This is a genomic window from Tropicimonas sp. TH_r6 (assembly GCF_033101155.1).
GTDB lineage: Bacteria > Pseudomonadota > Alphaproteobacteria > Rhodobacterales > Rhodobacteraceae > Tropicimonas.
Genome location: NZ_JAWMPX010000002.1, coordinates 229865 through 287535 on the forward strand (window position 1 = coordinate 229865; position 57671 = coordinate 287535).

The 57671-nt window shown below is 63.8% G+C and carries 49 protein-coding genes; 36 read left to right on the plus strand and 13 right to left on the minus strand.

Annotated elements, in window-relative coordinates; genetic code table 11:
- Positions 1 to 214: 214 nt before the first annotated feature.
- Together R3X27_RS03125 and R3X27_RS03130 are read right to left on the minus strand one after the other, a co-directional pair.
- Positions 215 to 865, minus strand: a complete 651-nt coding sequence (locus R3X27_RS03125) for a hypothetical protein (protein ID WP_317707365.1) — start codon at positions 863 to 865, stop codon at positions 215 to 217.
- 254 nt (positions 866 to 1119) lie between these two features.
- Entirely contained in the window at positions 1120 to 3333 is a 2214-nt protein-coding gene (locus tag R3X27_RS03130) for an NADP-dependent isocitrate dehydrogenase (protein WP_317707366.1), read from the minus strand.
- A gap of 266 nt (positions 3334 to 3599) precedes the next feature.
- On the opposite strand from R3X27_RS03130, the gene R3X27_RS03135 reads away from it, so the two are divergent.
- Entirely contained in the window at positions 3600 to 5813 is a 2214-nt protein-coding gene (locus R3X27_RS03135) for a hypothetical protein (protein WP_317707367.1), read from the plus strand.
- Positions 5814 to 5884: 71 nt separating this feature from the next.
- Here R3X27_RS03135 and fdhF read toward each other — a convergent pair whose 3' ends face one another.
- From fdhF to R3X27_RS03150, 3 genes are read right to left on the minus strand one after another with little or no spacing between them, the layout of a single operon-like run.
- Complete coding sequence (gene fdhF / locus R3X27_RS03140; RefSeq protein WP_317707368.1) at positions 5885 to 8647, minus strand: formate dehydrogenase subunit alpha; 2763 nt, start codon at positions 8645 to 8647, stop codon at positions 5885 to 5887.
- On the minus strand, positions 8647 to 9192 hold the full coding sequence (locus tag R3X27_RS03145) for a periplasmic heavy metal sensor (protein WP_317707369.1): 546 nt from the start codon (positions 9190 to 9192) through the stop codon (positions 8647 to 8649). Before R3X27_RS03145 ends, fdhF begins: the two co-directional genes overlap by 1 nt.
- A 1-nt stretch (position 9193) precedes the next feature.
- Positions 9194 to 10888 (minus strand): NAD(P)H-dependent oxidoreductase subunit E, encoded by a 1695-nt coding sequence (locus R3X27_RS03150; RefSeq protein ID WP_317707370.1) that lies wholly within the window; start codon positions 10886 to 10888, stop codon positions 9194 to 9196.
- A 402-nt stretch (positions 10889 to 11290) separates the two neighbouring features.
- Between R3X27_RS03150 and msrA the strand changes: the two genes are divergently transcribed.
- From msrA to R3X27_RS03170, 4 genes are all read left to right on the plus strand, one after another.
- Positions 11291 to 11953 (plus strand): peptide-methionine (S)-S-oxide reductase MsrA, encoded by a 663-nt coding sequence (gene msrA / locus R3X27_RS03155; RefSeq protein ID WP_317707371.1) that lies wholly within the window; start codon positions 11291 to 11293, stop codon positions 11951 to 11953.
- A 14-nt stretch (positions 11954 to 11967) separates the two neighbouring features.
- Entirely contained in the window at positions 11968 to 12513 is a 546-nt protein-coding gene (locus tag R3X27_RS03160; protein ID WP_317707372.1) for an AAA family ATPase, read from the plus strand.
- A gap of 94 nt (positions 12514 to 12607) precedes the next feature.
- Positions 12608 to 13477, plus strand: a complete 870-nt coding sequence (locus tag R3X27_RS03165; RefSeq protein WP_317707373.1) for a 50S ribosomal protein L11 methyltransferase — start codon at positions 12608 to 12610, stop codon at positions 13475 to 13477.
- Positions 13478 to 13552: 75 nt separating this feature from the next.
- A complete protein-coding gene (locus tag R3X27_RS03170) occupies positions 13553 to 13900 on the plus strand; it encodes a hypothetical protein (RefSeq protein ID WP_317707374.1) in 348 nt (115 codons plus the stop codon).
- Between the two features lie 113 nt (positions 13901 to 14013).
- Here R3X27_RS03170 and R3X27_RS03175 read toward each other — a convergent pair whose 3' ends face one another.
- Positions 14014 to 14193 (minus strand): hypothetical protein, encoded by a 180-nt coding sequence (locus tag R3X27_RS03175; RefSeq protein ID WP_317707375.1) that lies wholly within the window; start codon positions 14191 to 14193, stop codon positions 14014 to 14016.
- Positions 14194 to 14485: 292 nt separating this feature from the next.
- Between R3X27_RS03175 and ruvC the strand changes: the two genes are divergently transcribed.
- From ruvC to rsmA, 11 genes are all read left to right on the plus strand, one after another.
- The gene (ruvC, locus tag R3X27_RS03180) at positions 14486 to 14989 is read left to right on the plus strand and encodes a crossover junction endodeoxyribonuclease RuvC (RefSeq protein ID WP_317707376.1); all 504 of its coding nucleotides are present in this window, start codon (positions 14486 to 14488) and stop codon (positions 14987 to 14989) included.
- Positions 14986 to 15657 (plus strand): Holliday junction branch migration protein RuvA, encoded by a 672-nt coding sequence (ruvA, locus tag R3X27_RS03185; protein WP_317707377.1) that lies wholly within the window; start codon positions 14986 to 14988, stop codon positions 15655 to 15657. The genes ruvC and ruvA overlap by 4 nt, the downstream gene beginning before the upstream one ends.
- Positions 15658 to 15761: 104 nt before the next feature.
- Positions 15762 to 16811, plus strand: a complete 1050-nt coding sequence (gene ruvB / locus R3X27_RS03190; RefSeq protein WP_317707378.1) for a Holliday junction branch migration DNA helicase RuvB — start codon at positions 15762 to 15764, stop codon at positions 16809 to 16811.
- Between the two features lie 201 nt (positions 16812 to 17012).
- Positions 17013 to 18806: a long-chain fatty acid--CoA ligase gene (locus R3X27_RS03195; protein WP_317707379.1), complete on the plus strand. Its 1794-nt coding sequence runs from the start codon at positions 17013 to 17015 to the stop codon at positions 18804 to 18806.
- Between the two features lie 277 nt (positions 18807 to 19083).
- On the plus strand, positions 19084 to 19464 hold the full coding sequence (locus R3X27_RS03200; protein WP_317707380.1) for a hypothetical protein: 381 nt from the start codon (positions 19084 to 19086) through the stop codon (positions 19462 to 19464).
- A gap of 358 nt (positions 19465 to 19822) precedes the next feature.
- Positions 19823 to 20953 (plus strand): LPS export ABC transporter permease LptF, encoded by a 1131-nt coding sequence (gene lptF / locus R3X27_RS03205; protein ID WP_317707381.1) that lies wholly within the window; start codon positions 19823 to 19825, stop codon positions 20951 to 20953.
- Positions 20950 to 22056, plus strand: coding sequence for an LPS export ABC transporter permease LptG (lptG, locus tag R3X27_RS03210; RefSeq protein WP_317707382.1), 1107 nt, complete (start codon positions 20950 to 20952; stop codon positions 22054 to 22056). The genes lptF and lptG overlap by 4 nt, the downstream gene beginning before the upstream one ends.
- Entirely contained in the window at positions 22056 to 24233 is a 2178-nt protein-coding gene (locus R3X27_RS03215) for an LPS-assembly protein LptD (protein WP_317707383.1), read from the plus strand. Before lptG ends, R3X27_RS03215 begins: the two co-directional genes overlap by 1 nt.
- Before the next feature lie 108 nt (positions 24234 to 24341).
- Positions 24342 to 25589: a peptidylprolyl isomerase gene (locus R3X27_RS03220; RefSeq protein ID WP_317707384.1), complete on the plus strand. Its 1248-nt coding sequence runs from the start codon at positions 24342 to 24344 to the stop codon at positions 25587 to 25589.
- Entirely contained in the window at positions 25589 to 26581 is a 993-nt protein-coding gene (pdxA, locus tag R3X27_RS03225; RefSeq protein WP_317707385.1) for a 4-hydroxythreonine-4-phosphate dehydrogenase PdxA, read from the plus strand. The genes R3X27_RS03220 and pdxA overlap by 1 nt, the downstream gene beginning before the upstream one ends.
- Positions 26582 to 26611: 30 nt before the next feature.
- Positions 26612 to 27463 carry a 16S rRNA (adenine(1518)-N(6)/adenine(1519)-N(6))-dimethyltransferase RsmA gene (rsmA, locus tag R3X27_RS03230; RefSeq protein ID WP_317707386.1) on the plus strand — a complete coding sequence of 284 codons (852 nt, stop codon included), beginning with the start codon at positions 26612 to 26614 and terminating at the stop codon, positions 27461 to 27463.
- Between the two features lie 17 nt (positions 27464 to 27480).
- Here rsmA and R3X27_RS03235 read toward each other — a convergent pair whose 3' ends face one another.
- Genes R3X27_RS03235 through R3X27_RS03245 form a run of 3 tightly spaced genes read right to left on the minus strand, consistent with a single transcriptional unit; the run spans position 27481 to position 29656 of the window.
- Entirely contained in the window at positions 27481 to 27975 is a 495-nt protein-coding gene (locus R3X27_RS03235) for a CinA family protein (RefSeq protein ID WP_317707387.1), read from the minus strand.
- 5 nt (positions 27976 to 27980) lie between these two features.
- Positions 27981 to 28478 carry a phosphatidylglycerophosphatase A gene (locus R3X27_RS03240; protein WP_317707388.1) on the minus strand — a complete coding sequence of 166 codons (498 nt, stop codon included), beginning with the start codon at positions 28476 to 28478 and terminating at the stop codon, positions 27981 to 27983.
- Positions 28475 to 29656: a bifunctional 2-C-methyl-D-erythritol 4-phosphate cytidylyltransferase/2-C-methyl-D-erythritol 2,4-cyclodiphosphate synthase gene (locus R3X27_RS03245; RefSeq protein ID WP_317707389.1), complete on the minus strand. Its 1182-nt coding sequence runs from the start codon at positions 29654 to 29656 to the stop codon at positions 28475 to 28477. Before R3X27_RS03245 ends, R3X27_RS03240 begins: the two co-directional genes overlap by 4 nt.
- A gap of 192 nt (positions 29657 to 29848) precedes the next feature.
- Between R3X27_RS03245 and dusB the strand changes: the two genes are divergently transcribed.
- From dusB to hflX, 9 genes are all read left to right on the plus strand, one after another.
- Positions 29849 to 30823 (plus strand): tRNA dihydrouridine synthase DusB, encoded by a 975-nt coding sequence (gene dusB, locus R3X27_RS03250; RefSeq protein ID WP_317707390.1) that lies wholly within the window; start codon positions 29849 to 29851, stop codon positions 30821 to 30823.
- A complete protein-coding gene (locus R3X27_RS03255; protein ID WP_317707391.1) occupies positions 30823 to 31914 on the plus strand; it encodes a two-component system sensor histidine kinase NtrB in 1092 nt (363 codons plus the stop codon). Before dusB ends, R3X27_RS03255 begins: the two co-directional genes overlap by 1 nt.
- On the plus strand, positions 31915 to 33288 hold the full coding sequence (locus R3X27_RS03260) for a response regulator (protein WP_317707392.1): 1374 nt from the start codon (positions 31915 to 31917) through the stop codon (positions 33286 to 33288).
- Between the two features lie 119 nt (positions 33289 to 33407).
- A complete protein-coding gene (locus tag R3X27_RS03265) occupies positions 33408 to 35654 on the plus strand; it encodes a PAS domain-containing sensor histidine kinase (RefSeq protein WP_317707393.1) in 2247 nt (748 codons plus the stop codon).
- A gap of 24 nt (positions 35655 to 35678) precedes the next feature.
- The gene (locus tag R3X27_RS03270) at positions 35679 to 37091 is read left to right on the plus strand and encodes a sigma-54 dependent transcriptional regulator (protein ID WP_317707394.1); all 1413 of its coding nucleotides are present in this window, start codon (positions 35679 to 35681) and stop codon (positions 37089 to 37091) included.
- Positions 37092 to 37190: 99 nt separating this feature from the next.
- Positions 37191 to 38567, plus strand: coding sequence for a Trk system potassium transporter TrkA (gene trkA, locus R3X27_RS03275; RefSeq protein ID WP_317707395.1), 1377 nt, complete (start codon positions 37191 to 37193; stop codon positions 38565 to 38567).
- A 15-nt stretch (positions 38568 to 38582) separates the two neighbouring features.
- The gene (locus R3X27_RS03280) at positions 38583 to 40103 is read left to right on the plus strand and encodes a potassium transporter TrkG (protein WP_317707396.1); all 1521 of its coding nucleotides are present in this window, start codon (positions 38583 to 38585) and stop codon (positions 40101 to 40103) included.
- 233 nt (positions 40104 to 40336) lie between these two features.
- Positions 40337 to 40570, plus strand: coding sequence for an RNA chaperone Hfq (hfq, locus tag R3X27_RS03285; protein WP_093158927.1), 234 nt, complete (start codon positions 40337 to 40339; stop codon positions 40568 to 40570).
- Positions 40567 to 41862, plus strand: coding sequence for a GTPase HflX (gene hflX, locus R3X27_RS03290; protein WP_317707544.1), 1296 nt, complete (start codon positions 40567 to 40569; stop codon positions 41860 to 41862). The genes hfq and hflX overlap by 4 nt, the downstream gene beginning before the upstream one ends.
- Positions 41863 to 41963: 101 nt before the next feature.
- On the opposite strand, the gene R3X27_RS03295 is transcribed toward hflX, so the two are convergent.
- Complete coding sequence (locus R3X27_RS03295) at positions 41964 to 42980, minus strand: GlxA family transcriptional regulator (RefSeq protein WP_317707397.1); 1017 nt, start codon at positions 42978 to 42980, stop codon at positions 41964 to 41966.
- 294 nt (positions 42981 to 43274) lie between these two features.
- Between R3X27_RS03295 and R3X27_RS03300 the strand changes: the two genes are divergently transcribed.
- A complete protein-coding gene (locus R3X27_RS03300; protein WP_317707398.1) occupies positions 43275 to 44642 on the plus strand; it encodes a class II 3-deoxy-7-phosphoheptulonate synthase in 1368 nt (455 codons plus the stop codon).
- Positions 44643 to 44786: 144 nt separating this feature from the next.
- Here the strand turns inward: R3X27_RS03300 and R3X27_RS03305 are convergent, their stop codons facing one another.
- A complete protein-coding gene (locus R3X27_RS03305; RefSeq protein ID WP_317707399.1) occupies positions 44787 to 45464 on the minus strand; it encodes a PAS domain-containing protein in 678 nt (225 codons plus the stop codon).
- Between the two features lie 226 nt (positions 45465 to 45690).
- On the opposite strand from R3X27_RS03305, the gene R3X27_RS03310 reads away from it, so the two are divergent.
- The 3 genes from R3X27_RS03310 to R3X27_RS03320 are packed head-to-tail and all read left to right on the plus strand — an operon-like array spanning position 45691 to position 47747.
- Positions 45691 to 46581, plus strand: coding sequence for a YicC/YloC family endoribonuclease (locus tag R3X27_RS03310; protein ID WP_317707400.1), 891 nt, complete (start codon positions 45691 to 45693; stop codon positions 46579 to 46581).
- Between the two features lie 3 nt (positions 46582 to 46584).
- A complete protein-coding gene (gene gmk, locus R3X27_RS03315) occupies positions 46585 to 47232 on the plus strand; it encodes a guanylate kinase (protein ID WP_317707401.1) in 648 nt (215 codons plus the stop codon).
- Entirely contained in the window at positions 47229 to 47747 is a 519-nt protein-coding gene (locus R3X27_RS03320; protein WP_317707402.1) for a gamma carbonic anhydrase family protein, read from the plus strand. Before gmk ends, R3X27_RS03320 begins: the two co-directional genes overlap by 4 nt.
- A gap of 31 nt (positions 47748 to 47778) precedes the next feature.
- Here R3X27_RS03320 and R3X27_RS03325 read toward each other — a convergent pair whose 3' ends face one another.
- Complete coding sequence (locus R3X27_RS03325) at positions 47779 to 49320, minus strand: phospholipase D family protein (protein ID WP_317707403.1); 1542 nt, start codon at positions 49318 to 49320, stop codon at positions 47779 to 47781.
- A gap of 327 nt (positions 49321 to 49647) precedes the next feature.
- Here R3X27_RS03325 and R3X27_RS03330 point away from each other — a divergent pair, with 327 nt between their 5' ends.
- From R3X27_RS03330 to phoB, 7 genes are all read left to right on the plus strand, one after another.
- Positions 49648 to 50697 carry a sensor histidine kinase gene (locus R3X27_RS03330; RefSeq protein WP_317707404.1) on the plus strand — a complete coding sequence of 350 codons (1050 nt, stop codon included), beginning with the start codon at positions 49648 to 49650 and terminating at the stop codon, positions 50695 to 50697.
- 227 nt (positions 50698 to 50924) lie between these two features.
- On the plus strand, positions 50925 to 51962 hold the full coding sequence (locus R3X27_RS03335) for a substrate-binding domain-containing protein (RefSeq protein WP_317707405.1): 1038 nt from the start codon (positions 50925 to 50927) through the stop codon (positions 51960 to 51962).
- 179 nt (positions 51963 to 52141) lie between these two features.
- Positions 52142 to 53641, plus strand: coding sequence for a phosphate ABC transporter permease subunit PstC (gene pstC / locus R3X27_RS03340; RefSeq protein WP_317707406.1), 1500 nt, complete (start codon positions 52142 to 52144; stop codon positions 53639 to 53641).
- Complete coding sequence (pstA, locus tag R3X27_RS03345) at positions 53638 to 55005, plus strand: phosphate ABC transporter permease PstA (RefSeq protein ID WP_317707407.1); 1368 nt, start codon at positions 53638 to 53640, stop codon at positions 55003 to 55005. Before pstC ends, pstA begins: the two co-directional genes overlap by 4 nt.
- A gap of 27 nt (positions 55006 to 55032) precedes the next feature.
- Positions 55033 to 55821: a phosphate ABC transporter ATP-binding protein PstB gene (gene pstB / locus R3X27_RS03350; protein ID WP_411572455.1), complete on the plus strand. Its 789-nt coding sequence runs from the start codon at positions 55033 to 55035 to the stop codon at positions 55819 to 55821.
- 14 nt (positions 55822 to 55835) lie between these two features.
- Positions 55836 to 56561, plus strand: a complete 726-nt coding sequence (phoU, locus tag R3X27_RS03355; RefSeq protein WP_317707409.1) for a phosphate signaling complex protein PhoU — start codon at positions 55836 to 55838, stop codon at positions 56559 to 56561.
- Positions 56561 to 57253, plus strand: coding sequence for a phosphate regulon transcriptional regulator PhoB (gene phoB, locus R3X27_RS03360; protein WP_317707410.1), 693 nt, complete (start codon positions 56561 to 56563; stop codon positions 57251 to 57253). Before phoU ends, phoB begins: the two co-directional genes overlap by 1 nt.
- Before the next feature lie 53 nt (positions 57254 to 57306).
- Here the strand turns inward: phoB and R3X27_RS03365 are convergent, their stop codons facing one another.
- Complete coding sequence (locus R3X27_RS03365; RefSeq protein WP_317707411.1) at positions 57307 to 57576, minus strand: DksA/TraR family C4-type zinc finger protein; 270 nt, start codon at positions 57574 to 57576, stop codon at positions 57307 to 57309.
- Between the last annotated feature and the right edge of the window lie 95 nt (positions 57577 to 57671).

Consider the following 57671-nt stretch of genomic DNA (forward strand, 5'->3'; position numbering starts at 1 on the left):
CCCGCGACGAGGCGGTTATTGGCAATAGAAGATCCGATGACCGTTTTCCGACATCGAATGAATACCAGCACCACATGGCGTGGCCCAAGACAATTCAACCTTTTCGCAACTTCCGTTGCGGAGGTGTTTTGAAAACGAGAGCTAACACCTGACAGACTGAACCACACAAGGGCACGATTCCCTGGAGCGTCTCAAACCGGATCGGATCGGGATCCTAGCCGCTCAGATAGTCATCGAGTCGCCGCGGGATTTCGTCAAAGCCGAGCGAAACGATCCGCCCGTAGATTTCGCGGCAGTATCTGAAATGCCGGCTGGTGTCTTCCTGCGTTTTGGGCTCAGTCTGTTCAAAATAATCGATGAACCTCTCAATCTCTTTGGCCAGCTTGTTCAACCCCAGCTCCGACAGAGCCCACAATGCCTGCCGCGCCTCGTTTGCACCCATATTGTCGATCCCGCCATCCAGCCCATCACCTTCAATGTACAGATAAAGAGCATAGGCATTGTACGTAACGCTTTCGCGTTTTGTCATGGTCTTGGGGTTTCGGCTTTTCTCATATGCCTTGTAGTACAGCTGCTCGTGGAGTGTTTGACCTGAAACATCCTCCTTGGGATCAGGCTTGGAAGTTGTGTTTTGCGATGCCTCCAAACGCTCTGCGCCAGTGCGTTCCCTGAGGAGGTAGGAAAGAAATCCGCCTGCCAAGAAAACCGCTAATGCCCAACGCCCCCATTGCCACATCCACTGGCTTCTTTCGCTTGCCAGACCGGAAATGAGCACCTCTTTGAGGAATTTTACAGACCAGACGAGCGACAGAAGACCAAAGGCAAGAGTGATCGTTCGAATTATGTTGAAGAGACTTTTTCGCATTTTCGGGAAGCAGAGTTACTGGACTCGCATTCTTAATGGACAGAGCCTGACAAGAACGGAAGAAAAAACGCCAATCCCAGGTTCGAGCTTGATCCATATTGCGCGAAGGTCACTCGCGCAAGGCGCAGAAAATGGGAGGATGGGCTCATTGCGGTTATCCGCAGGAGCTCCGGGCCGTCTGGACTATCCCGTATGGAAACGAAATGCCCGCCCCGTTACCGGGACGGGCACCATTTCTTTCATCGGGTCTTTCTTCAGCCGATGATCGCGTTCAGCGTTGCCGAGGGGCGCATCACCGTGGCGGTCTTGGCCGGGTCAGTGTTGTAGTAGCCTCCGAGATCGGCGGCCGGCCCTTGTGCGGCTGCAAGTTCACCGAGGATCGCGTCTTCGCCATCGGCCAGGGCCGTGGCGATGGGCGCAAAATAGGCTGCCAGATCGGCATCGTCGGATTGTGCGGCCAGCGCTTCGGCCCAGTAGCGGGCGAACCAGTAATGGCTGTCGCGGTTGTCGGGTTGGCCAACCTTGCGCGACGGCGACCGGTTGTCATCCAGAATGCCCTGGGTTGCGGCCTCGGCAGCGGCGCCGAGCACACCGGCCTTGGCGTTGCCCTTGCTATCGGCGAGGAAGTTGAAGCTCTCGCCAAGCGCACAGAACTCACCCATGGAATCCCAGCGGAGGTGACCTTCGGCCACGAGTTGCTGGACATGCTTGGGCGCGGAGCCACCGGCGCCGGTCTCGAACAGGCCGCCGCCATTCATCAGCTTGACGATCGAGAGCATCTTGGCCGAGGTGCCAAGCTCCAGGATCGGGAAGAGATCCGTCAGGTAATCCCGCAGGACGTTGCCGGTGATGGCGATGCTGTCCTTTCCGGCGGTGATCGTCTCCAGCGACTGGCGGGTCGCTTCACGCGGCGCCATGATCAGGAATTTTTCTGCAACACCAGCGGCTTCCAGTGCGGGTTTCACATATTCGATCAACTGCGCGTCATGGGCGCGATTGGCATCGAGCCAGAAGATCGCTTCCGAACCCGTCAGACGCTGGCGGTCCAGGGCGAGCTGGATCCAGTTCTCGATCGGCGCTTTCTTCACGGTGCAGGCGCGCCAGATATCGCCGGCCTCGACATCGTGGCTCAGAAGCACATCGCCATTGGCCGCGACAACGCGGATCGTGCCATCGGCCGGGGCCTCGAACGTGGTAGGGTGGGAGCCGTATTCTTCCGCCTTCTGCGCCATCAGGCCGACATTGGCGACAGCGCCCGCCGTGGTCGGGTCCAGCGCGCCATTGGCTTTGAAGAAGTTGATCGCCTCGTCATAGATCGACGCGTAGCAGCGGTCGGGGATAACGCAATTGGCGTCGCCCTTGGCGCCGGTCTGGTCCCAGCCCTTGCCGCCGGCGCGGATCACGGCCGGCATGGAGGCGTCGATGATGACATCGGAGGGGACGTGCAGGCCGGTGATGCCCTTGTCGCTATCGACCATGTAGATCGAGGGGCGCTCGGCAGTCACAGCCTCGATGGCCGCCATGATCTCCGCGTTGTCCTTGACCCGCTCCAGCAGGTCGCCCATGCCGGAATTGGCATTGACGCCAAGGGCTTCCAGCTCGGAGCCGAATTTCTCGAAGACCGGCGCGAGCCAGGCCTTGACGCCGTAGCCGAAGATGATCGGGTCCGAGACCTTCATCATCGTTGCCTTCAGGTGCAGCGAGAACATCGTGCCGTCGGCCTTGGTGTCCGCGATCGCGTCGGCGAGGAATGCGGAGAGAGCCTTGACCGACATGAAGGTCGCGTCACAGATCGTGCCTTCCTCAAGCGGCCAGGCATCCTTCATGCCGCCGACAGAGCCATCCGCGGCGACGAACTCGATCTTGGCGGGGCCGGCCTGAGCGGCCGTGACGGTGACGGATTTCTCGTTGGCGTAGAAATCGTTGCCGGACATGGACGAGACCTTGGTCTTGCTGTCGGCGGACCATGTTCCCATCGAATGCGGGTTGGCTTGTGCGTAGTTCTTCACCGCCTTGGCCGCGCGGCGGTCCGAGTTGCCCTCGCGCAGCACCGGGTTCACGGCCGAGCCCTTGATCGCGTCATACTTGGCGCGGACGGCCTTTTCCTCGTCGGTGGACGGCTCTTCGGGGTAGTCCGGCACCGCGAACCCCTGGCCTTGCAGCTCGGCGATGGCCGCGGTGAGCTGCGGCACGGAGGCCGAGATGTTCGGCAGCTTGATGACATTGGCCTCAGGCGTTTTTACCAGCCCGCCCAGTTCCGCGAGATCGTCCGAGATACGCTGATCTTCCGAGAGATATTCGGGGAAGGTCGACAGGATACGGCCCGCGACCGAAATATCCTTGGTACCGACATTGATTCCGGCGGCAGAGGCGAATTTGCGGATGATCGGCAGGAGCGAGGCCGAGGCCAGTTCGGGCGCTTCGTCTACCTTTGTATACAGAATGTCGGGCGTCTGGGTGTCAGTCATTTGTCTTTCCCTCACAAGCAATTGCGTGATGTTCCTCAATCCGGATGGCGCGGCGCGGCATTCCCCCAATGCCGGATCACCTGACCAAACTGCCGGTTCGGGCGGCACAGTAGCGACTCTTTTGGAAACTGCAAATGCGACCTTGGGTTTGCAGCTGCGGCATTTCCGATCTGCGCCCGGCGAAGGGCTGGGCCCCGCCCAACTTCCGCCGTTTACCTCGCTCTCTGTGCGGCGCATCATGCGGCAAGAGCCGAAAGGAGGATTCCATGGAGCAGGGGCCGGACCTGAGCGGCAGGATCGTTGCGCATCGGAACGACCGCATGGGCGGGCGGTTGATCTCGATCCTCAACGCCATCCGGATCTCGCGCGACTATGATATCCCCTATGTCATCGCCTGGGTCAGCCATGGGCGCACGGCCGAGGAGCTGCGCGAGCCGACCGATATCTTCACGCCGGAATTTGTCGACCGCAGGTTCGTCCCCGGAGAGCTTTCGGCGGAGCAATGGGCTGCTCTTGACGATCTCGACGCCACGCATCGCAACACGGAGGCCGAGTTTCGCGCCGCCATAGCGTCCGGCGCCGGGTTCCTGTCGCAGCGGGCGGTCGGCACGACGGTGCTGCCCTGGGAAGAAGACGCCCCGGTCGCCAAACGGCTGGCGGCCTGTTTCGACGGGATCGGATTCTGCGACACGATCCGCCGCGTCTCCGAACGGATCGACGAAAAGCTCGCCGGTACCCATCTGAGCGCCTATCACATCCGCCGCGGAGACATCATCTCCAATCCGATCACCTCTCAGAAGCTCTGGCCGAACAAATACATCCCGCGCGAATTCTACGAGGTCCATCTCAAGCGTCAGCTCGAAGATCCGGAGGCGGCCTGCCTGGTCTTCTCGGATACGAAATACGAGGTCGACCAACTCAAGGCGGCCGGCGGCGACCGCGTAATGACCTTCGAGGAACTGGTGGGGGACGAGGACCTCAAGCTTGGCCAGCGTGATTTCCTCGAGCTTTTCGCCATGTCGCGCTGCAAGGAGATCTTCGGTCCGCCGCATTCCGCCTTCTCGCAGACGGCAGCGACGATGGGGGGCGGCACGGTCTACCCGGTCGAAGATGCGCTGACCGCCGAAGAACATTCCGAGGCGGTGGAACTGCTGATCTCGCGCATGGACAGTCCCAGGAAACACTTTCTTGGCGATGGCGACATGGGTCAGTGTTTTCCCTTTGTCATGGCCCATCTGCGCGGACGGGGCGAGGCGGCGCGGGCCCGAACCCTGCTGGCGACGCAGGTCAATCGCGGGTTTTCCAAGCCCTACATCTATCCTGCAATCAGCGAACTCTGCGTCGAGTGCACGGACCTCGCGGGGGCAAAGAAAGTGCACAAGGCGGCCTGGTCGCGCCCCGTTTCGGGCGATGAAGCGCTCTGCTCGGTCGCGGCCCATGCGGCGCTGGCGCATCTTCAGGCGGGCGAGGCGCGGGAGGCGCATCGTTGGGCCCATGCGGCCTGGTGGCTTGGGCCGATGGACCAGATCATGCCGAGCGTGCTGTCGGCGCTGCTCTCGGCCGGGATCCTTGAGGCGGCCCCGAGCTATCCCATCGATGCGCGGATGATCGTGCGAAAGGGCAATCTCTTCCCCGGCGGGGATCCCTATCTCAACCAGCTCAATGCGGTGGAACCGCCGCAGGGTTGGCGCGCCAAGGGCAAGGTCTCCTATCCCTGGGAGATCGCTCTGCGCGACTGGCGGATGATCCATGGCAAGCGGGTCGGGCGCGGGTTCTGGAACCACACTCGGATCCGAAACGGCCTTGCCCGACTGGAAAAAAACAATGCGCGGATCGCCGGCGCGCCGCAGCTCGAAAGCGCGGCCTCGGTGATGTTGCGCGATCTGGGCGAGCATGACGCGGCGTTGGCACGCAATCGGGCGGCGCTGCGCGCCCATCCCGAGGAGCCGCTCTATCTCAAGCGCGAGGCCGATACGCTGCTGGAGGCCGGGATGGTGCAGGCGGCGGTCGCCCGGCTGGAGGAGGCCGCCGAGGCGTCGGGGCGGCAGGTCTGCTATCTCGCAGCCCTTGGCCATGTCTATGGCAAGGCGGGCCGATCCGAAGAGATGGCGTCGGTGTTCGGCGAGTTGGCCGGGCAGGGGCATGACCTGATCGAGATACTGCTGATGACTGCCGATGTCCTGCGACGCCGACCGGCGACTCGGGACGCCGCGCTGGCGCAAGCCGACAAGGCGGCGCAGCTTGGCCACGGGTCGCTGCGGCTGCAGACGCTCAAGGCCCGGATCCTGGCCGAGACCGGTCAGCTGGAGGCGTCTGCCGCGCTGTTCCGCCAGATGGCGCGTGGCGGGCTCGCCCAGCCAGCCAGTTTCGCGCATATGTACCGGATCTTCGGCAAAGCCGGGGAGCTGGCAACGGTTGAGGCCGTGGTGGCCGAGAGCCCCTACGAGATGGCCGAGATCCGCGAGATGGCCGGCGGATAGGCGGATCCCGGCCCGTGCCCGACAGGCGTGAGGCCTGTCGTCCCGCGCGACGGCTCGGACCGAGCCTCTATTCAGTCCATGACCGCCTCGACCTTCACCGCCGAATACTTGAATTCCGGGATCTTGCCATAGGGATCGAGCGCCGGGTTGGTCAGCAGGTTCACCGCCGCCTCGACAAAGGCGAAAGGAACGAAGACCATATCCGGGGAGACGCCCCGATCCGCCCGTGCCATGATCTCGATGGTCCCGCGCCGTGTCGTGAGCCGGACCATCTCGCCCGGTTCCACGCCGAGTTTTCGCAGGGTGGCCGGGTGGAGCGAACAATTCGCCTCCGGCTCTACCGCGTCGAGCACTTTCGAACGGCGTGTCATCGATCCCGTATGCCAGTGCTCAAGCTGCCGGCCCGTCGTCATCACCATCGGATAGTCCGCATCGGGCGCCTCGTCGGGCGCAACAATCGCAGCCGGGGTGAAGCGCGCGCGTCCTTCGGCGCGCGGGAATCCGTCGGCGAAGACAACCGCCTGTCCCGGATCTGTCTTTGAAAGCGACGGGTAGGTGACCGTCTCGCGTTCAAGCCGGTTCCAGGTGATGTTGTCGAGGCTCGCCATGACCTGTTTCATCTCGGCAAAGACTTCGCTTGGATGGCTGTAATTCCAGTCCAATCCGAGCCGATCGGCAAGGGCTGCGGTGATCGTCCAATCCTCGCGTGCCTCGCCCGGCGGGGGGACGGCGGGGCGCACCATCTGCACCTGCCGATTGGTGTTGGAGACCGTCCCGGCCTTCTCGTAAAGCGCCGAGGCCGGCAGGATCACATCCGCGTAATTCGCTGTTTCGGTGAGGAAAATATCCTGCACCACGAGATGTTCCAGCTTCGCCAGCGCTTCGCGCGCATGGGCCACGTCCGGGTCCGACATGGCCGGGTTTTCGCCCAGGATATACATGCCGCGAATGTCGCCCGCATGCACGCCATCAAGGATCTCGGTCACGGTCTGGCCCTTCTCACCGCCGAAATCCTCGCTGCCCCAGAGATCGGTGAAACTCTTGCGAATGCCGTCATCTGTCACGCTCTGGTAATCGGGCAGGAACATCGGGATCAGCCCCGCATCCGAGGCGCCCTGCACGTTGTTCTGCCCGCGCAGCGGGTGCAGCCCCGTTCCGGGCCTGCCGACATGGCCACACATCAGCGCGAGCGAGATCAGGCAGCGGGAATTGTCGGTGCCGTGGATATGCTGCGACACCCCCATGCCCCAGAAGATCATGCCGGCCTTCGCGCCAGCGAATGTCCGTGCGACGTCGCGCAGGGTGTCGGCGTCGATGCCGCAGAGCCCCGCCATCTTCTCCGGTGCGAAATCGGCGAGATGCGCCTTCTCCGCCTCCCAGTTCTCGGTGAAACGGTCGATATAGGCCGCGTCGTAGAGCTCTTCCTCGACAATGGTCGCCATGATCGCGTTGAGCATGGCCACATCCGTGCCGGGGCGGAATTGCAGGTTATGCGAGGCGAAGCGTTTCAGCCCGGTGCCGCGCGGATCCATCGTGATCAGCTTGCCGCCCCGTCCGGCGAACTGCTTGAAGAAGGTGGCCGCGACGGGGTGGTTCTCCAGCGGGTTGCAGCCGATCATGATCGCGACATCCGCGTTCTCGATCTCGTTGAACGTCGCTGTTACCGCGCCCGAGCCGACATTTTCCAGCAGGGCCGCAACCGAGGAGGCATGGCAGAGCCGGGTGCAATGATCGACATTGTTGTGACCGAAGCCTTCTCGGATCAGCTTCTGGAAGAGATAGGCCTCCTCATTGGTGCATTTGGCCGAGCCGAACCCGGCCACCGCCCGCCCGCCATGGGCCGTGCGCAGCCCGCCAAGCCCGCCGGCAGCGGCTTCCAGCGCCTCGTCCCAGCTTGCTTCGCGGAAATGGGTCGAGAGGTCGCCCGGATCGACATTCAACCCCTTCGCCGGCGCATCCTCGCGTCGGATCAGCGGCTTCGTCAGCCGGTGTTCGTGATGGATATAGTCGAAGCCGAAGCGGCCCTTGACGCAGAGCCGTCCCTCATTGGCCGGCCCGTTGATCCCCTCGACATGGGCGATCTTTCCGTCCTTCACCTTGAGATTGACGAGGCAACCGACGCCACAGAAGGGGCAGACGCTCTGTGTCTCGCTGTCGAAGTCGTTCTTGTCGCCGCGCTGCGTGTCGTCGAGGATCGCCGCCGGCATCAGCGCGCCCGTGGGGCAGGCCTGCACGCATTCCCCGCAGGCCACGCAGGTTGAGATTCCCATCGCATCCGCTTGATCAAAAACGGGAAAAGCGTTGTGTCCCCGTCCCGCCATGCCAATCACGTCATTGACCTGAACCTCGCGGCAGGCGCGCACGCAGAGCCCGCATTGGATGCAGGCGTCGAGATTGACGCGCATGGCGACATGGCTGTCATCGAGAAGCGGAATGCGCTCCGGTTCCATCGCCGGAAAGCGGCTCTCCTTGACGCCGACCTGATCGGCCACCGCCCAGAACTGGCTGGAGAGGTCATGCGCGTCCTCGCGCTCCGGCTGGTCCGCCAGCAACATCTCGACCACCATCTTACGGGCGCTCTCGGCCCGTGCGGTGTCGGTCTTCACGACCATGCCTTCCAAGGGCTCCCGGATGCAGGAAGCGGCCAATCCGCGCTCGCCTTCGATCTCCACCATGCAAGCGCGACAATTGCCGTCCGGCCGGTAGCCGGGGGTGGGGGTGTGGCAAAGATGCGGGATCCTCAGGCCCTGGCCGTTGGCGACCTCCCAGATCGACTGGCCGGGGTCCGCCTCGACGAGTTTACCGTCGAGGGTAAAGGTGATGGTATCGGACATCAGTGGCTGCCTCCGTGACCTTCATGGCCGGAATTGTCTCCATGACCGCTTCCTGCATATCCGCGCAATTGGGTGTAGATCATGCGCTGGTGCTGGCTGAGGAGCGGGGCGGTGTTCAGATGCGCAGCGAGATGGACCTTGCGCAGGGCGGCGCGCGCTTCGGCGGCCTCTGCGAGCAGGTTGTCGAGCTTGCCACTGTCGATCTCGCCACTCCTGAAACCGGCATCGAGCGCCTGTTCCGCCACGAGCATACGGTGCCCCGCCTTCTGCGCGTCCGCCCTCATCGCGGCGAATATCGTTTCGATCCGGTCGATCTGCTGTTGGTCGAGTCCCAGCTCTACGGCTTGTTCGAGCACATGGGCCGGACCGGGCCAGCCATTGAGCTCTGCCGGAAGAGCGAGGCCCCAGCCTTCGCCGGCCTCGATTACGGCGATATCCGCCTCGGAGAAGGAGGATATGGTACGACTTTGCTGGCCGGCATAAGGGGCGTCCTGTGCCATCAGGGGGGAGCCTGCGCAGAGTGCGGCAATCAGACTGGCACGCATCTCAGATCTCCTCCGGGAAATGCTTCATGGTCAGCAGGAACGGGTTCGGTGCGGCCTGTCCGAGCCCGCAGATCGAGGCGTCGACCATCGTGGTCGCGAGCTCTTCGAGCAGCGCCCGGTCCCAAGTCTCCGCCTGCATCAGCTTCACCGCCTTTTCGCAGCCAACCCGGCAGGGAGTGCATTGCCCGCAGCTTTCATCCTCGAAGAAGCGCAGCATGTTGAGCGCGGCCTCGCGGATGCTGTCCTTGTCCGAGAGCACCACGACCGCCGCAGAGCCGATGAAAGTGCCATGCGCTTGCAGCGTGTCAAAATCGAGCGGCACGTCTGAGAGCGATGCCGGCAGAATGCCGGAGGAGGGGCCGCCGGGTTGGAAGGCCTTGAAAACATGGCCTTCGACCATGCCGCCGGCGGCTTCGATGATGTCGGTGATGCTGGAGCCCGCGGGCAGGAGATAGACGCCCGGCCGCTTGACGCGGCCCGAGACTGAGTAGTTCCGCAGCCCCGTACGCCCGTTATGTTCGACCGTGTTGAGCACCTCCGGCCCGAAACGTGCGATGCGGGCGACCCAGTAGAGCGTCTCGACATTGTTGACCAATGTCGGCTGTCCGAAGAGGCCGACCTGCGCGACATAAGGCGGGCGGTGGCGCGGGATGCCGCGTTTGCCTTCGATGGACTCGATCATCGCGCTTTCTTCGCCGCAGATATAAGCGCCGGCACCGCGGCGCATCTCGATATAGCCCCGCTCGACGATTCCAGCCGCCTCCAACGCCGCGATCTCCTGACGCAGGATCGCGCGCACGGCCGGGTATTCGTCACGCATGTAGAGATAGCAACGTTCCGCCTCGACGGCCCAGGCGGAGATCAACATGCCCTCGAAGAACATGTGCGGCTCGCGTTCCAGATGGATCCGGTCCTTGAAGGTGCCCGGTTCGCCCTCGTCGCCATTGACCGCAAGGTAGCGCGGCCCCGGATTGGCCCGCACGAAGCCCCATTTCTTGCCAGACGGAAAGCCCGCCCCGCCAAGCCCGCGCAGGCCGGCTTCGACGAGCTTCTCCTGGACATCTTCCCAATCGCCCGCCGCGCGCAGCAGCCGCAGGGTCCGATACCCGCCCTGGGCGCGGTATTCGAGAAAGGACTGGTGGCCGGGCAGGTATGGCTCGCGCTCGCCGGAATGAATCGTCGCCACGACCTTCTCGGCCGTGGCATGGCCGATATGGAAATGGCCGATCTCGGCTGAGGGCGCCTCGTCGCAGCGTCCCATGCAGGGCGCTCGGAGGATGCGGACCTCCGCCGGGGCCAACCCGTCCTCCAGCGCGCGACGCATCTCGGCCGCGCCGGCCATCTCGCAGGCGAGGCTGTCGCAGATCCGGATGGTCAGGGCAGGGGGCGGGGTTTCGCCTTCGCGGACCACGTCGAAATGGGCATAGAAGGTGGCGACCTCGTAGATCTCCGCCTGTGAAAGTCGCATCTCTTCGGCCAGCGCCCGGATATGAGCGGCGGAGAGATGGCCATAGGCGTCCTGGATCAGGTGCAGGAACTCGATCAGCAGGTCGCGGCGCCGGTCGGTCTCGCCCAGAAGCGCGCGAACCTCCGCCAGCGCATGGTCATCGAGCCCACGCCCCTTGGGCCGGTGCCGGCCCTTGCCGCGCCCGGATTTCCAGATTCCGGATGTATCGTCCGTTCGGTTCCCGTCCATGTCTCCCCCCGGCTGCCGACATGGGCCGCGCAGCGCTCACTCTCTCTCCGGCCAGTCTCTCCCCCGGCGCTTTGCGCCAGAAAACAGCCTCGTGACCCGTTCCGCCGCGCTGAAAGCGACAGGCAATGACGGCTCCGCGACCGGGCGGCGGCCGGTCGCCGCGATCTTTGCAGAGAGAGCTGTGCGTGGGAAGCTGTGTCTTGCGTTGGACGGCACGCCCGCGGCGGAGGTCACGGTCGAAGATTTGGCGCCGCTCGTGCTGACCCGCCGTGCAGGCGCTCCGCATGACGGCTCCGTCCGCGGACCCACCTCACGGATATGCTACATCCCCAACCGCAGCCGAAAGCTGGACCCGGGCCGCGCCGCCCCCCATATTGAAAGAACAGGAAAAGGAGAGGCCGCATGTTTTTCACCAACTCGGCAAAGACGGAAATGGTCCGCCCGGAAGACGCCTTGCCGGGGCGCGAGGCCCCCATCCCCACAGCGTCGGAGCATTTCGTCTCCGGTCTTCCGCTGACGCTCGACATTCCGGAGGGCATGGAGGCCGTGAGTCTGGGGATGGGCTGTTTCTGGGGGGCGGAACGTCTGCTGTGGCAACTCCCGGGCGTCTGGCTGACCATGGTCGGCTATGCCGGTGGCACCACGCCGAACCCGACCTATGAAGAGACCTGCACCGCGAAGACCGGCCACACGGAAGTGGTTCGCGTCGTCTTCGACCCCGCGAGGATTTCCTTCGAAGACCTGCTGCGGGTCTTCTGGGAGAGCCATGACCCAACACAGGGCATGCGCCAGGGCGGCGATGTCGGCACGCAATACCGCTCCGCGATCTTCACGACCACCGCAGAGCAACGCCAGACGGCACTCGCCACACGAGACCGGTACCAGGCCGCGCTTGCAACCTCAGGGAGAGGCGCTGTCACAACAGAGATCGCCGATGCACAAGAATTCTACTTCGCAGAGGCCTATCACCAGCAATACCTGGCAAAAAATCCGTCCGGCTATTGCGGAATCGGCGGAACCGGGGTGTCTTGCCCGGCAATGCCGGGGCGCGTCTCCGGCGTGTAACGGACAGGAGATCTATGGCGGGAAACCGCATTCATATATTCGGCGCAAGCGGGGCAGGGACCACGACCCTTGGCCGCGCGCTGGCGTCTGCGCTCGAAACCCAGCATTTCGACACGGATGACTTCTACTGGTATCCGACCGATCCCCCCTTCCAGACCAAACGCCCCGTGCCGGAGCGCCGGGCGTTGATGGAGCAGATGTTCCTGCCCCGGCGCGACTGGGTGCTCTCCGGCTCGCTGGACAGCTGGTCGGAGGGGATCGACCATCGCTTCACATTCGGCGTCTTCCTCACCTTGCAGACCGAGACCCGGCTGCGCCGCCTGCGCGCGCGTGAGGGGTGGCGGCTTCAGGATGATTCCGAGCGCGCCGGCATGGAGGCGTTTCTCGACTGGGCCGGATCTTACGATGACGGTCTGCTGCCCGGCCGCAATCGTGCCCGCCACCTCGCGTGGGCGGACACGCTGACCTGCCCGGTCATGACGCTCGATTCCGGCCGGCCGCTCTCGGCCCTCGTGCATGACATCACCGACACCCTTGACCAGTGGCGCGCAAGAGCCTAGCGCCGTGCCAATCTCAGTCGAGCGGCTGGTCGCCGGAGGCAGGTGCCGACATCGCGCGCGCCCCGTCCAGCCCCGACCCACCAAGGAGCAGACCATGACAACCTTCACCGCCCTGACCACGCTCAAGGGCAAGGAGCCCGCCGAAGCCCTCGGAGCCGCGATGGAGAATCTCCTGCCCGAACCCACGGGAATCGGTGTTTTCGAGCTCGAGGACGGCTCCGGTATCTGGGAAGTCGGCGGCTATTTCACCCAGGCGCCCGACGAGGTCGCCCTTGCACTGCTCGCCGCAGCCCATGGTGCGAAGGATTTCGCCATCTCGGAATTGCCGGAAACCGACTGGGTCGCCAAGGTCAAGCGCGAGTTGGCCCCGGTGCGCGCCGGGCGCTTCTATCTCTATGGCAGCCACGATGCCGAGAGCGTGCCCGAGGGCGTCGAACCGCTGCTGATCGAGGCGGCCATGGCCTTCGGCACCGGGCATCATGGTACCACGCTGGGTTGCCTCAAGGCGCTGGACCGCATCGCCGCAGATGGCCATGAGGCGCTTCCCGTCGCCGATATCGGGTGTGGCACCGCTGTCCTGGCAATGGCCGCGGCGCGGATCTGGCCGGGCACCATGATTGCGTCCGATATCGACCCGGTCGCCGTCGATGTCGCCCGAGCGAATGCAAAGGCCAACGGACTTACCGACCGGATGCTCTGCATCGAGGCCACTGGCTTCGATCATCCCGACCTCGCCGCCGCCGTGCCGTTCGGGTTGATCTTCGCCAATATTCTCAAAGCGCCACTTATTGCGCTGGCCCCGGACATTGCCGGCGCGCTGAAATGCGGCGGATTCGCCATTCTTTCCGGGATCCTCAACGAACAGGCCGAGGATGTGGTCGCCGCCTATGCCGTGGAAGGGGTGATTGTTCACGACCGGGAGGAAATCGGCGAATGGACGACGCTTTGCCTGCGCAAAACATAACAGTGCCACCGTATTTGCGCCACATTCCCGCCGTACTCTGAGCGCTAACGGGGGCCTTTGCGCAAGGAATGAGATATGCGGGATCCGCAATTTAAAGCATTCTCCGGCCGTCTGCGCCGGATCGAGAAGACCCAACGCCGAGGCGGCGGTTTCGAAGCCGCCGGCACATTGGGGCAGTCTCACTATACCCGCGTGCGTCGTCGCTCGGAACGTCGGTCGCTGCTGCGCCCGGCACTGACCTTCGTCTCCGTGATCATCCTGATGAAGGGTGGCCTGCTGGCCGCAATCGGTGAAACCTCCTATAGCGAGAAACTTGCCAATCTGCTGCAGGGAAATCTCTTCGAACAGTTCATGGCCTATATCATGGCGATTGACCCGGTTTCGAAGGCATTTGCACAGCTGATTGCACCGCTCTTCGGCTGACCGCGGACCGCAGGACCAACGTCCAGACCAAAAAAATGGCGTCGGCAGAAATTGCCGACGCCATTTCAATCTTTGCCTGTCGCCTGCGCCCGGACGGCGCAGTGGATCAGGTCTTAGTTGGAGGCTGCGACCTCGCCACCGGACATGACGGTGGGCGCCTTGAAGAGACGACGGAAGGAGGCGCCAACCCAGGCAACCATGGCGCGGGAAACGCGCGCCTGCTCCTTGCGGACCTCGGCTTCGACAGTGAGCCAATGAACGTGTTGGGCGTCGGAATTATTCAGGATGTTCATAATGTTAATCTCCGGTTGTTCGTATCTCTGTGCTTGCCACCAAGATAACCGTTAGCGCCAACATTACCAGTGTCGCAGCCGCAATGCGGCATTGCAGCATATGCAGGGGTTGTCTCTCGGGCTGCTGTGCTGTTGGTCGAAATGAGCAGAAAACAGGCAGGCCGCGCACTCATCCGGGCCTCGGGACGGTTGCCAGAGCGCCCTGGTCCGGCGCAAGCCTCTGGCCGATGTTCCCTTTTCGTGCTAACCGTGCTTCAACAAAAGGATAACAAGAGCAGGACGAGAAACAGCCATGCGTGTCATCGGCATCGACCCGGGGCTGCGAAACCTCGGCTGGGGCGTGATAGAAAGCCAGGGGTCGCGCCTGACCCATATCGCCAACGGATTGTGCAAATCGACCGGGACCGATCTCGGCGCCCGGCTGCTATCGCTGCACGAACAGCTCACGGATGTGTTCCACCGCTTCGGCCCGGAGGCGGCGGCGGTTGAACAGACATTCGTCAACCGCGACGGGGCGGGGACGCTGAAACTCGGTCAGGCCCGCGGCATTGCCATGCTGGTTCCGGCGCAGGCCGGACTGGAAATCGGCGAATATGCCCCCAACGCGGTCAAGAAGGCGATTGTCGGCGTGGGGCACGCGGAAAAACACCAGATCGCGCATATGATCAACATCCATTTCCCGGGCGTGAAGCTGTCCGGGCCGGATGCGGCGGACGCGCTGGCCATCGCCATCACCCATGCCCATCACCTGCAATCGGGCTCCCGCCTCTCCGCCGCCATCGCGAGGGCATCATGATCGGTCGCCTCGCCGGACGGATCGACTATCGCGGCGCCGACCATGTGCTGCTCGATGTGAGTGGGGTGGGCTATATTGTATATGTCTCCGAACGCACGCTGATGGATCTGCCCGGCACCGGCGAGTTTGCAGCGCTCTACACGGATCTCGTTGTCCGCGAAGACCTGCTCCAGCTTTACGGCTTCCCGTCCTTGCAGGAGAAGGAATGGCATCGCTTGCTGACCTCGGTGCAGGGCATCGGCGCCAAGGCGTCCATGGCCATTCTCGGTGCGCTTGGTCCCGACGGCACCGCCCGCGCCATCACGCTCGGCGACTGGTCCGCCATCCGCGCTGCCCCGGGCGTCGGCCCCAAGCTCGCCCAGCGCGTCACCAACGAGCTCAAGGACAAGGCGCCGGCGATCATGGCCATGGCTGGTGCGCTCGACCAGGTGGTCGAGGCCACGCCGAACGCTCCGCCCGCAGCGGCCCCCGCGCCACAGGCCGCGCCGAAGCCCGTTGCCCGGCCCCGCGCTGCCGCGCAGTCGGACGCGCTCTCGGCGCTGACAAATCTCGGCTACCAGCAGGGCGAGGCCGCTTCCGCCGTGGCCCAAGCGCTCACGGACGATCCGGAATCCGACACCTCCGCCCTGATCCGCGCCGCCCTGAAACTGCTGGCGCCCAAGGGGTGAAGATGGTTCTCCTGTCCCCAATCACCCTCGGGAGGAGCGCCGAAAAGGCGCGGCGCGCAAACAGCCCCTTCCCGTCGCCCCACACGCGCAGCGGAGCCGCATAGATGACCGACCCAGACCCGCTCCTGCGTCCCGACCCACAGCCGGGCGAGCAGCAAGGCGAAGACCGCGCCCTGCGCCCGACCCAGCTTTCCGAGTTCATCGGTCAGGCCGAGGCGCGCGCCAATCTGCGCGTCTTCGTCGAGAGCGCCCGCCGGCGCGGCGAGGCGATGGACCACACGCTCTTTCACGGCCCGCCCGGGCTCGGCAAGACAACGCTGGCCAATATCATCTCGCGCGAACTTGGCGTGAATTTCCGAATGACCTCCGGGCCGGTCCTCGCCCGGCCTGGCGATCTGGCTGCCATCCTGACCAATCTCGAAGCCCGGGACGTGCTCTTCATCGACGAAATCCACCGCCTCAACCCGGTGGTCGAGGAGGTGCTCTATCCGGCGATGGAGGATTTCGAGCTCGACCTCGTGATCGGCGAGGGGCCAGCCGCCCGCACCGTCCGGATCGAGTTGCAGCCGTTCACGCTGATCGGCGCCACCACGCGGCTCGGCCTTTTGACGACACCTCTGCGCGACCGGTTCGGCATCCCGACGCGTCTGCAATTCTACACCGTGGATGAGCTGCACGAGATCGTGACCCGCAATGCCCGCCTGCTTGGCATCCCTGCCGAGCCCAAGGGCGCGCGTGAGATCGCGGCGCGCGCGCGCGGCACACCGCGCATCGCTGGCCGGCTGCTGCGCCGGGTGGTCGATTTCGCGCTGGTCGAGGGCGACGGAACCCTGACGCAGACGCTGGCTGACAGCGCGCTGACGCGATTGGAGGTCGACCATCTTGGCCTTGACGGGGCGGACCGGCGCTACCTGCGCATGATCGCCGAGAACTTTGCTGGCGGTCCCGTCGGTGTGGAGACCATGTCCGCGGCGCTCTCCGAGAGTCGCGACGCGCTGGAAGAGGTGATCGAGCCCTACCTGCTCCAGCAGGGCCTGCTTCAGCGCACCCCGCGCGGACGGATGCTGGCGCAGAAAGCCTGGACCCATCTCGGGCTGGAACCGCCGAGACCGTCGGAGTCGACGAAGCCCGGGCAAGCCCAGCTCTTCGAGTGAGCTTGCCGCTAAGGTCAATCAGATCGGAGGTTTTTTTAGCCTGCAGGCAAGGTAAGGCGAAACTGACCGTTGCCCCGTCTTCCCCTTGCGTCTATCAGGCGCGGACATTGCCTTTGCCGATTGACCGCGCGTAAGGTGGTGGCCGGGGTGCCGCGCTCCCCGGGCTGGCCCCGGGCCGGCGGCGTGCAGGCAGGAGGACATATGCGCAAGAACAATATCCCCGCGGAAACGGTGAATACGCTCTACCAACTCCTGCAAGAACGCACGCGGATCACGCCCAAGCTGACAGCCTATCGTCAATATGACCGCAAGACGGGGAAATGGCGCAAATTCACCTGGCCGCAGGTGCTTGAACGCACCGATCGCTTTGCCGCCGCGTTCCTCGCCGCTGGCATGCAGCCGGGCGATCGTGTCGCCATCCTTCTGCAGAACTGTGTCGACTGGGTCTGCTTTGACATGGCCGCGGCGCGCTGTGGGCTGACGGCTGTGCCGCTCTATACCAATGACGCGATCTCCAACGGCGCCTTCATGCTGGCCGATTCCCGGCCGCGCATCCTCTTCGTCGATACCGACCGACGCTGGCGCGACCTTGAGAAATCGCTCTCGGATCACGCGTTCATCGAGCAGGTCTGGCTGCAGGAGGTTACGGCCGATTTCGTCGCTGGCGCAGAGGAGGTCGTCCACCATATCGAGGCGGTCCTGCCCAAGGAGGTCGACGCGCTGCCCGAGCCGGCCGATACCGACACGTCGCCGGCGACGCTGATCTACACCTCCGGCACGACGGGCACGCCCAAGGGCGTCATGCTCTCGCATCGCGCCATTCTCAACAATGCCGAGGCCACGGCCTCAGTGGTCTCGCCGCTGGAAGGCGATATCTTCCTCTCCATCCTGCCCATGGCCCATGCTTTCGAACGCACGCTGGGCTATGTGCTGGCGGTGATGTCGGGGGCCTGCAATGCCTATCCGCAATCGCTGCTGCGGCTGCGCCAGGACATGACCACGGTGCGCCCGACGGTGATCATGGGCGTGCCGCGCTTCTACGAGACGATCTATACCTCGGCGCGCCGCAATGCCTCGGCGAGCAAGTTCAAGGAACGGCTCTTCGACATGACGGGGCGGATCGGCTATGCCCGCCACGCCGCGCGGGCCGGGCATGGTCCGGGGCCGAGCTTCGGAGAAAAGCTGCTCTGGCCGATCCTCGACCGGTTGGTCGCGAAGAAGGTGAAGGCGGCTTTTGGCGGACGCATGCGCGTTGCGGTTTCCGGCGGGGCCAACCTGCCCGAGGAGATCGGGCAGGCGCTGCTCGGGCTCGGGATTCCGCTGGTCGAAGGCTACGGGCTCTCGGAGGCAGGGCCGGTCGCCACGGCGTCGCTGCAGGAGGATTGCGTGCCGGGCACGGTCGGCCATGCGCTTCCGGGCTGCGAAGTGAAGATCGGGGATCGCAACGAATTGCTGATCAAGACACCTGCGCGGATGCTGGGCTATTGGCAGCGCGAGGATGCCACGGCGGAATCCTTCGATGAGGACGGGTGGCTGCGCACGGGCGACATGGCGGAGATCGTCAATGGGCGCATCCGGATCTCGGGGCGGCTCAAGCATATCCTCGTGATGTCCAATGGTGAGAACGTGAACCCGCGGCCGATCGAGCTTGGCATCGAAAGCGACCCGCTGGTCGAACAGGTTTGCGTGGTGGGCGACGGGCGGTCCTTTCTCTCGGCGCTGGTGGTGCTCAACCGCGATTACTGGACCGAGATGGCCAAGGAACTGGGGCTGGACGAGAACGCGCCCAACGCCCCGGAGGCGGAACGCTACATTCTCGAGCGGATCCGCAAGGCCTCCGGAGACATCCCCTCCTGGCAACAGATGAAGGCCTATCATGCGACATTGGACGAGTGGACCGTCGAGCGCCGCCTGATCACGCCGACGCTCAAGCTGCGCCGTGAACGGGTGATCGACGAGTACAAGGACGAAATCCGGGCCATCTACGCCAAATAGGGCAGGGTGCGAGCCGCCTTGAGATGCGGAAATGGCGCGGATGATCCCGTGCCCACGCGACAGGCGTCCGGCCACCGGAGGTTGCGACGCGGGGGCCTTTTACTCGGGTCTGTTTTGCGTCATAGACGCGAGGCTCCAGTCGTCGACTGCACAGCCTGCAAGAACCGTGACCTGCGCATCAATGGTCCGTCTCATCCTGCAGCGCCAATACGCGCATCGGCCTGCTGCCTGACATCAACCAGCCGGCCACTGGCCCGCATGCAGAAGGTCTGAACGCGTGATCTCGGAAGTGAAACTGGCCCGGCTGCAGCGTCTATGGCGTGTCATTCGGCGTGTCGTTCTCGGTGTGGTTTTCGCGGTCCTCGCGCTGACGGTTCTCGTGACGGTGATCGGGACGTGGCGCGGACAGGCCTCCCGGGCGGAACTGCTGGGGGAAGATACTGTCCACGTGGTCCCGCATCTGCTGCGGTACACATATATCGGCGACGCACGGTTCGAGGCGGTTTGCAGGACGATCGAGGCCTGTGATGCAGCTGCGCAGGAGATCTGCGGCGACGCGGTTGTGCGGCTCGAGGAAAACCGGGACGCAGACGGAATCTGGCTCCTGCTGGCGGAATGCGAAGAGGGCATATCGCCCGCGTGGTCGAACGGGCAGTAATGTGCTCGGGTCCTCCCGGTCGAGGTCGATCCACGCCGTCCGTCTGAAGTCGTGCGCCCACCTGGCCGCAATCAGTCCGGGCGGTAGCAATGACCCGTTCCGAACGCGACACCTGCGCTCCGGAGCATGTCGGGCGGGGTATGGGCGTTGGGAACCAAAGCTCGATCGGATGGCGTCCCGTCTATCGGCGTCCTTCAATGCATCTCGATACAGCAACATTTGCCGTGCCCGGATTTCCAGCCAAAGCGCGACAAACCGGCAGCATTCCCCCGAATCTGGCAGCTTCCCGAAGCGACAGGTTTCCCAGACGCTCCGAATTCGTTAAGCGAAGGGAAACGGTTTTGGGGTCCAAAAGAGCGTGACGAGATTCGACCGATATTACGTTTACCAGTTGATGGTCTTGTTCGGCTTCTTCTCGCTCGTGCTGGTTTCCGTCTACTGGGTCAACAGGGCGGTGATCCTGTTCGACCAGATCCTGTCGGATGGTCAATCTGCGGGTGCCTTCTTCACGCTGACGCTGTTTACCCTGCCCAATGTCGTGCGCATGGTGCTGCCGATCTCGGCCTTCGTTGCCGCTGTTTACGTCACCAACCGGCTGACCACCGAGAGCGAACTCGTCATCCCGCAAGCCGTCGGCATGTCGCCCTGGCGGATGGCGCGGCCGGTGGCGGTCTTCGGACTGATCGCCTCTTTGTTGATGGGGTTGCTGGTGCATGTCCTGGTCCCGGTCAGCCGCACCGAGCTGGCCGAACGCGCTGCCGAGATGGAGAGCGATATCGCCGCACGGATGCTGACCGAGGGGCGGTTTCTGCACCCGGCCAGCGGTATCACCTTTTATATCCGTTCCATCGATCGCGACGGGGAGATGCATGATGTCTATCTCTCCGATGCCCGCACCGACAAATCGCGTACCGACTACCTGGCCGCGCGCGCCTATCTCGTCTCCGATGCAGCCGGACCGAAGCTCGTGATGGTCGAGGGATCGGCCCAGACTTACGAGGCCGAAACCAGCCGCCTCGCCGTGACCACCTTCGACACGTTCACCTACGATATCGGCGCGCTGATGGCGTCGAACGGGCGCGGACGTCGGGATGTGCGCGAATACAGTACCTACACGCTCTTTTTCCCCGACGAGGCCGCAATGGAGGCCACGCGGGCCGACGTGGCCGAATTCCGCTACGAGGGCCACCTGCGAATTGCCCAGCCCTTCAACCCGCTGGTCATCTCGCTGATGGGCGTTGCCGCCCTGATGCTGGGCGGGTTCTCGCGGTTCGGGATCTGGCCGCAGATCGCCCTCGCGGTTGCGCTGATCATCGTGTTGCAGGCCATCGAGAATGGGGTCGCCGATATTTCCCGCCGCGACGACTCGCTCTGGCCGCTGATCTACCTGCCCAGCGTGCTTGGCATATTGGTGACCGGCGCGCTGCTCTGGATCTCCAGCCGTCCCAGTTTCTTCAAGCGCGTGAAGCGTCCGGAGGTGGTCGCATGAAGCTCCAGCTCTACTTCGCCCGCAAGTTCCTCTGGATGACGGCCGGCCTTTTCGTAACCTTCGCCATTTTCATGATCCTGATCGACATGGTCGAGCAGATGCGCCGCTTCGATGCCGACGTGCTCTCCTTCACCGGCGCGTTGTTGCTGGCGTCGCTCTCGGTGCCGGAGACGCTTTACCTGATCCTGCCATTGGTCGTCATGCTGTCGACATTGGCGCTCTTCCTGTCGCTGGCGCGGACCTCGGAACTGGTGGTGACTCGGGCGGCAGGGCGCTCGGCTCTGCGGGCGATCATCGCGCCGGTCATGGCGGCCTTCTTCGTTGGCGTGCTGGGCGTGACGGTGATGAACCCCTTCGTCGCTGCGAGCAAGCATGTCTATGAAAAACGCGCGGCGGAGTTTCTTGGCAAGGGCGGCAACACCTTCTCGGTCAGCCGCGAAGGGCTTTGGCTCCGGCAGGGCGATGCCGAAGGGCAAACCGTCATCCGCGCCGGTCGCGCCAATCTCGACGGCACCGAGCTTTATGACGTCACCTTCCTGACCTTCAACGCCGACAGTCCCGGCCAAGGCGGCGTGCTGCGCCGTGCCGAGGCACAGGAGGCCACGCTGGGCAACGGCGCCTGGTCTCTCAGAGGGGTCAAGATCTGGCCGCTCGAGGTCGACAATCCCGAGGCCGAAGCGATCTATCACGAGACGCTCGTGCTTCCCTCCACGCTGACCACGGAGCAGATTCGCGACAGTTTCGGCTCGCCGTCTTCTGTGCCGATCTGGGATCTTCCCGCATTCATCGAAGATCTCGACAATGCGGGCTTCTCGGCCCGCGCGCATCGTGTCTGGTTCCAGATGGAGCTTGCCCTGCCATTCTTCGTCGCCTCCATGGTGTTGATCGGCGCCGGTTTCACCATGCGCCACACGCGTTTCGGCAAGACCGGCCTGATGGTGCTGCTGTCGCTCCTGATGGGATTCGGCGCCTTTTTCATTCGCAATTTCGCGCAGATCCTCGGGCAGAACGGTGACATTCCCGTAGCACTCGCCGCCTGGGCGCCGCCCGCCATCGCGATGCTGATGTCGCTCGGGCTGCTCTTGCATACGGAGGATGGCTGATGCGGAGTCATCCTGCCTCCCGATTGGCTTCGGTCACACAAGGCGCGCTCCGGCGCGGCCTGCTCTTGCTCACGACCGCGCTTTGCTTGGGTACGACGACGGCCTTTGCGCAGGACGAGAGCGACGCACCCTCGACCCTGATCGCCGACCGGGTCGAGATCACGGCCGATGGCAAGCTTGTGGCCTCCGGGAATGTCGAGGCGATGCAGGGCGAGTATCACCTGACGGCTGCGCGGATAACCTATGATCCGGAGTCCGAAACGCTCGATGTCGACGGGCCGATCACCCTGCAACAGGGCGACAATTCCGTTATCCTCGCCGAAAGCGCCGCGCTGACAACAGATCTCCGGGAAGGCTTGATGTCATCGGCCCGGATCGTGCTCGACCAGCAGCTCCAGATCAGCGCGGTCGAGGGCAATCGCGTCGGCGGCCGGTATACCCAGCTCTACAACACCGTTGCATCCTCCTGCGAGGTCTGCGCCGCTCGTCCAACCCCGGTCTGGCAGATCCGCGCCCAGAAGGTTGTCCATGACAACCTCGAAAAGCAGATCTATTTCGACCATGCACGGTTCGAAGTCATGGGCGTCCCGGTGATGTATTTCCCGCAACTGCGCATGCCCGATCCCTCGCTGGAACGCGCCACCGGTTTCCTGACACCGGAATTCATCAGCAGCTCGGAATTCGGCAATGGGTTCAAGATCCCCTATTTTATTGCACTGTCCGATCATCACGACCTGACGCTGACCCCCTATATCGCCGTCGAGCACACGCAGACCCTGGAGTTGCGCTACCGGCGCGCCTTTCAGAAAGGCTATGTCGAATTCAACGGCGCGGTCTCCAGCGATTCCATCCAGACGGAGCCGCGCGGTTATCTCTTCGGCGAAGGCCGGTTCTCATTGCCGCGGGATTTCAGGCTCACCTTCGACATCGAGACCACCACGGATGACGATTATCTCGACGATTACGACTATTCCGGCAAGGACCGGCTGGACAGCGCCATCACCGTGCAGCGCACGAAACGCGACCGGCTCTTCCATGCGCAGGTCATCTTTTACGAATCCCTGCGCTCCGAAGAGAGCAACCTGACCCAACCCTTTCGTGTGACCGACATCACCTGGCAGCAACGGGTTCAGCCAGACATGATCGGTGGCATTCTGACCTATGCGCTGGACCTGCATGGCCACCAGCGCCGGTCCGAGGAGGACGTGACGGGGCGGGACGTTGCGCGGCTGACCGGTCAGGTCGACTGGCGGCGCGACTGGGTCGGTCCATGGGGCATGCTGCTGGCTGCGGAGACGGTGGCGCTGGTCGATCACACTCAGGTCACCGATGACAGCAACTACGAGAGCGCCACGACACAGGTCATTCCCTATGGCGTGGCCGAGATACGTTGGCCCTGGGTGAAACAGGCCCGCAAGGCCAGCCATGTGATAGAACCCGTGGTCCAGCTCGTCTACAGCCCGGAAAGCGATACCGACACGCCGACCGACGAGAGCACCCAGCTCGAACTGGATTCCGGCAATCTCTATTCGCTGTCGCGTTACCCGGCCTATGACGAATTCGAGGCGGGGCTGCGGGCCAATCTCGGCCTGAGCTGGACGCGCTACGACCCGAACGGCTGGTCGATGCGCAGCACGATCGGGCGGATCCTGCGCGCCGAGGATCTCGGGCAGTTCGATGGCTACGAGATCCTGGAGGGCTCCGAGTCGGATTGGCTGGCGGAAGTGCAATTCGACCTGCCCAACCGGATCAGCATCGGCAACCGGGCGATGTTCGACGATGATTTCGATTTCAGCCGCAACGAGCTGCGCGTCGATTGGTATGGTGAGGTGCTTGATATCGGGGCAAGCTATATCTGGCTGGAACCGAGCACGATCGAGAGCCGGAACGTCCGAACGCGTGAATGGACGATCGAGGCCGATTGGGATGTCAATGAGCGCCTCTCGACTTCCCTGGATTGGCGCTACGACATGGTCTATGAGCGCGCGCATTCGACGACGCTCGGGATCGAGTACCAGACGGAATGCATGAGTTTCGATTTCGGCATCGAGCGCAGCTATTCCGAGTATGATCAGGACGAACCGGACACCGATTTCACATTCCAGGTTGACCTGGCGGGGATCAGCGGCGCTGGAGGCGGGCGCTCGCGGCCTGTGCGGCTGGGATGCCGTGGCTAGCGCAACGGCGCGAGGCACTCAGAGCGGCTTGTCGGGCCGCGCGGGCTAGCTTAGAACGCTTGGGAACGCGACGGGACCGTCGCGACAGAAGGCAAGAGGGCAAGGGCGATGAACCGAATGGTACTGGCAAGTGGGGCGCGGTTGGCCGCCTGGGCGCTGGCGGGCATCCTTCTGGTTGCGGGCGGGCAGGGGATCGCGCAATCCGGCAATCCCTTCGCCCCGATCGCCTTCGTCAATGACCGCGCCATCACGGCCTACGAGCTTGAGCAGCGCAAGACGGTTCTGCGGCTCTTTCGGGCGCCGGGCAATCTCGACGATGTCGCGCTGGAGCAGCTGATAGACGACCGGCTGCGGCAGGACGCGACCGTGGCGACCGGCATCAGCCTCGCTCCGGAGGAGATCCGCGAAGGCATGGCAGAGTTTGCCGGCCGCACCAACATGGATCTCGACACGTTCCTGTCGGCGCTGGCCGCGCAGGGGGTCTCCGAAGAGACGCTGCGCGACTTCGTCAAGGCCGGGCTCGGCTGGCGCAAGGTCGTTCAGGCCCGTTTCGCCCCGCGCGCGCAGGTTACCGATGCCGAGGTCGACCGTGCCCTCGCGCTGACCGGACGGTCTGGCGGCGCCGTGGTCCAACTGGCCGAGATCATGCTCCCGGCACGCAACGGGGCCGAACAGCAGAGTTCCGAAGCGCTGGCCCAGGAGTTGCGTGGCAGTATCAACAGCACGGCCGATTTCGCCGCCGCTGCCCGTCGCTACTCCGTGGCCCCGTCCAAGGACAATGGCGGACGCACCGGGCGTTCCACCCCGCTATCCGAGCTTCCCCCCGCCCTGCGCAGCCAGATCCTGACCCTGGCGCCGGGCGATGTCTCCGAACCGATCTCCGGCGGTACCGTCATCGCGCTGTTCCAGCTGCTGAGCCTGTCCGAGACCGGTTTTAAGGAGGCCGAGACCGTATCTATCGACTATGCGGAATATCTCATTCCCGGTGGGCAGGGCGAAGCGGCGCGCAAGGAGGCCGGCAGGGTTCTCGCGAAGGTCGATAGCTGTGACGATCTCTACGGCATCAATCTCAAGCAGGCCCCTGAGCGGCTGGCCCGGCACACGCGACCAGTTCAGGAAATCCCCCAAAGCGTGGCGGTGGAACTGGCCAAGCTCGACGAGGGCGAGGTCTCGACCCTGCTGACGCGGGGCGACAACATGCTCTTCCTGATGCTCTGCAGCCGGGCCCCGGCGCTTGGCGAAGAGGCCCCGAATCGCGACGCTATCCGTCGCAGTCTGTTCAGCAAGCGCGTTGCCGCCTATGGCGACGGCTATCTCGCCCAACTCCGGGCGGACGCGATCATCCGGTACCCCTGATGGCCGAGGCTACCATTTCCTGCGCACCGCCGGTGATGACCTGCGGTGAGCCAGCCGGTGTGGGGCCTGAGATCGCCGCCCGACTCTGGCGGCAGGAACGCGCGGCCGAACCCTTCGCCTGGATCGGCGATCCGACCCATTTGCCGCCGGACACGCCCTGGCGCGCGATTTCGAGCCCGTCGGAGGCCCGCGCGGTGTCGCGCGATGCGCTCCCGGTCATCTCGCACGCCTTTCCCGGTCCGGCCATCCCTGGGCAGCCCGCACCGGGCAATGCCTCCGAGGTGGTCGAAGTGATCGCCCGCGCCGTGACCTATGCCCGCTCGGGCGAGGCAGGCGCCGTCGTTACGGCCCCGATCAGCAAGAAGGTCCTGCAAGACGGTGCCGGCTTCGTCTATCCCGGCCACACCGAGTTTCTCGCCGCTCTCGGCGAGGTGGATCGCGTGGTCATGATGCTCGCCTGCGAAGCGTTGCGGGTTGTTCCCGCGACGATCCATATCGCGTTGTCGGAGGTGCCGGGCGCGCTGACGCCGGCGCTGCTGGAAGAGACGATCCGGATCACCGAGGCCGGCCTGCGCCGCGATTTCGGGATCGCCGCGCCGCGCCTCGCCGTGGCGGGGCTGAACCCGCATGCCGGCGAAGGCGGGGCGATGGGCCATGAGGAGCTGGACTGGATTGCGCCGCTTCTGGAGCAGCTGCGCGGCGAGGGGCTCCGGCTCTCCGGGCCGCTTCCGGCCGACACGATGTTTCACCCCGAGGCGCGGGCGCGCTATGACGCCGCGATCTGCGCCTATCACGACCAGGCGCTGATCCCGATCAAGACGCTGGATTTCGCCCGCGGCGTAAACGTGACGCTGGGTCTGCCCTTCATCCGCACCTCGCCCGATCACGGCACGGCCTTCGACATTGCCGGGACGGGCCAGGCCGATATCCGCTCGACGCTCGAAGCGCTGCGGATGGCCGGACGGATGGCGGCACGCCGGGCCGCGGTGTGACCGCGCCACGAAAACAGGGAAGGATCTGACGTGAGTTCCATCGACAGTCTTCCACCCCTCCGGGAGGTGATCGCGACGCATGAGCTGGCGGCGAAGAAGTCGCTTGGCCAGAATTTCCTGCTCGACCTGAACCTGACGTCGCGGATCGCGCGGATTCCGGGCGATCTGTCCAACGCCTCCGTGCTCGAGGTCGGGCCGGGTCCCGGTGGGCTGACGCGCGGGTTGCTGGCCGAAGGGGCCGGCAAGGTGTTGGCGATCGAGAAGGATTCGCGCTGCCTGCCGGCGCTGGCCGAGATCGCGGAGATCTGGCCGGGACGGCTGGAGGTGATCCGGGCCGACGCCCTGAAACTGGACCCGCTGGCGCATCTGGAGCCGCCGATCCATGTCGTGGCGAACCTGCCCTACAATGTCGGCACCGAGCTGCTGGTGCGCTGGCTGACCCCGGAGAGCTGGCCGCCTTACTGGTCTTCGTTGACGCTGATGTTCCAGCAGGAAGTGGCCGAACGGATCGTGGCGCAGCCGGGCGATAAGGCGTATGGGCGGCTCGCCGTACTGGCGCAGTGGCGTTGCGAGGCGCGGATCGCGCTGCGCCTGCCGCCGGAAGCCTTCACGCCACCGCCCAAGGTCCATTCCGCCGTGGTTCACCTGAAACCGCGCCCCGAGCCGATCTACCCGGCCGATCCCGAGGTTCTGAGCCGCGTCGTGGCGATGGCTTTCAACCAGCGCCGCAAGATGCTGCGCTCGGCGCTGAAGGGGCTTGGCGGCGATGTCGAAGCGCTGCTTGAAGCCGCCGGCATCGCCCCGACCGAACGGGCGGAGCGGGTCTCGCTGGAAAGGTTCGCAGCACTAGCGCGTGAAGTCACGGCGCGCGGAAAGGCCTGAGGCCGGAGCGTACCCGTCTAGCGCTCCTGCGCCTTCAGCCCTGCGATCAGCAATGACAGCGCATGCGCCACCGTCGCCTGTCGTACATTCGCCCTCCCGAGCGCGCCGAACTCGATCGTTTCCGTGCCCGTTTCTCCACCTGATCGCGCGATCCCGAAACAGACCCGCCCCTCGGGCTTGTGCTCGCTGCCGCCCGGGCCTGCGACACCGGTCACCGAGACGGCCAGCGTCGCGCCGGATCGGGCGAGCGCGCCGTCGGCCATCTCCCGCGCGATCTCCTCGGAGACCGCGCCATGGATGTCGAGCGTCTCCGGGCGGATGCCGAGCATCTCCTGCTTGGCGGCGTTGGAATAGGTGATGAAGCCTCGGTCGAACACGTCCGAAGAGCCGGGAATCTCCGTGATCGCCCCGGCGATCAGACCGCCGGTGCAGCTTTCGGCCGTGGCGAGAAAAACTTCGTCCTTTCTTGCGATATCAATTAGTTGCCGGACGATCTCGTCGATTCTCGTCATGCCAGTCACATCAGGTATGTGTGGGAGATGATGGCCGCGATCGCGACCACGACAGCCGCCATGACACCGGCGATCACATCGTCCAGCATCACGCCCAGAGGCGTGTGCATTTCATCGGCGCGCGAGACCGGCCAGGGTTTCCAGATGTCGAAGAGGCGGAACAGGAGGAAACCGCCGACCCAGCCCGGATAGGGAAAGAGCGTCGGCGAGAGCCCCGCGTGCCAGAGGCCGAAGGAGAGGGGCCAGAGGGCGATCCACATGCCCACAACCTCGTCGATGACGATCTCGGAAGGGTCGGGATTGTCGGCCCCGGACGTGGCGACCTTCGTGGCCCACCAACCGACGAAAAATACCACCAGCGTCGCCACGAACAGCGCCGGGAAGCCTCCCTTCACATGCAGAGAATAGCCGAACGGGATGGCGGCGAGCGAGCCCCAGGTGCCAGGAGCGGGTTTCAGCAGACCTGCACCGAAGAAGGTCGCGACGAACCGGGCCGCGCTCATGCCGAGACCAGCGTGGCTGTGGCGATTGAGGCGATGCCTTCCTCGCGGCCAGTGAAGCCGAGCCGCTCCGACGTGGTCGCCTTGACCGAGATCCGGCCGATCTCCAGCCCCATGATCGCGGACAGCGCCGCCCGCATCGCTTGCGCATGCGGGCCGATCTTGGGCTGTTCACAGACCAGCGTGCAGTCGATATTGGCGATCCGGTAGCCGCGCGACGCAGCCAGATCGACCGCGTGGCGCAGAAAGATCTCGCTTGCAGCACCTTTCCATTGCGGATCCGAGGGCGGGAAATGCTGGCCGATATCGCCCTCGGCGAGCGCGCCATAGATCGCATCCGTGATCGCGTGCATGCCGACATCCGCATCCGAATGCCCCTGCAGCCCACGCGGATGCGGCACCGTCACGCCACAGAGCACGACATGGTCGCCGGTCCCGAACCGGTGCACGTCATAACCATTGCCAAGCCTCACATCCATATCCTGTCCTTTCGAGAGGATCGCCTCTGCCCGGGCAAAGTCGCCGGGCAGGGTCACCTTGATATTATTCTCGTGACCTTCGGTGATCGCCACGTCCAGCCCTGCTGCGAGCGCGACCTCCACGTCATCAGCCGCCCCGCCCGGATGATTGTCATGCGCGGCGCGGATCGCGGCGAGATCGAAGCCCTGCGGGGTCTGGGCGCGAAAGAGCCCGTCGCGCGGGGTCGGGGCCTCGACCAGCCCACCGGCGCCGCGCCAGAGCGCGTCGGTGACCGCGAGGGCAGGAGCCGCGCCGGGATGGGTCTCCAACGCCGCGAGAACCCCGTCGATCACAGATTGCGGCACCAGCGGCCGGGCGCCGTCATGGATCAGCACATGGGTCACCTCCGGGCCGAGCGCGGCCAACCCGTTCTCGACCGAGATGTCACGGCTGGCGCCGCCGGGGGCGCGTGCCACATCTTCGGGCAGGATCGCATCGGCCAGCATGTCATCGGCCGGATTCAGCACCACCACGACCTGCGCCACGCGCGGATGAGCGCGGAAGCGCTCTACCGTGTGGATCAGGATCGCCTTCCCGGCAAGGCGCTGAAATTGCTTTGGAACCGACCCGCCCGCGCGGCTGCCGCGCCCAGCGGCGACAATTACCGCCGCAATCTGACCAATGCTGCCCTGTGACGGGGATTCTGTCTCGCTCTTGCTCATGCCTCCCGTCTATTCGGTGACGAAAGGCAGGGCAACGGGCGAGCCAACAGGTGGGGTTTGTGGTCAAATATTAGGCAATGTCTGTTTTCTATTCGCTTTGCACAGGTTGTCACCTTGGAACTCCCACCGGCTTCGCGATACCACCATGAAAGCTGCACAAGGATTGAGCATTTGACGGTTTGCGTTGCAAACTTGACCCTGACACCGCCCGTTCTTCTGGCGCCGCTCGCCGGGATCACGGACCTGCCATTCCGGCAGCTCGTATCCCGTTTCGGCGCCGGACTTGTCGTGTCGGAGATGGTCGCCAGCCAGGAGATGGTCCAGGCCAAGCCGGGGGTCCGTGAGAGGGCCGAGCTCGGCTTTGGCGAGGGCAATACATCGGTGCAGATTGCCGGGCGCGAGGCGCATTGGATGGCGGAAGCGGCCCGGATCGTGGAGGCCAACGGTGCGCAGATCATCGATATCAACATGGGCTGTCCGGCCAAGAAGGTAACCTCTTCGAGCGGGGCCGGGGCGTCGGGTTCGGCGCTGATGCGCGATCTCGACCATGCGCTGAGCCTGATCGAGGCGGTTCTCGGCGCGGTTTCGATCCCGGTGACGCTGAAATGCCGGCTGGGCTGGGATGACGAGAGCCGCAACGCCGCCGATCTGGCCCGACGTGCCGAGGCGGCGGGCGTGCGGATGATGACGATCCACGGGCGCACGCGACAGCAATTCTATAAGGGGCGCGCCAATTGGGAGGCGATTGCCGAGGTCAAACAGGCGGTCTCCATCCCGGTCATCGCCAATGGCGACATCGTCGACGCGGCGAGTGCGCGGACGGCGCTGGCGGCTTCAGGGGCGGACGGCGTGATGGTCGGGCGCGGCGCGCAGGGGCGGCCCTGGCTGCTGGCCCAGATCGCGGCCGAGATATACGGCACGCCCGCGCCGGAGGTGCCGCAGGGGGCTGCGCTGGCCGAGATGGTGACAGAGCATTTCGAAGCGATGCTGCGGTTTTACGGACCGGCCCTGGGGAATCGAATGTCGCGCAAGCATCTTGGCTGGTATCTCGACCATGCGGGTGATCCGGCCGGGCTGCGGCGCCGGCTCCAGACCGAAACAGAGAACAGGGAGGTCCTGCGTCTCATCGCGCAAGCCTTCGACACGAGCAGGAAGGAAGCCGCGTAATGCCGGGTTCAGGACGTATCTGGGCCTCGTTGCCCATCCCCGCGTTGGTGCTCGACGAGGGGGACCGGATCACCGCGATCAATCCGGCGGGGGAGCTGTTTTTCAACAAGACAATCAAGTCCTTGCAGGACGATCTTGTCTATGACCGACTGGCCATCGACGCCCCGATGGAAGAGGCCCTCGCGCGCGTACGCAAGAACCGCTCGCCGCTCTTCATCAATGATGTCGATGTCGGCACCGGGGAGCGGGCGCCGGTGATCTGCAATATCCAGGTCGCGCCGATCTCCGACGATACCGAGCGGCTGCTCTTTCTTGTCTCCCCGCGCGAGATCGCCGGGCGTCTCGGGCGCTCGATCTCGGCAGACAAGGCGGCGAAATCGGCGATCGGCATGGCGGAGATGCTGGCGCACGAGATCAAGAACCCGCTGGCCGGGATCACAGGGGCGGCGCAGCTTCTCAGCATGAGCCTGTCCAAGGCTGATTTGGAGCTGACCGATCTGATTGTCGCGGAATCGCGCCGCATCGTGAAACTGCTCGACCAGGTTGAGCAATTCGGAAATCTGCGCCCGCCACAGCTGAAACCTGTGAATATCCACGATGTTCTGGATCGGGCGCGCAAATCGGCTGTGCTCAGCTTCGCGGCGCATATGCACGTGCTGGAGGAGTATGACCCCTCGCTGCCACCAACCCATGCCGATGCCGACCAGCTCCTGCAGATCTTCCAGAACCTGCTGAAGAACGCGGCCCAGGCCTCGGGCGGGCAAACCGGGACGATCCAGCTGCGCACTTTCTACGATCAGAGCCTTCGTGTGCGTCGCAAGGGCCAGCCGACCAGCCGCGTGCCATTGCAGATCGAGATCATCGATGACGGGCCCGGTTTGGCGCCGGAAATCGCGGACGAGATCTTCGAACCCTTCGTTTCGGGCCGCGAGAACGGCACCGGGCTGGGGCTGGCGCTGGTCAGCAAGATCATTGCCGAACACAAGGGTTGGATTTCGGTGGAGTCGGTGCCCGGGCGCACCGTTTTCCGCATCTCCCTGCCCGTAGCCCCGAAACAAAAAGTAGAACACCCCGACGAGGAGATCCGATAAATGGACGGTACCGTTCTTGTCGCCGATGACGACCGCACGATCCGCACAGTTCTCACCCAGGCGCTGACGCGCGCCGGCTGCAAGGTCCATGCGACCTCGTCGCTGGTCACGCTGATGCGGTGGGTCGAGGAGGGCAAGGGCGACCTCGTCATCTCAGATGTCATAATGCCAGATGGCAACGGATTGGAAACGCTTCCGAAAATCACCGAGGCACGACCGGGCCTGCCGGTGATCGTGATCTCGGCCCAGAACACGATCATGACGGCGATCCAGGCCGCCGAGGCCGATGCCTATGACTACCTGCCCAAGCCCTTCGACCTTCCGGACTTGATGAAACGCGCCTCCAAGGCGCTGGAAACCAAGCGGCGCGCCCCGGTGGTCCGCCCCGAGGTCGCGGAGACGGCGAGCCCGACCGACGATCTGCCGTTGGTCGGCCGCACACCGGTGATGCAGGCGCTCTACCGGTTGGTGGCGCGGGTGATGAACACCGATCTCGCGGTGCTGATCACCGGCGAATCCGGAACCGGGAAGTCCCTGATCGCCCGCGCGATCCACGATTTCTCCGATCGCCGCACATTGCCCTTCGTGGTGGCTGGCGCCGAAGAACTGGCGACCACCGACGGTCCTGCAACGATCCTCGCCAAGGCGCGCGGCGGCTCGGTGCTGTTCGACGAGGTGGCCGATCTCGACATGGAAACGCAGGGCCGCATCGTGCGTATGCTGGACGCGCTCTCCGACAGCGCCCCCCGCGTCATGGCGACCTGCCAGGGTGACCTGATGCACAAGATGGAGGCCGGCGCCTTCCGGCAAGACCTCTATTACCGGCTCGGCGGGGTGACACTGAACGTGCCGAGCTTGCGCGAGCGGGTCGACGACATCCCTCTGCTGGCGGAGCATTTCCTGTTGCGCGCTGAGCGTGACGGGGCCGGAACACGGCGACTCTCGCCGGCGGCGATGGAACTGGTGCGTGCCTATTCCTGGCCCGGCAATGTTCGCCAGCTCGAAAACACGGTCCGGCGGCTGGTCATTACCTCCTCGGAAGAGGAGATCGGGCGGACGGATGTGGAGATGGTGCTGGGCAATCAGCCCGAGATCGAGCCGCTGGTCGGTGGCGGCGATGGCGAAAAACTCTCGGCTTCCGTCGCCAAGCATCTCCGGCGCTATTTCGACCTGCATGGTGGCGTGCTGCCGCCGCCGGGGCTTTACCAGCGAATCCTCAAGGAGGTGGAAATCCCGCTGATCGAGATCGCGCTGGACGCCACGGGCGGCAATCAGGCGAAATGTGCCGACCTTCTTGGCATAAATCGCAATACCTTGCGCAAGAAGATCACCGATCTCGATATTCGCGTGACACGGCGCCGCAAATTGATGTAAAACCGCAACAGAGCCGTGGCATCGGAGGCACGCCCTTCGGAACGATCACGGGATATGGCGGTTCGCCGCCCGGATACCGCGACATCTGGGTGGCTTAAACATCACGGGACGCGAGAGCATTGGCAGGCGCTTTCTGGCGGTTGAATTGGGACAGGCTCGCCCGACTGCGCAATGCGCGGCGGTTGCAGACGGCTGGCACTTTTGCGCTTGTCGTCCTGGCGCCTGTTCTGGTCATCCTGACATTCCTTCTTCTTGGTCCGATGGCGCAGGGCGCGGGGTCTCCGGCTCTGCGCTTCGTGTTGTTGATCGACCTGGTCTATGTGTTGGTCGTAGCGACATTGGTTCTGCGCCGGATCATCGCGATGGTTGCCGCGCGGCGGGCGGATTCGGCGGGTGCGCGCCTGCACATGCGTCTGACCGCGGCCTTTGCCATGATCGCGCTCATTCCGGCCGTTCTGGTGGCCGTCTTCGCGGGACTGACGATCAATATCGGGTTGGAAGGGTGGTTTTCGGACCGCGTTCGCAATGTGGTCGGCGCTTCGCTCTCCGCGGCCGAGGCCTATGAAGAGGAACATCGGCGCGATCTGGAAGCGGATGCCTCGGTGCTCGCAACCTATATCAATGTCGCCCGCTCGACACGGTTCGCGCTTTCCGACGGCGAGGTGCGGCAGGTGCTGACACAAGGCCAGAGCCAGGTCCAACGCGGCTTGCGCGAGGCCTATGTCATCGATTCCGCGGGCCAGATCCGCGCCCGGGGCGAACGCTCCTATCTCTTTGATTTCGAACAACCAAGCGCGGAGGATATCGCGCGGGCGGATGAAGGCGGCACGGTCATCATCCAGGACTGGGATGTCGATGAATTCCGTGCCCTGATCAAGCTGAGAGCCTTTGGCGACCGCTATCTCTATGTCAGCCGCGAGGTGGACGGTGATATCCTGGCGCTGTTGGACGAGACGCAGGAGTCGATCCGCCTCTACAACCAACTCGAAAACGAACGCGGGCGCATTCTCTTCGAATTCTCGCTGCTGTATCTCGGGTTCGCGGTGATCCTCGTGCTGGCGGCGATCTGGATCGGGCTGTGGTATGCAGAGCGGCTTTCGCGCCCGATCGGGAAACTCGCAGGGGCGGCCGAGAAAGTTGGGCAGGGCGACCTGTCCGTGCAGGTCGTCGAACCCGGAAGCGATGACGAGATCACGACCTTGTCGCGTGTTTTCAACCAGATGACGCGGCAACTCAAGGCGCAGCGGCAGACCTTGCTTGAGACCAACGCGCAGATCGAGGCGCGGCGGCGGCTTTTCGAGACGGTTTTGACCTCGATCACGGCGGGGGTGGTCGGGCTGGACCCGGAAGGCCGCGTCGATTTCATGAATCCTGCGGCTGTACGGCTTCTCAAGCTGGACGAGGATGCGGGCGATCATCACGAAGCGTTGGCCAAGACGGTGCCGGAATTCGCCGGACTTCTGGCGCGCCTGCGCGTGGACGACCGGTCAGTAACGCAGCAGGAGATCCGCATAACCCGCGATGGGCGCATGGAAAACCTGCTTGTTCGCCTTGCGGAACGCCGCTCTGAAGACGGGCTGCTCGAAGGCTATGTCGTGGCGTTTGACGACGTGACTGAACTGGTTACCGCGCAGCGCATGGCGGCCTGGGGCGATGTTGCCCGCCGCATCGCGCATGAAATCAAGAACCCGCTGACCCCGATCCAGCTCTCTGCCGAACGGATCAAACGTAAATTCGGTCGCAAGCTGGAGGCGGAGGACAGCGAGACTCTCTCCTCGATGACGGATGTGATCGTGCGCCAGACCAATGACCTGCGGCGCATCGTTGACGAGTTCTCCAAATTCGCCCGGATGCCGGAGCCGGATCGGCGGGACGCCGACCTGACACGGCTCGTGCAGGACGCCGTGACGCTCCAGCACCAGCAACTGGGCAAGGCGCTGAGCTGGGACCTGCCCGATGGGCAAATGCCTGTGCTCGTGGACGAGACCATGATCGGGCAAGCGCTGACAAATATCATCAAGAATGGCGGGGAAGCCATTGAAAGCCTGGAGGAAAAAGGCCCTCCGGACGGGTTCTCCCCGGAGATCCGCGTGAGCCTCGTGCAGATGGGCACTCAGGCCGTCATCCGGGTGGCTGACAACGGGATCGGGTTGCCGGAAGACCGCGGACGGCTCTTTGAACCATACGTAACGACGCGGGCGAAGGGGACAGGCCTCGGTCTCCCCATCGTGAAGAAGATCATCGAGGAGCATGGCGGGACGCTGGAATTGCGCGACGCCCCGGTCTTCGAAGGGAACGTGCATCATGGGGCGCTGGCGGAGATCCGGTTGCCTCTCAGGGCCGCTGTCGAGGCGGCGGCCGAATAGAAAGAGTTGAGGGAGATCAGGGATATGGGCGACATTCTTATCACCGACGACGAGCGGGACATCCGGGAACTGGTGGGCGATATTCTGCGTGATGAAGGGTTTTCTGTCCGTCTCGCGGCCAATTCCGAGGAATGCATGGATGCGATCGAGGACGAAGCGCCTGCGTTGATGATCCTCGATATCTGGCTGAAAGACAGCAAGATGGACGGGATCGACATCCTGAAATCGGTCAAGCGCGACAAGCCGGAGATCCCCATCGTGATCATTTCCGGTCACGGCAATATCGAGATTGCCGTCGCTGCGATCAAGCAGGGCGCTTATGATTTTATCGAGAAGCCCTTCAATATCGACCAGCTTCTGGTTGTGATCCGCCGCGCGATGGAGACATCGCGGCTGCGTCGGGAAAACACTGAACTGCGGCGCAAGGATACGAGCTCGGCCGAAATGGTTGGCTCAAGTGCGGCCTTCAAGTCTCTGAAAAGTCAGCTTGAAAAGGTCACGAAGTCGAATGGCCGGGTGATGCTGACCGGGCCGGCCGGCGCTGGCAAGGAACTGGCCGCTCGCTTCGTTCACGCCGAATCGAACCGCGCGGATGCGCCCTTCGTGACGGTGAACTCGGCCTCGATCGAGCCGGAGCGGATGGAAGAGGTGCTTTTCGGCCGCGAAAGCTCGGAGCGGGGCGTCGAGCCCGGGTTTCTGGAAGAAGCGCATGGCGGCGTGCTCTATTTCGACGAGATCGCCGACATGCCGCTTGGGACCCAGTCCAAAATCCTGCGTGTCCTTGTCGACCAGCAATTCCAAAGGGTTGGGGGCGGCGACAAGATCCGCGTCGATATCCGCGTCGTCTCGTCGACCAACAGGGATCTGGAAGCGGAGATCGAGGCGGGCAATTTCCGGCAGGAACTCTATCACCGCCTGAACGTTGTGCCGATCCGCGTGCCGGGGCTGGACGAGCGGCGCGAGGACATCCCGGAACTTGCCGAGTATTTCATCGCCAGCTTCAACGAAAGCCAGGGGCTGCCACTGCGGCGTCTGAGCGAGGAGGCGGTTGCGCTGCTGCAGACGATGCATCTTCCGGGCAATGTCCGCCAGCTCAAGAATGTCATCGAACGCGTTCTTATCCTTGGAGAATCCAACGAGAGTATTGGAGCGCAGGAGCTTGAGGGCGCCGAGCCGGGCGAGGCCGAAGAAGGCCGGGTTGTGCTCTCTGGCGGGCTGGCGACGTTGCCGCTGCGCGAGGCGCGTGAACTCTTCGAACGCGAATACCTGCTCACCCAGATCAACCGTTTTGGCGGCAATATCAGCCGCACGGCGACTTTTGTTGGCATGGAGCGTTCGGCGCTGCACAGAAAGCTCAAGTCCCTCGGAGTCGTGACCTCCTCCAAGGCCGGAACACGGGTGGCGCATCTGGAAGAGAACTCGGAAGCCGCCGAATAGGGCCCTGGATCGGGGGGCGTTGACGCTCCCCGCCACCTCTGCCATGGCTGTCACATCCGGCAGATGGCCGGTTTTCGGGATTTCCGGGATAAAGGCGCGATGAAAGTCATCATCTGTGGGGCGGGCCAGGTCGGCTGGCAGATCGCCCGCCATCTTGCAAGCGAACAGAACGACGTGACGGTGGTGGACAACAACCCAGAGCTTGTCCGCCGGGCCACGGACACGCTGGACGTTCAGGGTATCGCCGGATTCGCGAGTTATCCGGATGTGCTTGACCGCGCCGGGGCAGGGGATGCCGACATGGTCATCGCCGCGACCTATTCCGACGAGGTCAACATGGTCACCTGCCAGGTGGCGCATTCGGTCTTCGGTGTGACGCGGAAAATCGCTCGTCTGCGAGCATCGAGCTACCTCGAGGCGATCTATCGAGATCTGTACAAGCGCGATCACATGCCGATCGACGTGGTGATCAGCCCGGAGAAAGAGGTTGCCGAGGCAGCCCTGCAGCGGATCTATGCGCCGTCGACCTTTGACACCGAAAGCTTTCTCGACGGTCAGGTCAGGCTTCTTGGCATCCAGCTCGACGAGGATTGCCCGGTGCTCGACACCCCGTTGCGCCAGCTCACGGACCTGTTCTCGACCCTGCGTGCGGTGGTGGTCGGTGTGCGCCGCGAGGGACGGCTCTTCGCGCCGGAGCCGCGCGATCAGCTCTTCGCCGGCGATCAGATCTATGTCACCGCCTATAGCGGCGATGTCGAACGGACATTGAGCATCTTTGGCAAGCCCGGACGCAAACAGGAACGCGTCGTGATCGTGGGGGCCGGCAATGTCGGCCTCGCCGTCGCCAAGGCGCTTGAGAAGAGCGAGACACGGATCCGGGCCCGGGTGATCGAGCGCAACCGGTCACGGGCCGAGCAGGCCGCGGATGCGCTGGAGCGGACAATTGTGCTCAATGGCGACGGGATGGATGCCGAGGTTCTGGCCGAGGCCAGTATCGACCGCGCCGACGCGGTGATCTGCGTCACCGATGATGACAAGGTGAACCTGCTGGCCGCCGTGCGTGCGAAAACCGCGGGCTGCAAGATGACCATCGCGCTGATCAACGATCCGACCATGGCCTCGCTGATGTCACCGCTCGACATTGATGCCTATATCAACCCGCGCGCCACCACCGTCAGCTCGATCCTGCGCCATATTCGGCATGGGCGCGTGCGGGGCGTCTATTCCATTGGCGATGCGGAGGCGGAGATCATCGAAGCGCAGGTGCTCTCGACCTCGCCGATCTCGGGCAAGATGGTGCGGGAGATCGACTTCCCGGAAGGGGCGCTTGTCGGTGCGATCCTGCGCGATGAAGAGGTGATCAAGCCCCAGGGCGGCACACGGATCCTGGAAGGCGATTACGTGGTCATCTTTGCCATGGCTGCGGATGTGCCCGAGGTGGAGCGCCTGTTGCAGGTCTCCATCGACTTCTTCTAGGCGGCACGCGCAGCGATGTCCCGGATTCTCGCCCTGCCGCTGATCGTCCTGATGATGGGCATTGGGGCCATCGCGATGATGGTGCCGGCGATCCATGCGATGGTGATCGGGAATTACCGGCTGTCGCATGTTTTTGGCCTCTCCTCGGCGCTGTTTCTGTTCCTGACCGCTATTCTTGGCATCGCGCTCGGAAATCACCGCTCCCGCAGCCTCTCGCGCAGCCATCTCGCCGCGCTGGCGGCGGCGTACACGCTGCTGCCGCTGATGCTGGCCGTTCCTTTCCAGCAGGGGGTGCAATCAACGACTTTCGGCAATGCGTGGTTCGAGATGGTTTCGGCCATCACCACCACGGGCGCGACCTTGTTCGAGCCGGGGCGGTTGGCGGATCCGCTGCATCTGTGGCGGGCGCTGGTCGGCTGGATGGGCGGCTTTCTCACCTGGGTGGCGGCTTTCGCCCTGATGGCGCCGATGACCCTGGGGGGATTCGAGGTGATCTCCTCCGAGCGGGTCGGTGCCGGTGTCCGGCCGGGACGCCGGGTTGGCGGAACCTCTGCCGGGGACCCGCGTGAGCGGCTTTTGCGTGTGACGCTTCAATTGCTCCCGATCTATGTCAGCCTGACGCTTCTGTTGGCGATGCTGCTCGTGTTGGTCGACGAAAAGCCGTTCGTCGCCGTGTGTCACGCGATGTCGACCATGGCGACCAGCGGGATCAGCCCGATCGGCGGGCTGGAAGGTGCGCAATCGGGGATTGCGGGTGAGGTGATGATCTTCCTCTTCCTGCCATTTGCCATCACCCGCCAGACCTTTGCCGGCACCTTCTCTCCGCGCGGCGCGTCCAACCTTGCGCAGGACCCGGAGGCGCGGATCGCCCTTGTCATCGTGCTGCTTGTGCCGAGCCTGCTGTTCCTGCGCCACTGGATTGGCGCCTATGAGGTCGACACTGTCGACTCGCTTTCCTCCGCACTCCATGCGCTTTGGGGGTCGGTCTTCTCGGTGCTGTCCTTCCTGACAACCAACGGGTTCGTCAGCTCGGAATGGGATGTCGCCTCGACCTGGTCCGGGCTTCAGACACCGGGACTTGTGCTGCTCGGGCTGGCGCTTCTCGGTGGTGGCGTGGCGACCACGGCCGGCGGGGTCAAGCTGCTGCGCGTCTTCGCGCTTTACCAGCATTCGGCACGGGAGATGGAACGGCTGGTCTATCCTTCCTCGGTGGGCGGTTCGGGCAAGGAAATCCGGCATATGAGGCGGCACGGGGCCTATGTCGCCTGGATCTTCTTCATGCTCTTCGCGCTCTCGATGGCGACCATCGCCTCGGCGCTCGCGCTGACCGGGATCGCTTTCGACGAGTCGCTTGTCATGACCATTGCCGCGCTCTCGACCACGGGACCGGCGGCGCAGATCGTGCTGAACCATCCGTTGAGCTACATCATGCTCGATGATCCTGGAAAATTCATCCTGATCCTGGCCATGGCGCTTGGTCGGCTCGAGACGCTGGCACTGCTTGCATTGTTCAACCCGCAATTCTGGCGCAGATAGCGCAACAAAGTCGGGCAATAGCCTTCAAACATGCAGATATGTACGGCGCCACGGCGCGTCGCTTTGGCCCTAATGTGCTGAAAACTTGCCAAATTGGCAGCAACTCCCGATTGTATGGCGCTTCGGGGCTGGAAACTGCCCCGAACACATATCATAGTGGCCACGACGGGTGGGCGGCTGCCCGCAAATGAGAGACAGCGATCCGCTAACTATAACAAAACAAGGCAAGAATAATGGCTGCAGATAAGCAGAACTTGCAGGATGCATTCCTTAATCACGTTCGCAAGACCAAGGTCCCGGTGACGATTTTTCTAATCAACGGGGTCAAGTTGCAGGGTGTTATCACCTGGTTCGACAATTTCTGTGTGCTTTTGCGGCGCGACGGACAGTCGCAGCTCGTTTATAAGCACGCAATCTCGACGATCATGCCTGCACAACCAATCAATCTCTACGAGGGCGAAGACTGACCCGGCCAGATCAAGACGCAGAAACGCCCGCCGGACCGTCCGAGCGGGCTTTCGTGCTGCATCCAGACATAACCTCGACGCCGGATCGCCGCGATGCGAAGGCCGGGCTGGAGGAAGCGGTCGCGTTGGCCGAAGCCTTGCCCGGTCTGGAGATCGTCGGCAGTGAGGTTGTCGGATTGCGCGCGCCGCAGCCCGGAACGTTGTTCGGCTCCGGCAAGCTCGAAGAGCTCAAGACCCGGATCAAGGCGGCTGATGTCGGGCTGGTGCTGGTCGACGGGCCGGTCACGCCTGTCCAGCAGCGCAATCTCGAAAAGGAATGGGGCGTCAAGCTTCTCGACCGCACGGGACTGATCCTCGAGATTTTTGCCGATCGCGCCGCGACGCGCGAGGGCGTGTTGCAGGTTGAGCTGGCCGCTCTGAGCTACCAGCGGACTCGACTCGTGCGCGCCTGGACGCACCTCGAGCGGCAACGTGGCGGGCTGGGGTTTGTCGGCGGTCCCGGCGAGACGCAGATCGAGGCGGACCGACGCGCCATCGACGACGCGATCAACCGCATCCGTCGCCAGATCGAAAAAGTCGTCAAGACCCGGGCGCTGCACCGCGCCTCGCGCGCCAAGGTGCCGTTTCCCGTCGTGGCGCTTGTCGGCTATACCAATGCCGGGAAATCGACGCTTTTCAACCGCCTGACCGGTGCCGAGGTGCTGGCCAAGGACATGCTCTTCGCCACGCTGGATCCGACCATGCGCGGCGTGACGCTGACCACAGGCCAGAAGGTGATCCTGTCGGACACGGTTGGCTTCATCTCCGATCTGCCGCACCAGCTCGTCGCCGCCTTCCGAGCGACGCTAGAAGAGGTGCTCTCGGCGGACCTGATTTGCCATGTGCGCGATATCAGCCATGCCGAGACCGATGAACAGGCCGAGGATGTCGAAACCATCCTGCACGAACTGGGCGTTGGCGATGAGACGCCCCGCCTGGAGATCTGGAACAAGATCGACCTTGTTCCCGACGCGGCGCGGGAGCCGCTCGAGGTGCTGGCGGCACGGCGCGAGGATGTGCTGACCCTGTCGGCCTGGACCGGCGAGGGGATGGAAGCGCTTGTCGAGCGGGTGACAGAGGCGCTGGACGGCGTGCGCACGGAAACGACGCTGACGCTTGGTTTCGCGGAGGGGCGGCAACATGCCTGGCTGCATGAGCAGCGGGTCGTGACCGACGAACGGCAGACAGAGACCGGCTGGGAGATCGACGTGCGCTGGACGCCGACCCAGGAGCGGCGCTTTGGAGACCTGTGATTTCGTGACGTGGTGAGGTCCGCCTTGCGGATCAGGGGCCGTTCGTCGCGGAGGCGACTGTTGCCGCGCCAATCAGTCCCCACGCTCAATGGCGCCTCGTTTCACACCGTCAGTCGGCTCGCCTGTGCTCCGCGCTCGCGATAGGGCGTCGTCTGGTAATGCGCCCGGTAGCATTTGGAGAAATGGCTGGGCGACGTGAAGCCGCAGGCCAGCGCGACGTTGATCACGCTCATATCCGTCTGCATCAACAGGTTGCGCGCCTTCTGCAGCCGCAGCTCCATGTAATACCGCTTTGGCGAGCGGTTGAGATAACGCCGGAACAGACGCTCCAGCTGCCGCGTCGAAAGCGCCACTTCCTTGGCCAGAAGCGCCGGCGAGATCGGTTCCTCCAGGTTCTGCTCCATGATCTGGATGACCTGGCTGAGCTTGGGATGGCGCACGCCGATCCGGGTCGGGATGGAGAGGCGCTGCGTGTCCTGGTCGGTGCGGATCGAGGAATAGATCAGCTGGTCGGCCACGGCGCCGGCAAGCTCCTCGCCGTGGTCGTCTGCGATGATCTTCAGCATGAGATCGATCGAGGCGGTGCCACCGGCGGTGGTGATCCGGTTCCCGTCCTTGACGAAGACCGACTTGGTCAGCGTCACCTCGTCGAATTCCTCGGCGAAGCTGTCCTGGTTCTCCCAATGGATCGTCGCCCGCTTGCCATCGAGCAGCCCGGCCCGCGCGAGGGTATAGCCGGCGGTGCAGAGTCCGCCAATCGTCGCCCCGCGCCGCGCCTCGCGCCGGACCCAGTTCAGCAGCCGCTTGTTGGTTGCGGCCTGAACATCGACCCCGCCACAGATCAGCACCGTGTCGTCCCGGCCAACCTCGTCGAGATCCTTGTCCAGCATGAACTCGACGCCGTTTGAACAAGCGACCTTCTCGCCGCCGTCTCCGGCTGTGACCCAGTCGTACAGCGTCTTGCCGGACACGCGGTTGGCGATCCGCAGCGGCTCGATCGCGCAGGCAAAGCAGAGCATCGTGAAGCGGTCGAGCAACACGAAGACGAAACGGCGCGGACGGCTGCCGTCATGGGTCACCTCGACAAGGATCTCAGGCGTGTCAGAGAAAGCGGTCATGGGGATCTCGCGCGTTTCGTACCCGCTATCGAAAGCCGGAAACGGCGTCCACCGCAAGAGGGTGATTTCGGCTCGGAGCGCGGCAGTTCGAACGATTCCGACGTAACGACTTGAAATTTAGCGGTAAAACAGTTCAGGGGCGATGAGAAATTGCTGTCAGGAGGCGCGCAGCCCGTGCAGCGCAAGAATATGAGGCGGAGGGGGGAGCAAATGCCGTCAAATTTCCCGTTTTCAAGGCTGGGCGCGACAGATATACACCCCGAACCGATATTGAAAACACCTTTGGAGGAAGACATGACACGGGTCTGGAACAAATCCGACTGGCGCACCAAGCCACGGGTACAGATGCCCGAGTATCCTGATCAGGATGCTCTCTCGGCTGTCGAGGCCCGTCTTGCGAAATATCCGCCGCTGGTCTTTGCCGGGGAATCCCGTCGCCTGCGCTCGGAACTCGCGAAAGCCGCGCGGGGAGAGGCCTTCCTGCTGCAGGGCGGCGATTGCGCCGAGAGCTTCGGCGAGTTTTCCGCCGACTCGATCCGCGAGACCTTCAAGGTCATGCTGCAGATGGCCATCGTGCTGACCTATGGCGCGAAGGTGCCGGTGGTGAAAGTCGGTCGCATGGCGGGGCAATTCGCCAAGCCGCGCTCGGCGCCAACCGAGATCAAGGATGGTGTCGAGCTGCCGAGCTACCGCGGCGACATCATCAACGAGCTGGATTTCACCTCCCAGGCCCGCAATCCGGACCCGGACAAGATGCTGCGCGCCTATACCCAGGCCGCTGCGTCGCTGAACCTGTTGCGCGCTTTCTCCACGGGTGGTTTCGCCGATATCCACCATGTCCATTCCTGGACCACCGGCTTTGCCGAGGCTGACAAGGCCGAGCGTTACCGGGCACTGTCCGACCGGATCTCCGACGCGCTGCATTTCATGACCGCCGCCGGCATCAGCTCGGAGCGGGTCCAGACCATGTCGATGGTGGATTTCTACACCTCGCATGAGGCGCTGCTGCTGGAATATGAGGAAGCGCTGACCCGGGTCGATTCCACCACCGGCCAGACCATTGCCGGCTCCGGCCACATGCTCTGGATCGGTGATCGGACCCGCCAGCCCGATGGCGCCCATGTCGAGTTCTGCCGTGGCGTGATCAACCCGATCGGGATGAAATGCGGGCCTTCCATGACCTCCGAGGATCTGAAGGTCCTGATGGCGAAACTGAACCCGGAGAACGAGGCTGGACGGCTGACACTGATCGCGCGGTTTGGCGCCGGCAAGGTCGCCGAGCACCTGCCGCGTCTGATCGAGACGGTGAAATCGGAAGGCGCCAATGTCGTCTGGTCCTGCGACCCGATGCATGGCAACACGATCAAGTCGGCCACCGGCTACAAGACCCGGCCCTTCGATCTCGTCCTGGCAGAAGTGCGCGAATTCTTCGCCACTCATCGCGACCAGGGCACGATCCCGGGTGGTGTCCATTTCGAGATGACGGGGCAGGACGTGACCGAATGCACCGGCGGTGTGCGGGCGGTGACCGAGGAGGATCTGTCGGATCGGTATCACACGGCCTGCGATCCGCGTCTCAACGCGTCGCAATCGCTGGAACTGGCCTTCCTCGTCGCCGAGGAACTGTCCAACCGGCGCGCCGAGGCGCGCGCAGTGAGCTGATCCAAAACCTTCGCTTCATGCGTCAAGAGATTGAAAAGGCAGCCTGTTGGCTGCCTTTTTTCGTTTTTGGCGGCTTCGGGAATACCTGTGCTTTGAACCCGGGGTTCCGGGCGAGACCATCAGGGTTGGACCGCAACCGATGGATCAATCGTCGTCCGTGACCACTCGAAGATGCGGGGTTTCGGTGCGTTCCGGCCGGTGCGGCGAGGGACGAAAATCCCGGACCGGCTCGGCAAATCCCGACACGTCCTGAAGCACGGGGTGATCGGGCGCATCAGCAACTGTCCGAGCCGTCCAATCCGCGTCCAGACGGTCATCCGAATCCAGCTCCTCCAGCCCAAGGATCGGGGTCACGGAGGTCGAGCGGACATCGAAGCGGCGCGGCGTGCGCCCGATCGGGCCCAAAGTTGCCAGGCACCCGAGCACGCGCGAGATCTCGCCGCCATCGGAGCGCAGCGGCAGAAGGAGCAGACCGGCATCGAGCGGCGGCTTGCCAATCCCGCGATCGCCTGCCAGCGCCAGCCGGACCTTGGCCGGTTGGCGGAAACTCTGTTCCAGAGCGGTCCCGACCCGCTTGCGGCTCTCGGGCAGGAAGAATGAGGTCAGCGGCATGCCACGCACCTCCATTCCCATCAGCTCGTTGAGATGGGTACCGGCAAGGCGGAAGCGGGCGATGCCGGGGGCCAGCCTTTCGAGGATGAAGGCGGAGGCGAGCGCGTGCTGGATCCGACGCGGGTCGAGATCGGCCCGGTCGGGCACCAGCCGGTCGCCGCGCAGCCGGTCCCAGTATTCTTCGACATTCTGCAGCAGCGGAAAGCGCATCGTCTCTCCTCCGGCATCTCCAAGAGATACCACGTTGCGACCTTCAACAAACTCGTCGTTCATGGCCCTTGCCCCATACTAGACCGGCAATGCGATCAAGATCACGCGCCGATTCACCCGCATTATTGTTCAAGGATTAACTGTCTGTTAACCCGGGACTCAACAATGCTTACCCAATTCTTAACATGCCACGTTTTGGATAGGATGTGGCGCGAAAAGAGGTAAAATGGTTAACTCGATGACCGGCTTCGCGGCCCAGCCCGGGCAGAGCGGAGACTATATCTGGAACTGGGATCTGCGAAGCCTGAACTCCAAGGGGATGGACCTTCGCCTGCGGGTTCCGGACTGGGTCGACGGCCTGGAAGCTGCGCTCCGGACACGGATCGGCAAGGCCGCGAAACGGGGCTCGCTGACGATCGGTCTCAAACTCTCGCGCGAGGTGTCGGACGGCACGTTGTCGCTCGACCCGGACGGGTTGGCGGCGGCACTGACGGCGTTGATGGAGGTCGGCCGGGCCGCCGAGGTGGCGGGTGTGAAGCTGGCACCGGCAAGCGCGGCGGACCTTCTTTCCATGAAGGGCGTTCAGGGGCAGGGGGCACAGAACGTCGACACAAAGCCCCTGAGGGCCGCCCTTCTGGAGGATTTCGAGACGGTTCTTGCCGCTTTCCTGGATATGCGGGCACGGGAGGGGGCGGCGCTTGCGGCGATCCTGTACGAACAGCTTGACCGGATCGAGGCGCTGCGCGCCGATGCCGCCGCCTGTCTGGATGCGCGGGCAGCGGCTTCGGCGCTTGCATTGCGCGCGGCTCTGGCCCGGGTGTTGGAAAATGCGGATGGGGCCGATGAAGGGCGCGTGGCGCAGGAGCTGGCCATGCTGTCCGTTAAGGCTGACATCACCGAGGAGCTTGACCGGCTGGCCGCTCATGTGGAAGCCGCGCGCGCTCTTCTGGAAACGGACGGGCCGGTCGGACGCAAGCTGGAATTCCTCACTCAGGAGTTCAACCGCGAGGCCAACACGCTCTGCTCGAAATCGCAGGATGTCGCGCTCACCAGCATCGGTCTTGACCTGAAGGCGGTCATCGACCAGATGCGCGAACAGGTTCAAAATGTGGAGTAAGCCATGACATCGGAACGCCGGGGTCTTCTCATCATCCTGTCATCGCCCTCCGGGGCCGGGAAATCGACACTGGCACAGCGGATGATGGGCTGGGATTCATCGCTCAGCTTCTCTGTCTCCGCGACCACGCGGGCGCCGCGCGAGGGCGAGCGCGAGGGACTGGATTACCGCTTCATGGACATCCCGGCCTTCAAGGAGATGGTCTCTGCGGGGAGGATGTTGGAACATGCGCATGTCTTCGGCAATTTCTACGGCTCGCCACAGGACCCGGTCGAGGAGGCCATCGAGTCCGGGCGCGACGTGCTTTTCGATGTCGACTGGCAGGGCGCGCAGCAGATCCGCAACTCGGATCTCGGCAAGCACACGCTCTCGCTCTTCATCCTGCCGCCCTCGATCACCGAGTTGCGCCGACGGCTCATTTCGCGCGGCAAGGACAGCGCGGATGTGATCTCCAAGCGCATGCAGAAAAGCTGGGACGAGATCAGCCATTGGGGCAGCTACGATTACGTGCTGGTCAATGATGACCTCGATGCGACCTTCGAGAAGCTGAAGGTGATCGTGACGGCCGAGCGGATGCGCCGGGCGCAGCAGCCGACGCTGCAGGAATTCGTGCGCGGATTGCAGGCGGAGTTCGAGGAGGGACAGGAATGATCTATTCGCTGGACGGCATCATGCCCGAGATCGACGAGAGCGCCTGGGTGGCGCCGGATGCCAACCTGATCGGCAGGATCGCGCTGGAAGCGGGAGCTTCGGTCTGGTTCGGCTCGACGCTGCGCGGTGACAATGAGCTGATCCGGGTCGGCGCAGGCTCCAATATCCAGGAGAACTGCGTGCTGCACACGGATATGGGCTTCCCGCTCGATATCGGTCCGAATTGCACGATCGGGCACAAGGCGATGCTGCATGGCTGCGTGATCGGCGAGCAGAGCCTTGTCGGCATGGGGGCGACGATCCTGAACGGGGCGAAGATCGGGCGGAATTGCCTGATCGGGGCCTGCGCACTCATCACTGAGGGCAAGGAGATCCCGGACAATTCTCTCGTCATGGGCTCGCCGGGCAAGGTCGTTCGACAGCTCGACGAGGCGGCCGCGCAACGGCTGCTCACCTCGGCGCTGCATTACCAGCAGAACGCGCGGCGCTACAGGCAAGGGCTTACGGCGGTCTGAGCAGGCATCGGCACTGCGTCGGGCTGCCGGATCAAAGCATCCACTCGACCGGCAAGAATCGGACAACACGCGTCAGTTGGCGTTGAAACCAGGTCGAATTCGGCTCGGTGTGGTAGCGCGTGGTCGGCCCATCCGGCAGCTCTTCCGTCCAGACCAGATCTCCGTCCTCCGTCATCTCGACGCGATAGGCAAATCCGGGCTTGTCCAGCTGCGCTGCGAGCGAGGTCGCGATTTTCGGGCTTTCGATCAGCAAGCCCATTTCCGTGTTCAGGCGCGCGGATCGCGGGTCCAGATTGTAGGAGCCTATGAACGCCCGTTCGCCATCGGAGCCGAACATCTTGGCGTGGAGACCAGAGGCCGAGCCGGCGAGAATCTCGGGCAGGCCACGCGCGCGATGTTCCGTGCGAAGCGGCCGGAGTTCCTGAAGCTCCACGCCGCTTTGCAGCAGTCCTTCCCGGTACGCCATATAGGCGGCATGCACCGGCATCACGTCTGTTGCGTCAAGGGAGTTGGTCAGGATGCGCACCTTCACGCCGGACCGGGCGAGGTCTTCAAGGAGCTCCGCGCCTTTTTCGCCGGGAATGAAATAGGCCGAGACGAGATCAAGGGAGATCCGGGAGCTTTTCGCGAAATCCACCAGCTGCCGCCCCATCAGATCCGCCTCATCGACCAGACCGAGACCTTTCGCCGGGTCATCCACGAAGAGCGTGACATCGCTCCACTCGATTTCGATATCCCGCTCGGCGATCCGGTCGGCGAGGTCATTCTCGAGGATGGCCTTGCGATAGCCCGAACCGATGGCGGATTGTCTGGCGGTTGCAGCCAGGGATTGGATCTGGCTTTCTTCGGATGCCTCAAGGATCAGGGCAGCATCATAGGCAGAGGCGCTGTTCCAATAGGCATCGAAAGAGTCCGAGACATCCTCGACGATCGGACCAATCGCGATGGTGTCGACATCGAGATAGTGGGTTCCGGCGCCGTAGTCGAAATAGATATCGCCGATATTGCGCCCTCCGACGATCGTGGCGACACCATCGAAGATCATCGACTTGTTGTGCATGCGCCGGTTCAGCCGGCTGAAATCGAAGACGTAGGACAGAAGCTTGGGGTTTCGCAGTGTGAACGGGTTGAAGATGCGGACGCTGGCCTTGGGCAGGGCGTCCAGTTCGGCCAGCACGGAATCCATGCCCGGGACACCATTATCGTCGACCAGCAGACGCACCCGCACACCGCGGGCTGCGGCGGCCCTCAATTCTTCCAGCAGCATGTAGCCCGTGGCGTCGTTCTGCCAGATATAATATTGCGCATCGATGGACGACACGCTCTGTCGTGCAAGGATGACCCGCGCCGCAAAGGCCGTGAGCCCGTCATGCAGGGGCCGAACGCCATCCAGGCCGGGATTTCGCGACATTGCGGGCTGGATGGAGGCGCCGAGCGGTCCCGACCACTCTGCAGCCAGCTTTGGGGTTGGCTCCTGAAAGTTGGTCTGCGGCAGGGGAAAGGCCAGCCTGAGGCCCACAACGCCGATCGCAAGGATCGCCCCAAAAAGCAGAAGAGATTTGATCAGGCGCATTTCCAACTCCGTGTTCGCTTCGAGGGATCATGGGCGCTTGCGACTGTGCAATGCAACCGCCTGACGCGACCGTTTTGCTTCCGGCTTCCCGGATGCGCTCGCTGCGGGCGAAGACCGTTCCGGGGGACAAATGCCGGGTTAGATGTGGACAGATTGCGCGAAACGGCGTCCATAGGCGGGGCGTGGATGCTTCGTGCCGCGCCGGGAACAGCACTCCCCGCCACATTTCGGCACTTCACCGGGACGAAACGGTGACAGAGCGCCACGTTGATCCCCGGTTCGCGGCTTGCAGGATGGCCGCGACTCCTTTCAGAGCAGGACAGTGTCATGACCGATTTCTCCGATCTTCTCCTCGACGCTGTGCCGAGTCCGCTTGTCCTTGTCGGCCCGGACCAACGGGTTCGATCAATGAATTCCGGCGCGCTGGAGATCTTCGCCGGGTCCGGGACCGGACGGCATTTCGTGACTGTGCTGCGGCAGCCCGCCCTGATCGCCTGTGTCGAACAGGCGATGGGGCAGGGGAACGAGGGCCGCACGCGCTTTGTCGACACTGGGTTGGACCGGGAAGCGAACTACAAGGTTCGCGCCGTGGCGCTCGACGCGGAGGACGGGCGGCATGTGCTGCTCTCTTTCGAGGATGTGACAGAGTTCGAACGCGCAGGAGAGATGCGGCGGGATTTCGTTGCCAATGTCAGCCATGAGTTGAAGACGCCGCTGACCGCGCTGCTCGGTTTCATCGAGACGCTGCGGGGGGCAGCTCGGGACGATGCGGATGCGCGCGAGCGGTTCCTGGGGATCATGGAGCGGGAGGCGGAGCGGATGAACCGGCTGGTCTCGGACCTGCTCTCGCTTGGCCGGGTCGAATCGACCGAGCGGCAGCGGCCGAGGGACCCGGTCAATATCGACGATCTTGTTGCGGCGACCCTGACGCCGCTGCAGACTCTGGCCGAGACGGAGGATGTGACGCTGGAGGTTGTCCGCGCGGCGGATCTGCCCGAACCGTTTGCCGTGCCGGGCGACCGGGATCAGCTTCAACAGGTCCTGACCAACCTTGTCGAGAATGGCATCAAATATGGCCGCAAGGGCGGGACGGTGCAGATCCTTCTCGACTATTCGCCGCGCGAACTGGCCTTTCGTGGCCCTGGCGTTCGGATCGAGGTCATCGATGACGGAGAGGGGTTTGACCCGATCCACATTCCGCGCCTGACCGAACGATTCTACCGCGTCGACAACCACCGGTCCCGCGCCATGGGCGGCACCGGGCTCGGTCTCGCGATCGCCAAGCACATCATCAACCGCCACCGCGGCCGGTTCCGAATCGAGACAGAGGCGGGGCAGGGCGCGCGCTTCACGATTCTCCTGCCCGTGCGGACGTAAGAACCGCCCTGCGCGCAAGACGTATCCCTCGCGTACAGGGCGTGGGACCTGTCGGACCGGCGGGAAGCATTCCCTTACGTCATGTAACGGTCTATCCACAGGAAACCGGGCCTCTGTCATCAATCTGTTACAGAGCTGTCACAAAAGGCAAACGAGACGTCACTACATGCCACGCGAGGCCGTCGGAGAGCGACGGTCCAACAAACACTCTGCCTTGGAGAACTCATATGTCTCTCGTGAAGCTGACCGCCTCTGCCCTGGCGATTGCTGCCGTTTCGGCCACCGCTGCCGCTGCCCGTGACAATGTCCAGATTGCCGGCTCCTCGACCGTTCTGCCCTACGCCTCGATCGTTGCCGAAGCCTTCGGCGAGAATTTCGACTTCCCGACCCCGGTCGTCGAATCCGGCGGCTCCTCCGCCGGCCTGAAGCGCTTCTGTGAAGGCGTCGGCGAGAACACCATCGACATCGCCAACGCCTCGCGCGGCATCAAGGACAAAGAGATCAAGGCCTGTGCCGAAGCCGGCGTGACCGACATTATCGAAGTCCGCATCGGCTATGACGGCATCGTCTTCGCCTCCCAGACCGATGGCCCGGCCTTCACCGCACTAGAGCCCGCAGACCTCTTCAATGCGCTCAGCGACAAGGTGCTGGTGGATGGCGAGATCGTCGACAACCCCTACAACCAGTGGGCCGAATTCAACGCCGAGCTGCCGGCCGTTGACATCATCGCCTTCCCTCCGGGCACCAAGCACGGCACCCGTGAAGTCTTCGAAGAGAAGGTCATCCTGATCGGCTGTGAAGAAACCGGCGCCTATGAGGCGATGGTCGCTGGCGGCATGTCCGAGGACGACGCCGAGGGCGCCTGCATCTCGCTGCGCACCGACGGCAAGGCGGTCGACATCGACGGCGACTACACCGAGACCCTGGCCCGTATCGACGCCAACCCGAACGGTGTCGGCATCTTCGGCCTGGCCTTCTACGAGAACAACACGGACAAGCTGAAGGTCGCGACCATGTCCGGCGTCGTTCCCTCCACCGAGTCCATCGCCACCGGCGAATACCCGGTCTCGCGTCCGCTCTTCTTCTACATCAAGAAGGCGCATATCGGCGTCATCCCCGGCCTGAAGGAATTTGCCTCCTTCTTCGTCGCTGACGAGATCGCTGGTTCCGATGGCCCGCTGGCCGCTTACGGCCTCGTCTCCGACCCCGAGCTGGCTGCCACCCAGACCGCCGTTGAGGCCGAAGACGTCATGGGCGGCATGTAAGACCTGCCCCCTCGGCTCTGACCTTTCGGGAGGGCGGCGCGTGTCGCCCTCCCACCCCGGATGTCTTTCCCCCCTCGTGCCCCGCTCAGACAGGCCGGAAAACCTGCCAGCGGGCGCCGTCGTTCAAGGGCCGCTGCTGCGCCCGAGACCGAAAACCGCGAATTTGAAGAGGTTGCCTGATGCCGGTGCTCTGGATCGTCCTTGCTGTCCTCGGACTGGGACTGATCGGTTACATGGTCGGGCGCATGCGTGCGCTTGGCTCCGCTGGAGGCGACACCCGCCAGCTCCACTCCCTGCCGAACTATTATGGCTGGCACGCGTTCATGTTGACGATCGTGCCGGCCTTGCTCGTTCTCGCGGCCTGGCTCCTCGTCGCGCCGAACATGATCGAGAGCCGCATCGGCGGCGCGCTGCCCGATAGCGCCATCGCGGACGGCAGCAGCCGCAGCCTGGTGATGGCCGAGACGCGCCGCGCCGCTGGCGCCGTCGACATGGCGCTGGCGCAGGGCAAGCTGGACGCGGAGAAGGTCGCGGCCCTGCGCTCGGACTTCACGGATGTCACGTCGCTGTTGAAGGAAACCGGCGCTGTCATCACGTCCGATATCAGCGAACCGGTGTTGAACGCCGCGCTGGATTTCCGGGACATGGTCCGGAGTTCGAACCTGTGGATGACGATTGTGGTCGGAGCGCTGTCGATTGCCGGTTTCGGCATGGCCATCCTGCGCACCGACAAGGATTTTCGCGCCCGCAACATCGTTGAAGGCGGCATCAAGGTGATCCTGATCCTCGCCTCGACCATCGCCATCCTGACCACGGTCGGCATCGTGCTCTCGATGCTGTTCGAGACCTCGAATTTCTTCGAGAAATACCCCTGGCAGAAATTCTTCTTCGGCTCCAGCTGGGCGCCGGAATTCCGCGCCAATGCGGACGGGTCGAGCCGCTCCGAACTGGGCATGCTGCCGTTGCTCTGGGGCACGCTCTATATCTCGCTGGTGGCGCTTCTGGTGGCGGTGCCGGTCGGGCTCTTCGCCGCGATCTATCTCTCCGAATATGCCGGGAGCAAGCTGCGCGCCGTCGCCAAGCCGATGATCGAGATCCTCGCCGGCATCCCGACCATCGTCTACGGTCTCTTCGCGCTGATCACGGTCGGCCCGCTTGTGCGGGACTGGATCGCGCAGCCGGCGGGACTCGGGAACTCGACCAACTCGGTCATGACCGCCGGGCTGGTCATGGGCATCATGCTGATCCCCTTCGTCTCCTCGCTCTCCGATGACATCATCAACGCGGTGCCACAGACGATGCGGGACGGCTCCTTTGGCCTCGGCGCCACCCATTCGGAGACGATCAAGCAGGTCGTCCTGCCGGCGGCGCTTCCGGGCATTGTCGGCGCTGTCCTGCTGGCAGCCTCGCGCGCCATCGGCGAGACCATGATCGTCGTCATGGGGGCAGGGGCCGCCGCGGCCCAGTTCCAGGACGGGCTGGGGGCGGTGATCAACCCGTTCGAGGCCATGACCACGGTGACGGTGAAGATCGTCTCGCAGCTCACCGGGGACACCGATTTCGCCAGCCCGGAGACGCTCGTCGCCTTCGCGCTCGGCCTGACCCTCTTCGTCATCACGCTGGGGCTCAACGTCCTGGCGCTCTACATCGTGCGCAAGTACCGGGAGCAGTACGAATGACCGACGCAACCGCAAACACGCCGACGGCTCCGAAACAGAGCAAGCATGCGGGCTCGCTCTTCGGCGCGAACGCCCGCACAAAAAAGCGCAACGCCTCCGAAGCCCGCTTCCGCGCCTACGGGCTGACCGCGGTCGGCATCGGCGTTGCCGCGCTGATCATGCTCATGAGCTCGATCCTGAGCCAGGGCCTGCCGGCCTTCCAACAAACCTTCATCACGCTGGAGGTTCACCTCGACGCGGCCAAGCTCGACAAGAGCGGCGAGCGCGATATCGAGGCAATCAAGAAAGTCTCGACCTTCGGCTACGCGCCGTTGATCAAGACTGCGCTGATCGCGAAAAACGAAGCGCTTGGGATCGACGCGGAGGCGCTCGGGATCTCCGCCAAGGAGATGTCGGCGATGATCTCCAAGGAAGCCGCCGCCCAGCTGCGCCGTTTTGTCATCGCCGACCCGGACCGCATCGGCGAGACGGTTGAATTCGAGTTTCTCGCCTCGGGCCGGATCGACGGCTACTACAAGGATCGCGTCACCCTGGAGAGCGCCGAGCGGGACAGCAATGTCTCTCCCGCACAGCTCCACTATGCCGATGCGCTCAAGGAGGGCGGGGCGCTCAGCACACATTTCAACTGGGGCTTCCTCACCATGGCGGACGCCTCCGAGAACCGGCCCGAGGCCGCCGGGATCGGCGTGGCGATGATCGGCTCGCTCTACATGATGCTGATCGTGCTGTGCCTTGCCCTGCCCATCGGTGTCGCCGCCTCGATCTATCTGGAGGAGTTTGCGCCGAAGAACTGGATCACCGACCTGATCGAGGTGAACATTTCCAACCTGGCGGCGGTTCCTTCCATCGTCTTCGGCATCCTTGGCCTCGCTATCTTCATCAACTATGCTGGCCTGCCGCAATCGGCGCCCATCGTCGGCGGCCTCGTGCTGACGCTGATGACGCTGCCGACCATCATCATCTCGACCCGCGCCTCGCTGAAATCGGTCCCGCCGAGCATTCGCGATGCGGCCCTCGGGGTTGGCGCCTCGAAGATGCAATCGGTGTTCCATCACGTGCTGCCGCTGGCCATGCCCGGCATCCTGACGGGCACCATCATCGGGCTGGCACAGGCACTTGGCGAGACCGCGCCGCTGATGCTGATCGGAATGGTGGCCTTTGTGCGCGAGTTCCCCGCCGCGCCGCCGGAGGGCTTCTTCGATCCCGCTTCGGCGCTTCCGGTGCAGGTCTATAACTGGACAACCCGGGCTGATCCGGCTTTCGTGGAACGTGCATCCGGAGCGATCATCGTGCTGTTGATCTTCCTGCTCTGCATGAACTTCCTTGCTATCCTCCTCCGTCGCCGCTTCGAGCGCCGCTGGTAAATCGGAAAAGGTGGAAAAATGAACGATATGAGACCCTTGGAGCGCGACGTGGACAGCATGACAACCAAGTTCGAGTGCAGCGACGTGCAGGTCCATTACGGTGACACCCACGCCATCAAGGATGTGAACGTCGCGTTGGAAGACAAGACCGTGACGGCCTTCATCGGTCCTTCGGGCTGCGGCAAGTCCACCTTCCTGCGCTGCCTGAACCGGATGAACGACACGATCGATATCTGCCGCGTCCAGGGCAAGCTCCTGCTCGATGGCGAGGACATCTATGACAAGCGGGTGGACCCGGTTCAGCTGCGTGCCAAGGTCGGGATGGTGTTCCAGAAGCCGAACCCCTTCCCGAAGTCGATCTACGACAATATCGCCTATGGTCCGCGCATCCATGGTCTTGCGAGGAACAAGGCGGAACTCGATGAGATCGTTGAGAAATCCTTGCGTCGCGGCGCGATCTGGGAAGAAGTGAAGGATCGGCTCGACGCGCCGGGAACGGGGCTCTCGGGCGGCCAGCAGCAGCGCCTCTGCATCGCGCGCGCAATTGCCACGGAGCCCGAAGTGCTGTTGATGGACGAGCCCTGCTCGGCGCTGGATCCGATCGCGACGGCGCAGGTCGAGGAACTGATCGACGAGCTGCGCGAGAACTACTCGGTGGTCATCGTCACCCACTCCATGCAGCAAGCCGCGCGGGTCAGCCAGAAGACCGCCTTCTTCCACCTTGGAAACCTGGTGGAATTCGGCGAGACGGGGCAGATCTTCACCAATCCGAAGGATCCGCGCACCGAGAGCTACATTACCGGCCGGATCGGCTAAGGGAGAGACAGAACATGGTTATGGATAAGGCCGAACGGCATATTGCACGCGCCTATGACCGCGATCTGGAGGCGATCCAGGCGCATATCATGAAGATGGGCGGACTGGTCGAGGCCGCCATTCTCGACGCCGCGCAAGCGCTGGCGACCCGCGACGAGGAGCTGGCCGAGAAGGTCCGCAATTCGGACCGCGCCATCGACGAGCTGGAGGCGATGATCCAGCAGGAAGCCGCGCTCACCATCGCCGAGCGTCAGCCGATGGCCTTCGATTTGCGGACGATCCTTGCGGTGATGAAGATCGCCAACAACCTGGAGCGCATTGGCGACTATGCCAAGAACATGGCCAAGCGGACCGGTGTTCTGGTGCAGATGCGGCCCATCGAGGAAGGCAATTCGGCCATCCGCCGGATGGCCAAGATGGTCGAGCTGATGCTCAAGGACGCGCTGGATTCCTTTGTCCAGAGAGACCCGGAACTGGCCGAGGATGTCCGCCAGCGGGACCTTGAGGTCGACCAGATGTACAACTCGCTCTTCCGCAACTACCTGACCTACATGATGGAAGATCCGCGCAACATCACCGCCTGCATGCATCTGCATTTCATCGCCAAGAATATCGAACGGATGGGCGACCACGTGACGGCGATCTCGGAGCAGGTGATCTATCTTGCCACTGGCGAGCTGCCGGACGATGCGCGCCCCAAAGGGGATCGCACCTCGATCGATCCGGGCGAGGTGGGCTGATGGCACCGACGGAACAGCCGCGGGTGCTTGTGGTCGAGGATGAGCCCGCCCAGCGGGAAGTCCTTGCCTACAATCTCGAAGCCGAGGGGTTCCGGGTCGAGAGGGCCGAGAACGGCGAGGAAGCATTGCTCCTCGTCGATGAAGAGGCGCCCGATGTGATCGTGCTGGACTGGATGCTGCCGAATGTTTCGGGCATCGAGATTTGCCGTCGGCTCAAGACCCGTGCGGAAACCCGCAACGTGCCGATCATCATGCTGAGCGCCCGCTCCGAAGAGGTCGACCGGGTGCGGGGGCTGGAAACCGGCGCCGATGATTATGTCGTCAAACCCTATTCCGTGGCCGAGCTGATGGCGCGCATCCGCGCCCAGCTGCGACGGGTGCGGCCGGCCAGCGTTGGCGAGACGCTGAGTTTTGACGATATCGTGCTTGATGCCGAGACCCACAAGGTGTTCCGCGCCGAAAAGCTGCTCAAACTCGGGCCGACCGAGTTCCGGCTCCTCACGACCTTCATGGAGAAGCCGGGGCGGGTCTGGAGCCGGGATCAGCTGCTCGACCGGGTCTGGGGCCGCGACATCTATGTCGATACACGGACGGTGGATGTGCATATCGGTCGGCTGCGCAAGGCGCTCTGCCAGTTTGGCGGAGAGGACCCGGTACGCACGGTGCGCGGTGCGGGCTACGCGCTCGGCTGAGGCCGTTTCGGGCTGGAGCGAAGGAACAGGGCAGGGCGCTTCGGCGCCCGCTTTCATTTCAGCTGGCTGTCCTTGCTGCCACGCCGATTGATGCCGCCGCGGTGGACACGGTGCGCATCGCGCTCCTGCTGGCAGTCGATGCAGAGCTTCACACCCGGAATCGCGTGCCTGCGCGCCTCCGGAATCGGCTCTTCGCATTCCGCGCAATGGGTCAGGCTTTCGCCCGAGGGCTGCGCGCGCGCCTGGAGCCGGGACAACTCGTCCCGGATCGAATCCTCGATCTGTTCGTTCACCGCGCCATCGCGCGCCCATCCGCCGGCCATTGCATCGAGCCCCTTTCAAAAACAGGCTGGCAGGCGTCAACCCTCTTGGCAAGCCCAACGCCCACGCGCTCCGATTTGCGGACCGGTTGCGGGTT

What these genes read in the sequence shown, in the direction of transcription:
- R3X27_RS03125 (WP_317707365.1), bottom strand. Translation starts at nt 865, where the DNA reads ATGCGAAAAAGTCTCTTCAACATAATTCGAACGATCACTCTTGCCTTT.
- R3X27_RS03130 (WP_317707366.1), bottom strand. Translation starts at nt 3,333, where the DNA reads ATGACTGACACCCAGACGCCCGACATTCTGTATACAAAGGTAGACGAA.
- R3X27_RS03135 (WP_317707367.1), top strand. Translation starts at nt 3,600, where the DNA reads ATGGAGCAGGGGCCGGACCTGAGCGGCAGGATCGTTGCGCATCGGAAC.
- fdhF (WP_317707368.1), bottom strand. Translation starts at nt 8,647, where the DNA reads ATGTCCGATACCATCACCTTTACCCTCGACGGTAAACTCGTCGAGGCG.
- R3X27_RS03145 (WP_317707369.1), bottom strand. Translation starts at nt 9,192, where the DNA reads ATGCGTGCCAGTCTGATTGCCGCACTCTGCGCAGGCTCCCCCCTGATG.
- R3X27_RS03150 (WP_317707370.1), bottom strand. Translation starts at nt 10,888, where the DNA reads ATGGACGGGAACCGAACGGACGATACATCCGGAATCTGGAAATCCGGG.
- msrA (WP_317707371.1), top strand. Translation starts at nt 11,291, where the DNA reads ATGTTTTTCACCAACTCGGCAAAGACGGAAATGGTCCGCCCGGAAGAC.
- R3X27_RS03160 (WP_317707372.1), top strand. Translation starts at nt 11,968, where the DNA reads ATGGCGGGAAACCGCATTCATATATTCGGCGCAAGCGGGGCAGGGACC.
- R3X27_RS03165 (WP_317707373.1), top strand. Translation starts at nt 12,608, where the DNA reads ATGACAACCTTCACCGCCCTGACCACGCTCAAGGGCAAGGAGCCCGCC.
- R3X27_RS03170 (WP_317707374.1), top strand. Translation starts at nt 13,553, where the DNA reads ATGCGGGATCCGCAATTTAAAGCATTCTCCGGCCGTCTGCGCCGGATC.
- R3X27_RS03175 (WP_317707375.1), bottom strand. Translation starts at nt 14,193, where the DNA reads ATGAACATCCTGAATAATTCCGACGCCCAACACGTTCATTGGCTCACT.
- ruvC (WP_317707376.1), top strand. Translation starts at nt 14,486, where the DNA reads ATGCGTGTCATCGGCATCGACCCGGGGCTGCGAAACCTCGGCTGGGGC.
- ruvA (WP_317707377.1), top strand. Translation starts at nt 14,986, where the DNA reads ATGATCGGTCGCCTCGCCGGACGGATCGACTATCGCGGCGCCGACCAT.
- ruvB (WP_317707378.1), top strand. Translation starts at nt 15,762, where the DNA reads ATGACCGACCCAGACCCGCTCCTGCGTCCCGACCCACAGCCGGGCGAG.
- R3X27_RS03195 (WP_317707379.1), top strand. Translation starts at nt 17,013, where the DNA reads ATGCGCAAGAACAATATCCCCGCGGAAACGGTGAATACGCTCTACCAA.
- lptG (WP_317707382.1), top strand. Translation starts at nt 20,950, where the DNA reads ATGAAGCTCCAGCTCTACTTCGCCCGCAAGTTCCTCTGGATGACGGCC.
- R3X27_RS03215 (WP_317707383.1), top strand. Translation starts at nt 22,056, where the DNA reads ATGCGGAGTCATCCTGCCTCCCGATTGGCTTCGGTCACACAAGGCGCG.
- R3X27_RS03220 (WP_317707384.1), top strand. Translation starts at nt 24,342, where the DNA reads ATGAACCGAATGGTACTGGCAAGTGGGGCGCGGTTGGCCGCCTGGGCG.
- pdxA (WP_317707385.1), top strand. Translation starts at nt 25,589, where the DNA reads ATGGCCGAGGCTACCATTTCCTGCGCACCGCCGGTGATGACCTGCGGT.
- R3X27_RS03235 (WP_317707387.1), bottom strand. Translation starts at nt 27,975, where the DNA reads ATGACGAGAATCGACGAGATCGTCCGGCAACTAATTGATATCGCAAGA.
- R3X27_RS03240 (WP_317707388.1), bottom strand. Translation starts at nt 28,478, where the DNA reads ATGAGCGCGGCCCGGTTCGTCGCGACCTTCTTCGGTGCAGGTCTGCTG.
- R3X27_RS03245 (WP_317707389.1), bottom strand. Translation starts at nt 29,656, where the DNA reads ATGAGCAAGAGCGAGACAGAATCCCCGTCACAGGGCAGCATTGGTCAG.
- R3X27_RS03255 (WP_317707391.1), top strand. Translation starts at nt 30,823, where the DNA reads ATGCCGGGTTCAGGACGTATCTGGGCCTCGTTGCCCATCCCCGCGTTG.
- R3X27_RS03260 (WP_317707392.1), top strand. Translation starts at nt 31,915, where the DNA reads ATGGACGGTACCGTTCTTGTCGCCGATGACGACCGCACGATCCGCACA.
- R3X27_RS03270 (WP_317707394.1), top strand. Translation starts at nt 35,679, where the DNA reads ATGGGCGACATTCTTATCACCGACGACGAGCGGGACATCCGGGAACTG.
- trkA (WP_317707395.1), top strand. Translation starts at nt 37,191, where the DNA reads ATGAAAGTCATCATCTGTGGGGCGGGCCAGGTCGGCTGGCAGATCGCC.
- R3X27_RS03280 (WP_317707396.1), top strand. Translation starts at nt 38,583, where the DNA reads ATGTCCCGGATTCTCGCCCTGCCGCTGATCGTCCTGATGATGGGCATT.
- hfq (WP_093158927.1), top strand. Translation starts at nt 40,337, where the DNA reads ATGGCTGCAGATAAGCAGAACTTGCAGGATGCATTCCTTAATCACGTT.
- R3X27_RS03295 (WP_317707397.1), bottom strand. Translation starts at nt 42,980, where the DNA reads ATGACCGCTTTCTCTGACACGCCTGAGATCCTTGTCGAGGTGACCCAT.
- R3X27_RS03300 (WP_317707398.1), top strand. Translation starts at nt 43,275, where the DNA reads ATGACACGGGTCTGGAACAAATCCGACTGGCGCACCAAGCCACGGGTA.
- R3X27_RS03305 (WP_317707399.1), bottom strand. Translation starts at nt 45,464, where the DNA reads ATGCGCTTTCCGCTGCTGCAGAATGTCGAAGAATACTGGGACCGGCTG.
- R3X27_RS03310 (WP_317707400.1), top strand. Translation starts at nt 45,691, where the DNA reads ATGGTTAACTCGATGACCGGCTTCGCGGCCCAGCCCGGGCAGAGCGGA.
- gmk (WP_317707401.1), top strand. Translation starts at nt 46,585, where the DNA reads ATGACATCGGAACGCCGGGGTCTTCTCATCATCCTGTCATCGCCCTCC.
- R3X27_RS03320 (WP_317707402.1), top strand. Translation starts at nt 47,229, where the DNA reads ATGATCTATTCGCTGGACGGCATCATGCCCGAGATCGACGAGAGCGCC.
- R3X27_RS03325 (WP_317707403.1), bottom strand. Translation starts at nt 49,320, where the DNA reads ATGCGCCTGATCAAATCTCTTCTGCTTTTTGGGGCGATCCTTGCGATC.
- R3X27_RS03330 (WP_317707404.1), top strand. Translation starts at nt 49,648, where the DNA reads ATGACCGATTTCTCCGATCTTCTCCTCGACGCTGTGCCGAGTCCGCTT.
- R3X27_RS03335 (WP_317707405.1), top strand. Translation starts at nt 50,925, where the DNA reads ATGTCTCTCGTGAAGCTGACCGCCTCTGCCCTGGCGATTGCTGCCGTT.
- pstC (WP_317707406.1), top strand. Translation starts at nt 52,142, where the DNA reads ATGCCGGTGCTCTGGATCGTCCTTGCTGTCCTCGGACTGGGACTGATC.
- pstA (WP_317707407.1), top strand. Translation starts at nt 53,638, where the DNA reads ATGACCGACGCAACCGCAAACACGCCGACGGCTCCGAAACAGAGCAAG.
- pstB (WP_411572455.1), top strand. Translation starts at nt 55,033, where the DNA reads ATGAGACCCTTGGAGCGCGACGTGGACAGCATGACAACCAAGTTCGAG.
- phoU (WP_317707409.1), top strand. Translation starts at nt 55,836, where the DNA reads ATGGTTATGGATAAGGCCGAACGGCATATTGCACGCGCCTATGACCGC.
- phoB (WP_317707410.1), top strand. Translation starts at nt 56,561, where the DNA reads ATGGCACCGACGGAACAGCCGCGGGTGCTTGTGGTCGAGGATGAGCCC.
- R3X27_RS03365 (WP_317707411.1), bottom strand. Translation starts at nt 57,576, where the DNA reads ATGGCCGGCGGATGGGCGCGCGATGGCGCGGTGAACGAACAGATCGAG.